The 57671-nt window shown below is 33.5% G+C and carries 41 protein-coding genes (2 of these 41 cut by a window edge); 28 read left to right on the forward strand and 13 right to left on the reverse strand.

The features are described 5' to 3' along the window. The 5 genes in view from ACNO7W_RS01730 to ACNO7W_RS01750 are tightly spaced (at most 57 nt apart) and all read left to right on the forward strand, a layout consistent with a single transcriptional unit that may run on beyond the window. A protein-coding gene (locus ACNO7W_RS01730; protein WP_417936763.1) for a molybdopterin cofactor-binding domain-containing protein crosses the window boundary here: on the forward strand, positions 1–1031 show its final stretch. 1120 nt of this gene lie to the left of the window's left edge; 1031 of the gene's 2151 nt are visible here — the last part of the coding sequence; the start codon falls outside the window, past its left edge; its stop codon occupies positions 1029–1031. Between the two features lie 18 nt (positions 1032–1049). Then, a complete protein-coding gene (locus tag ACNO7W_RS01735; protein ID WP_417936764.1) occupies positions 1050–1475 on the forward strand; it encodes a c-type cytochrome in 426 nt (141 codons plus the stop codon). 57 nt (positions 1476–1532) lie between these two features. Further along, positions 1533–3680, forward strand: a complete 2148-nt coding sequence (locus ACNO7W_RS01740; RefSeq protein ID WP_417936765.1) for a molybdopterin cofactor-binding domain-containing protein — start codon at positions 1533–1535, stop codon at positions 3678–3680. Positions 3681–3710: 30 nt separating this feature from the next. After that, entirely contained in the window at positions 3711–4883 is a 1173-nt protein-coding gene (locus ACNO7W_RS01745) for an XdhC family protein (RefSeq protein ID WP_417936766.1), read from the forward strand. After that, on the forward strand, positions 4858–5481 hold the full coding sequence (locus tag ACNO7W_RS01750; protein ID WP_417936767.1) for a nucleotidyltransferase family protein: 624 nt from the start codon (positions 4858–4860) through the stop codon (positions 5479–5481). Before ACNO7W_RS01745 ends, ACNO7W_RS01750 begins: the two co-directional genes overlap by 26 nt. Before the next feature lie 69 nt (positions 5482–5550). Here ACNO7W_RS01750 and ACNO7W_RS01755 read toward each other — a convergent pair whose 3' ends face one another. The 5 genes from ACNO7W_RS01755 to ACNO7W_RS01775 all read right to left on the reverse strand — a co-directional run bounded on the left by ACNO7W_RS01755 (position 5551) and on the right by ACNO7W_RS01775 (position 14188). Then, a complete protein-coding gene (locus ACNO7W_RS01755) occupies positions 5551–5790 on the reverse strand; it encodes a DHCW motif cupin fold protein (RefSeq protein ID WP_417936768.1) in 240 nt (79 codons plus the stop codon). A 130-nt stretch (positions 5791–5920) separates the two neighbouring features. Then, the gene (locus ACNO7W_RS01760; protein ID WP_143386388.1) at positions 5921–6688 is read right to left on the reverse strand and encodes a carboxypeptidase-like regulatory domain-containing protein; all 768 of its coding nucleotides are present in this window, start codon (positions 6686–6688) and stop codon (positions 5921–5923) included. A gap of 86 nt (positions 6689–6774) precedes the next feature. Next, a complete protein-coding gene (locus ACNO7W_RS01765; RefSeq protein ID WP_314895492.1) occupies positions 6775–8715 on the reverse strand; it encodes a DEAD/DEAH box helicase in 1941 nt (646 codons plus the stop codon). Positions 8716–8919: 204 nt separating this feature from the next. Further along, a complete protein-coding gene (locus tag ACNO7W_RS01770; RefSeq protein ID WP_417936769.1) occupies positions 8920–9498 on the reverse strand; it encodes a non-canonical purine NTP diphosphatase in 579 nt (192 codons plus the stop codon). Positions 9499–12679: 3181 nt separating this feature from the next. Next, positions 12680–14188, reverse strand: a complete 1509-nt coding sequence (locus ACNO7W_RS01775) for an FMN-binding glutamate synthase family protein (protein ID WP_417936770.1) — start codon at positions 14186–14188, stop codon at positions 12680–12682. A gap of 184 nt (positions 14189–14372) precedes the next feature. On the opposite strand from ACNO7W_RS01775, the gene ACNO7W_RS01780 reads away from it, so the two are divergent. Beyond that, on the forward strand, positions 14373–16754 hold the full coding sequence (locus ACNO7W_RS01780; RefSeq protein WP_417936771.1) for a 7TM diverse intracellular signaling domain-containing protein: 2382 nt from the start codon (positions 14373–14375) through the stop codon (positions 16752–16754). Here the strand turns inward: ACNO7W_RS01780 and ACNO7W_RS01785 are convergent. Then, the gene (locus ACNO7W_RS01785) at positions 16751–17515 is read right to left on the reverse strand and encodes an NYN domain-containing protein (RefSeq protein ID WP_143386393.1); all 765 of its coding nucleotides are present in this window, start codon (positions 17513–17515) and stop codon (positions 16751–16753) included. The genes ACNO7W_RS01780 and ACNO7W_RS01785 overlap by 4 nt on opposite strands. Positions 17516–17801: 286 nt before the next feature. Between ACNO7W_RS01785 and ACNO7W_RS01790 the strand changes: the two genes are divergently transcribed. From ACNO7W_RS01790 to ACNO7W_RS01800, 3 genes are all read left to right on the forward strand, one after another. Then, on the forward strand, positions 17802–19064 hold the full coding sequence (locus tag ACNO7W_RS01790) for an aminotransferase class I/II-fold pyridoxal phosphate-dependent enzyme (protein WP_143386394.1): 1263 nt from the start codon (positions 17802–17804) through the stop codon (positions 19062–19064). Between the two features lie 289 nt (positions 19065–19353). Continuing rightward, complete coding sequence (locus ACNO7W_RS01795) at positions 19354–19548, forward strand: hypothetical protein (RefSeq protein WP_417936772.1); 195 nt, start codon at positions 19354–19356, stop codon at positions 19546–19548. Positions 19549–19650: 102 nt separating this feature from the next. Beyond that, entirely contained in the window at positions 19651–19809 is a 159-nt protein-coding gene (locus ACNO7W_RS01800) for a hypothetical protein (protein ID WP_417936773.1), read from the forward strand. Between the two features lie 125 nt (positions 19810–19934). Here the strand turns inward: ACNO7W_RS01800 and ACNO7W_RS01805 are convergent, their stop codons facing one another. Both ACNO7W_RS01805 and ACNO7W_RS01810 read right to left on the reverse strand, forming a co-directional pair. After that, a complete protein-coding gene (locus ACNO7W_RS01805) occupies positions 19935–21053 on the reverse strand; it encodes a GTP cyclohydrolase (protein ID WP_417936774.1) in 1119 nt (372 codons plus the stop codon). Between the two features lie 21 nt (positions 21054–21074). Beyond that, complete coding sequence (locus tag ACNO7W_RS01810; protein ID WP_417936775.1) at positions 21075–22010, reverse strand: transporter; 936 nt, start codon at positions 22008–22010, stop codon at positions 21075–21077. Positions 22011–22133: 123 nt separating this feature from the next. Here ACNO7W_RS01810 and ACNO7W_RS01815 point away from each other — a divergent pair, with 123 nt between their 5' ends. The 6 genes from ACNO7W_RS01815 (at position 22134) to ACNO7W_RS01840 (ending at position 28421) form a co-directional block, all read left to right on the forward strand. Beyond that, the gene (locus ACNO7W_RS01815; protein WP_143386397.1) at positions 22134–22415 is read left to right on the forward strand and encodes a DUF4834 family protein; all 282 of its coding nucleotides are present in this window, start codon (positions 22134–22136) and stop codon (positions 22413–22415) included. Positions 22416–22463: 48 nt separating this feature from the next. Continuing rightward, a complete protein-coding gene (locus ACNO7W_RS01820) occupies positions 22464–24875 on the forward strand; it encodes a YfhO family protein (RefSeq protein WP_417936776.1) in 2412 nt (803 codons plus the stop codon). A 53-nt stretch (positions 24876–24928) separates the two neighbouring features. Continuing rightward, entirely contained in the window at positions 24929–25087 is a 159-nt protein-coding gene (locus ACNO7W_RS01825) for a hypothetical protein (RefSeq protein WP_165579406.1), read from the forward strand. Beyond that, on the forward strand, positions 25087–25551 hold the full coding sequence (locus ACNO7W_RS01830; protein WP_417936777.1) for a hypothetical protein: 465 nt from the start codon (positions 25087–25089) through the stop codon (positions 25549–25551). Before ACNO7W_RS01825 ends, ACNO7W_RS01830 begins: the two co-directional genes overlap by 1 nt. A 77-nt stretch (positions 25552–25628) precedes the next feature. Then, positions 25629–26912, forward strand: a complete 1284-nt coding sequence (locus ACNO7W_RS01835; RefSeq protein WP_417936778.1) for a glycosyltransferase family 4 protein — start codon at positions 25629–25631, stop codon at positions 26910–26912. Positions 26913–26960: 48 nt separating this feature from the next. Further along, on the forward strand, positions 26961–28421 hold the full coding sequence (locus ACNO7W_RS01840; RefSeq protein ID WP_417936779.1) for a lipopolysaccharide biosynthesis protein: 1461 nt from the start codon (positions 26961–26963) through the stop codon (positions 28419–28421). Between the two features lie 619 nt (positions 28422–29040). Here ACNO7W_RS01840 and ACNO7W_RS01845 read toward each other — a convergent pair. Continuing rightward, the gene (locus ACNO7W_RS01845) at positions 29041–29175 is read right to left on the reverse strand and encodes a transposase (protein ID WP_417936898.1); all 135 of its coding nucleotides are present in this window, start codon (positions 29173–29175) and stop codon (positions 29041–29043) included. After that, on the reverse strand, positions 29136–29435 hold the full coding sequence (locus ACNO7W_RS01850; protein ID WP_417936780.1) for a transposase: 300 nt from the start codon (positions 29433–29435) through the stop codon (positions 29136–29138). Before ACNO7W_RS01850 ends, ACNO7W_RS01845 begins: the two co-directional genes overlap by 40 nt. Positions 29436–29962: 527 nt before the next feature. Here ACNO7W_RS01850 and ACNO7W_RS01855 point away from each other — a divergent pair. Further along, positions 29963–30262: a hypothetical protein gene (locus ACNO7W_RS01855; RefSeq protein ID WP_417936781.1), complete on the forward strand. Its 300-nt coding sequence runs from the start codon at positions 29963–29965 to the stop codon at positions 30260–30262. A gap of 5 nt (positions 30263–30267) precedes the next feature. On the opposite strand, the gene uvrA is transcribed toward ACNO7W_RS01855, so the two are convergent. Then, a complete protein-coding gene (gene uvrA, locus ACNO7W_RS01860; protein WP_417936782.1) occupies positions 30268–33087 on the reverse strand; it encodes an excinuclease ABC subunit UvrA in 2820 nt (939 codons plus the stop codon). 861 nt (positions 33088–33948) lie between these two features. Here uvrA and ACNO7W_RS01865 point away from each other — a divergent pair. The 11 genes from ACNO7W_RS01865 (at position 33949) to ACNO7W_RS01915 (ending at position 54979) form a co-directional block, all read left to right on the forward strand. Further along, positions 33949–38892 carry a putative Ig domain-containing protein gene (locus tag ACNO7W_RS01865; RefSeq protein ID WP_417936783.1) on the forward strand — a complete coding sequence of 1648 codons (4944 nt, stop codon included), beginning with the start codon at positions 33949–33951 and terminating at the stop codon, positions 38890–38892. Positions 38893–38894: 2 nt separating this feature from the next. Then, entirely contained in the window at positions 38895–39581 is a 687-nt protein-coding gene (locus tag ACNO7W_RS01870) for a hypothetical protein (RefSeq protein ID WP_417936784.1), read from the forward strand. Between the two features lie 212 nt (positions 39582–39793). Beyond that, the gene (locus tag ACNO7W_RS01875; protein ID WP_417936785.1) at positions 39794–42634 is read left to right on the forward strand and encodes a triple tyrosine motif-containing protein; all 2841 of its coding nucleotides are present in this window, start codon (positions 39794–39796) and stop codon (positions 42632–42634) included. Between the two features lie 239 nt (positions 42635–42873). Then, positions 42874–45918: a SusC/RagA family TonB-linked outer membrane protein gene (locus tag ACNO7W_RS01880; RefSeq protein ID WP_417936786.1), complete on the forward strand. Its 3045-nt coding sequence runs from the start codon at positions 42874–42876 to the stop codon at positions 45916–45918. A gap of 11 nt (positions 45919–45929) precedes the next feature. Continuing rightward, positions 45930–47408, forward strand: a complete 1479-nt coding sequence (locus tag ACNO7W_RS01885) for a RagB/SusD family nutrient uptake outer membrane protein (protein ID WP_417936787.1) — start codon at positions 45930–45932, stop codon at positions 47406–47408. Between the two features lie 12 nt (positions 47409–47420). Beyond that, positions 47421–49046, forward strand: coding sequence for a hypothetical protein (locus ACNO7W_RS01890; protein WP_417936788.1), 1626 nt, complete (start codon positions 47421–47423; stop codon positions 49044–49046). An 11-nt stretch (positions 49047–49057) separates the two neighbouring features. Next, entirely contained in the window at positions 49058–50692 is a 1635-nt protein-coding gene (locus ACNO7W_RS01895) for a family 16 glycosylhydrolase (RefSeq protein ID WP_417936789.1), read from the forward strand. Between the two features lie 80 nt (positions 50693–50772). Beyond that, complete coding sequence (gene bglX / locus ACNO7W_RS01900; RefSeq protein WP_417936790.1) at positions 50773–53073, forward strand: beta-glucosidase BglX; 2301 nt, start codon at positions 50773–50775, stop codon at positions 53071–53073. Positions 53074–53079: 6 nt separating this feature from the next. Continuing rightward, on the forward strand, positions 53080–53835 hold the full coding sequence (locus ACNO7W_RS01905) for a family 16 glycosylhydrolase (RefSeq protein ID WP_417936791.1): 756 nt from the start codon (positions 53080–53082) through the stop codon (positions 53833–53835). A gap of 364 nt (positions 53836–54199) precedes the next feature. Then, positions 54200–54784, forward strand: a complete 585-nt coding sequence (locus ACNO7W_RS01910; RefSeq protein WP_143386403.1) for an RNA polymerase sigma factor — start codon at positions 54200–54202, stop codon at positions 54782–54784. 51 nt (positions 54785–54835) lie between these two features. Beyond that, positions 54836–54979 (forward strand): hypothetical protein, encoded by a 144-nt coding sequence (locus ACNO7W_RS01915; RefSeq protein ID WP_185963105.1) that lies wholly within the window; start codon positions 54836–54838, stop codon positions 54977–54979. A 113-nt stretch (positions 54980–55092) separates the two neighbouring features. Here ACNO7W_RS01915 and ACNO7W_RS01920 read toward each other — a convergent pair whose 3' ends face one another. Further along, on the reverse strand, positions 55093–55761 hold the full coding sequence (locus ACNO7W_RS01920; protein WP_417936792.1) for an endonuclease III domain-containing protein: 669 nt from the start codon (positions 55759–55761) through the stop codon (positions 55093–55095). 282 nt (positions 55762–56043) lie between these two features. Between ACNO7W_RS01920 and bcp the strand changes: the two genes are divergently transcribed. Next, positions 56044–56496 (forward strand): thioredoxin-dependent thiol peroxidase, encoded by a 453-nt coding sequence (bcp, locus tag ACNO7W_RS01925; RefSeq protein WP_144064706.1) that lies wholly within the window; start codon positions 56044–56046, stop codon positions 56494–56496. 163 nt (positions 56497–56659) lie between these two features. Here bcp and ACNO7W_RS01930 read toward each other — a convergent pair whose 3' ends face one another. Next, positions 56660–57671 carry the 3' portion of a TonB-dependent receptor gene (locus ACNO7W_RS01930; protein ID WP_143386406.1) on the reverse strand. 449 nt of this gene lie beyond the right edge of the window, so the window shows 1012 of its 1461 coding nt (coding positions 450–1461); its start codon lies off the right edge, out of view; its stop codon occupies positions 56660–56662.

Here is a 57671-nt window from a genome sequence, read left to right on the forward strand (position 1 = left end):
CTGAATGGGTTCAAGATTACATCAGTAAAGAATTAGGCATCGCAAGGGAAAAAGTTATTGTTAATATGACTTTCCTCGGAGGTGGATTTGGTAGAAAAGCTTTTATGGATTATCCACATGAAGCTACTATGATTTCCAAAGAAATCGGGGCGCCAGTTCAGGTTATTTGGTCTAGAGAAGATGATGTGACGCAAGGGCCTTACAGACCTGGAGTTTCATATCGTTGTCAAGGGGTGGTTTCAGATAATGAAATAAGCGCTTTTAAAGTATCAATTGCAGGTCAAAACAATAATCATTGGAGAGGTGGAGCAAAGGATGTAGCTAACAGAAGTTCAACAGAGGGATTTTTAAAGCCATACTTAGATAACATCAAGAATTTAAGTATTGTTGATATTCCTTTTGAAACACCAATTCCTACTATGTGGTGGCGTTCTGTATATGCTTCTACAAATGGTTTCGCGTATGAAAGTTTTATGGATGAGTTGGCAGTTGAATCAGGGAAAGATCCAATAGCGTTTAGAAGAACCTATCTTAAAGATGAAAGGAGCCGTAATTTACTTGATAAATTGGAAGAGGTTTCAGGGTGGAAAAATAAAAGTAAAGGATATGGTGTTGCTATAACGGAATGTTTTGGTAGCACAGTTGGTCAAATTGTGAAAGTTTCCAAAAATATAGAAAATCAACTTCAAATTGATCAAGTTTGGGCGGTAATTGATTGTGGATGGTATGTAAATCCTGATATAATTAAAGCGCAAGTGGAAGGAAGTATTGTTATGGCATTAGGTGCTGCAACAATTCATGAAATTACTTTCAAAGAAGGTAAAACGGTTCAAAATAATTTCAACAATTATAAAATGCCCCGTATATCAGATATCCCTCCAATTGAAGTACATATAATGGAAAACGATTCGGATGCCGGAGGTGTTGGAGAACCTGGATTACCTCCGTTTGCACCGGCTTTAACAAATGCAATATTTGATTTGACTGGAAAACGTATTAGAAAGCTTCCTTTCGAATTAACAAAAGTTTAATTTTAAAATTATATCAAAATGAAAATAGGTTTCTCAATATTAATTGTTTTATTATTCACATTAGCGCTTCAATCATTTAATCAAAATTTTGATTTAAAAGGAAGTATCTCGCGCGGTAAATCTATCTATAATACTCAATGTGCATCATGTCACATGGAAGACGGAAATGGTATAGAAGGGTTTTTTCCACCATTAGCAAAATCAGATTATTTAAGGGATAAAAATCGATTAGTAAAAGTTATTTCAACTGGATTACGTGGACCAATTGTAGTTAATGGTGTAAATTATGATGGAGAAATGCCAGGTAATAAATTAACAGATAAACAAGTGTCTGATGTTTTAAACTATGTCAGAAATTCATGGGGAAATGAAGCTAAGGCAGTTTTACCAGCTGAAATACAACAAGCTAAAAAAGCTACTTCAAAGGACTATCACGCATATTAACTCGTTACATTTTAATTAGTTGCATAAAAGAATTTATAAATTATAAATACTTACTGAATGGTGTCAAGACGTCAATTTATTAAAAATACAGGTAAAGCAAGTTTAGCATTATGGTTAGGAGCTACTTCTAATGGTTTTACAAACACAGCTTTTATTATAGATGCACCTAGTAATTTTACTCCTTTTATAAAGATAGAGAAAAGCGGTAAAATAACAATTTTCAACACTAAGCCTGAAATGGGTCAAGGTACTTTTCAATCTATTCCAGCTCTTATAGCAGAAGAATTAGAAGTTTCGCTTGATGAAATAACTATTGTTCAAACTAGTGGTGAAAAACAATTTGGTAGTGGTCAAGCAGCTGGAGGAAGTTCTTCTATTAGAGGTAATTATAATGAATATAGAAAAATTGGAGCTGCTGCAAAAGAGATGCTCATTAAGGCTGCCAGTATTAAATGGGGAATTGGAATTGAGTCTTGTTATGCAGAAAATGGTAAAGTATATTCCAGCAAATCAGATAAATCTTTTTCTTACGGAGAATTAATTGAAGAGGCATCTAAATTAGAGCTTCCTAAAGAACCAAAGCTTAAAAATAAAAGTGATTTTAAGATCATCGGTAAATCAATTCAACGACCAGATATCCCATTGAAGGTTTCTGGAAAGGCTGAGTATGGAATCGATGTAGAATTACCTAATATGGTATATGCTACTGTATATAGATCTCCAGTAATAGGTGGGACTTTAAAAAGTTTTGATGCGGCTGCGACCTTAAAAGTACCTGGAGTTATTAAAGTTGTGGAAGCGAAAAGAATCGTTGGAAAGTATAATTATTCGGGAGTTGCTGTTATTGCACAATCATACTGGTCTGCCCTTCAAGGTCGTAAAGTATTAAAAGTGGAATGGGACACCCATGGATATGAAAATTTTAATTTATCCGATTACGAGAATAAGTTGCGAAACCTTTCCAAAGAGGCAGGCGTAATTGATAAGAATATCGGAAATGTAGAAAGCATTAAAATTGAACCTGAGAATGCAATTGAATCATTTTACGAAACACCTATGGTGGCTCACCATACGCTCGAACCGATGAATTGTATAGCACATGTAAATGGCGACATGCTCGAAATATGGACATCTACTCAGGTTCCTAGTGCAATTACTGGTTCAGGACCAAATGACCTTCATAGTCAAATTGGAATAAAACCCGAGAATATTAAGTTACATTCAAAATTTATTGGAGGAGGATTTGGTAGAAGACTGTATACCGATTATGTTATAGAAGCTGTGAATATAGCAAAGCAAATAGCCCAACCAGTAAAGGTAATTTGGTCGAGAGAAGATACCACACAACATAGTGCATTACGTCCTATGACTTTCTCACAGTTGAAAGGCGGTTTCTCAAAAGAAGGAGAATTAATTAGTTTTCAACACAAAGTTATAAGTCCATCTTATTTTGATTCAGTAGGTTCAAGCTTCGATAAATCAAAAGTCGATGCGATTATGGTGGAAGGAATTGGAGAACAGGCTTACGAAATTCCCAATATAAAAACTTCGTATGTTTATGCCGATTTTCATGTACCTGTAGCAGCGTGGAGGTCTGTAACCAGTTCTACAGTCGCTTTTGCCCATGAGTGTTTTGTTGATGAATTAGCACATAAAATCAATAAAGACCCTTTTGATTTCAGATTACAAATGCTAAGCAAAGAATCAGATACTAAAAGAGTTTTATTGAAATTAAAGGAAGTCTCCAATTGGGATAAATCGTTGCCAAAAGGAAAAGGTAGAGGAGTTGCGCAATGGGGATTCTTTGCAGGATTATGTGCTCATGTAGTTGAAGTATCTATTGCCGAAGATAATTCCATTAAAATTGATAAAGTTATTGCGGTAATTGACTTAGGAGAAGTGGTTAACCCCGATAACGTTAAAAATCAAGTTGAAGGTGCTATAGTCATGGCATTAACAGCGGCTATAAAGCCTGGAATTACTATTGAAAATGGAAAAATAAAGCAAAGTAATTTTAACGATAGTCCATTGATACGTATCCATGAAACGCCAGAAATTGAAGTACATATTCTTGCAGATGGCGGAAAGATAAAAGGCGTAGGCGAACCAGGCTTACCTCCTTTCGCACCTGCATTGGCAAATGCTATATTTTCAATTACTGGTAAACGCATTAGAAAAATGCCTTTCGATCTTAATTTATTCTAAGTATTTATTTTTAATCTTACTAATTTTCAAATGAAAGAACTTCAAGAAATAATAAAAGCATACGACGTTGCAAATCAAGAAAATAAAAAATCAGCTCTAGTAACTGTAGTTCATTTAGATGGTTCCTCTTACAGAAGACCCGGAGCAAGAATGTTAGTAAATGATGATGGAAGGATTACAGGTGCTATAAGTGGTGGTTGTTTAGAGGGTGATGCACTAAAAAAAGCGTTGTTTGCTATTTCTGAACAAAAACACACCCTTTTTACTTACGATACTTCAAAAGCAGATGATTCAGAGATGGGGATCCATTTAGGGTGCGATGGGATTATACAAGTTTTGTTTGAATACATCGATTCTGATAAAATCGATAATCCAATTGAATTATTACGTAAAGCTTTAGCCAATCAACAAAATGCAGTTATTGTCACTTTATTTGATTTAAACAACAATCAAAATAATCAATATGGCACTTGTTTGTTGCTTGAAGAAAATGGAACTATTTCTGGAGATATTCCTCTTTTATGTTTTAAAGAATATATTTTAAATGATTCAAGTATTGCTTTAAAAAATGAACGATCAGAATTTAAACAATATCAATTTGAACAAATAAACACAACCGCTTTTTTTGAATTCATTCAACCTCCAATTTCACTTGTTGTTTTAGGTGCCGGAAACGATGCTATTCCATTAATGAAATTTGCAGATATTTTAGGTTGGGATTTTAGAATTATAGACCGAAGAAGTACACATGCAAATAAAGAACGATTTCCAAGCGCATCACAAATAGTAGTTTGCACTCCCGATGTAGCATTAGACTATATTCCTGTTCATAATCGTACTTTTTTTGTTTTAGTTACACATAGTTATAGATGTGATTTACAAATGCTTAAATCATTAAGCAGTTCTTCACTTCCTTATATTGGAATTTTGGGTCCTAAAAAGAAATTTGATAAAATGCTTTCTGATTTTCAACAAGATGTCTTTGAATTAAGTCAAGATAAAATTTCAACTATTTACAGTCCAACCGGTTTAGATATTGGAGCTGAAACACCTGAAGAAATTGCGCTTAGTATTATAGCAGAGATTCAATCGGTGTTGGCTGGAAAAATGGGCGGCATGCTAAAAATGAAAAACGAAGTCATTCATTCAAGAGGCTCATTAGATATTCAAATAAAAGATGTCAAAGTTTGTAATGAGTTATAATATAAAGCAATGTGGAATAATAATATTAGCAGCAGGTTCAAGTAGTCGAATGGGGAAACCCAAACAATTACTTGAATTTGATGGTATGACACTCATAACACATGTTTCTAAGATTGCTTGTCAATCAAAGTTATATCCCGTAATTGCAGTTTTGGGTGCAAATGCCGATTTGATTCAAGCTAATCTTGATGTTCCGGGACTTGATATTGTAATCAATGAAAATTGGAAAGAAGGCATGGCTAGTTCCTTACTAAAAGGCCTTAATTCAATGAATGAAATGTATCCTCATGTTGATGGTGTCATTATACTTGTTGGTGATCAACCCCACATAAACAATCAGCATATAGACCAATTAATTGATTCTCAAAACAAATCTGGATTACCTATTTCAGCCTGTTCTTACGCAGGTATTATGGGAACTCCAGCACTTTTTCACAAAACTGTATTTCCAGAACTTATGCTGCTTAAAGGAGATATTGGTGCGAAAAAAATTATCAAAAAAAGGAAACAGGATGTAGCTACCGTATTTTTTGATAAAGGAGTCGTAGATATTGATACATTAGAAGATTATGAAAACTTAATCAACGAAAAAAAATAAATATGTTAGTAGATAAATTCAATAGAATACATGATTACTTACGCATTTCGTTGACGGACAATTATGATCTTAGGTGTTTTTATTATATTCTCCAGTCTCTATTTCGCTAATGAAATTACCTTCGAGACAATGCACAATATGTCCTTTTTGGCACCAATGATCTGCCACATAATTTTCTGAATAAATAACTTTTCGGATTCGTAACCCACCTAATTGTATGGTTTGCCAATAGGCTGTTCCCGTTTCTCCTTTATGTTCTGTTCTTTCTATTTTGTCCCAATTGATAGCTTGGAAAGGTATATTAGACATAGATTTTGTTTATTGGATTAATAAATTTTTGCTAAAACTCAAATTTAAGTATTCTAAAGTAAAAATCCCCAACTACTTTTCGTAATTGAGGATTGAAATTATCTTTAGATTAAAACTATAGACTGTTATATTATTTTTTCTTCAGAATCTTATATTCCTCATAGCAGCCACTTATGGCGTCCATAATTTGTAAATCATTTGCTGTTTGTATAAAAGCTTCCGAATAATTACAACGCTGTAAAATTTCGGCTAATTCATTTTTATCCACGCCAAGAAGTACAGATATCGTTTCTCTGTCGAATTTAGATTCGAGTAGATTTCGAACCGTATCATCCTTTTTCATTTCTTTTAGTTTTTTGAGCTCTTTTGGATTTTTACCAAAGAAATTATAAAGCATATCCGCTGGATTAAAAATAGAACCAAGTACTCTTCCAAAGGCATTTGGAGAATATTCACCCGCTTCATAGCCTTGTGTTAATCCTGAAATGCTGTAGCGATAGTTTTCTTTTGTTGGAATTAATTTTGAATCAACTTCAAGATATCCTGTTAAATTAAAGGGTCTGATGATTACTTCTTCCAGCGCAATTGCTTTTTCGGTAAGTTGAATTTTGGTGCTTTTATTTTTTATCCAGTCATTTGTAACTCGGACTCTTAAAGATTGGAAGCCTAAAATAGTAAAATGTAAAGTATCGTTTGGCTGGACATCAATTTCGAAATATCCTCTCGAATCGGTAGTTGCACCTCTTACTTTATTGATGTTGATGATATTTACATTAGACAAAGGCTGCTTAGTGCTGTTGTTGATAATAATACCATTGACTTTTTGGGAAGGTTCTGTGACTTGCGCGAAAGCGGTTGCAGATAGTACTAAAAAAAAGAAAACTACAAAATATTTCATAAACTCATTTAAAACTTTAAAAGTAATAAAAGAGGATTAAATATTTTGTAGTTTCTCTATATAATTATAAGAAAATTAACTAAATGTTAGTCTCTTCTTGGTCTTCTTGGTCTTGGCGAATCACCAAAGCTTTCAGAACGTCTTGGTGCTCTATCAGAGGAACCTTCAGTTCTAGGTCTGTCAGATGAAAAACCACCTTCTCTTCTTGGAGCAGCGCTTCTGGAATCGCTTCTTCCACCAAATCCACCTTCTCTAGGAGCTGAATTTCTATCGCTTCTAAATCCACCGCCTGAACCTTCTCTTCTTGGAGCAAAACTACCTTCTCTTCTTGGAGCTGAACTTCTTCCGCCACCAAAACTTCCACCAGAACTTCTTCCATTATGATCACGTCTTCCGCCACCATCATTTTTAGAAATTTCAACATTGATTCTACGTCCTTCTAATTGTACGTTGTTCAATACTTCCATTACTTTATCAGTATGTTCCGGATCAGTGTTAAAGAAAGAGAAACCTTCTTTTACATCTACTTTGAAAACGTCATCGCGACCTAAGTCTAATGTTTCTTTCAAGTAATCTTTCAATGACATCCAATCAAAGTTATCTCTAGAACCTATGTTCACGAAATATCTTGTTGCACCACCATTGTTATTTTCTCTTGGAGCACCATCTCTATCATCACGATCACGTCTTTCAGAAACTGAAGATTGATTAGAAATATCTCTGGTTTTCTTGTAATAATTGATAAAACGATTAAATTCAACCGATACCATTTTCTTGATTAATTCTTCTTTCGATAAACCTTCAAGTACGCTGTTAATTGCAGGAAGATAGTTGTCAATTTCGTGATCAACTTCTGTATCTTTAATTTTATTAGCTAGGTGTAATAATTGGATTTCACAGATTTCAATTCCAGAAGGAATTGTTTTTTCTTCGAATTTTTGTTTGATGATTCTTTCAATTGAAGAAATCTTACGCAATTCGCTTTTAGTAACGATTACAATAGAAGTTCCTAATTTTCCAGCACGACCCGTACGACCTGAACGGTGATTGTATGTTTCGATTTCATCAGGTAATTGATAATTCACTACGTGAGTAATGTTATCAACGTCAATTCCACGTGCAGCAACGTCAGTAGCTACAAGCATTTGGATTTGTCTTCCTCTAAAAGATTTCATTACACCATCACGTTGCGCTTGAGATAAATCTCCGTGCAATGCAGCGGCGCTGTATCCGTCTTCAACCAATTTTTCAGCAACAGCTTGTGTATCTCTTTTGGTACGACAAAAAACTACTGAGAAAATGTCTGGATTAGCATCGGCTAAACGTTTCAAAGCTTCGTAACGGTCACGTGCATTTACAAGGTAAAATTCGTGAGAAACTGTAGCAGAACCTGAGTTTTTAGCTCCAACTGTAATTTCAATTGGATCGGTCATGAATTGTTTTCCAATACGTGCTACTTCGGCAGGCATTGTTGCAGAGAATAACCATGTGTTTTTTTCGTCTGGCGTAGTAGAAAGGATGTTTACGATGTCTTCGTAGAAACCCATGTTCAACATTTCGTCAGCTTCGTCAAGAATACAATAGTTGATTTGAGATATGTTTACCAAACCTCTATTAATCATGTCTTGCATTCTTCCTGGAGTTGCCACAATAATTTGTGCGCCTCTCTTTATGTCTCTCGCTTGTTCTGTTATGCTAGCTCCACCGTAAACTGCTACCACATTAATACCTTTTTCGTATTTAGAGTAGTTTTTAATTTCGTTGGTAATCTGCAAACAAAGTTCGCGTGTTGGAGATAAAATTAATGCTTGTGTATTTCTGTTGTTGGCATCAATTTTCTGAATAACTGGAAAACCAAAAGCTGCCGTTTTCCCTGTCCCTGTCTGAGCCAACGCAACCATATCTGTGTCTTTTTCCAATAATAGGGGAATCGCTTTCTCCTGTACTTCGGTCGGATTTTCAAATCCTAGATCTAAAATCGCCTTCAGTAACGATTCACTCAATCCTAATTGTTCAAATTTATTCATATGTATTTTTAAAATAGGGTGCAAAATTACTGTTTATAATTCATATAAACTAATGCTATTTTAAGATTTAATGATTTATTATAATTTGATTATCAGAAAGTTATATTTTTTATTTGCAAATTATGAATTTTGATTTGTAAATTCAGTGTGAGATTACGACTCGAAATCGGATATATTGTTATAAAAATGTTGTATTGTAAAAATTTATTTATTTCCTTTCAGGAAGTCTATTAGTTGGAGTGTCGCTTTTCCTCTGTGACTAATTTTATTTTTTACCTCTAATGATAATTGAGCGAAAGTTTCCTGATATTCTTCAGGTTTAAAAATAGGATCGTAACCAAATCCTTGATTACCTGTCTTTTCTAAAGTGATTTCACCTCTTGCGATTCCTGTAAAAAGATGCTGTTTGCCATTTAAATTTAATGCAATGACCGTTTTAAATTGTGCCTTTCTATTATTCTTACCCGATAAGGCCTCCAATAATTTATTCATATTATCATCTGCATTGCGCTGTTCGCCAGCATATCGTGCAGAAAAAACTCCGGGTTCCCCATTTAAAGAATCCACCTCAAGTCCGGTGTCATCAGCAAAGCAATCATAACCATAGTTGCGGGTAACATAATTTGCTTTTAAAATAGCATTACCTTCAATGGTTTCTGCTGTTTCAGGAATTTCTTCATCACAACCGATGCTTTCTAAACTTAGAATTTTGATTGTATCAGGAAGCATACTTTGTATTTCCAGAATTTTGTTTTTGTTATTGGAAGCGAAAACGAGTTGCATTTTATCGGTTTTAATTTAATCCTCCAAAGATACATTTTTTTAGGAATTTCATTGGAGTGGTGTCAATACCACACGAGCGGCCCATTGATTATAGTAATCTGTATGTTATTTGGTATTCAAAGAATATGCTCTACTGTAATTAATTAAAAAACAACAAGTTAATTAATGGTTAAAATGTTATTTTTTAAAAATTTAACTAACATAAGTTGTATCTTTGAGTGTGGTTTTGATTAATCACTTGAGTAAAACCATCTGAAAAGAGAAGCTTATTCAAATAGTCATTTCATGCTGAACGGTATGACTTGATAAATGGTGAATCAGAATCTACAATCGGAGGCCCTTTAAAAAGGTCTCCTTTTTTGTGTTCCCTGCTGAAGTATTGTAGCTTGGTTCGCGAAAGAAGTATCCGTGTTTTCAGGAATTTTATATTTTTTGAATTTTATCAAGGTAGATTAGTATAGAAATCAGGTGATTGACGCTATAAGTTAGTATCGTTATTAATTTATTGAAAATCAATACGTTAATAATTGGTTAAAGTACTCTTTTAGAATTGTTTAAAATAGAATTTGTCTTATCTTTGAGTATGATTTTGCTTTGTTCTTGAATATGGCCATCTGCAAAGAGAAGCGTATTTGATAGTCACAAGTTACCGAAAGGAACTTAGTAGATAATAGCAAACCAAAATCTAAACTGGAGGTCTGTAAAAAGGTCTCCTTTTTTAGGTCTATATACCAAAAATAGTACTTTTTAGTTTGCTTATTTTCTAGTGCAATTTATTAGGAACCTCTTTTATTAGATTTCTCTGAACTAATTTTTACGGTTGAAATGGCTAAAAAACAGTAATTTTTATATAATAAATTGACACGTTAATTATTGGTTAAAATGCTGATTTAGAGTGGTTTTTTTTAGAAATAAATAATATCTTTGAGTGTGATTCTGATTGAATACCTGAGAATATTAATCTTATAATGAGATTGATAACTCACTATCGACTATACCAGTAACGGTAAGAGTTAATATCGGTAATTCAGAATCACATAGGAGGCTCTTTAAAAAGGCCTCTTTTTTATGGTTATTTCTCCAGTATACTATTTTTAAAATTTGATGTTTTCAAAATAATTACCATAAATTTTTTTATGACAGTCCGCAATATGTTCCAAAGGATAAAATATGGCACACAGATAACACGGATTGAACGGATTTTGCACAGATTTAAATAAACAGTTTGATTCACCAAGTAAAAAAATCCGTGTAAATCGGTATAATCTGTGTTATCTGTGGGCTAATATTTATGCTTTATAAATGTACAAACGACGAAAATTGTATTCGAAATGATTTTAGTCCGCATTACGGATAGTCATAAATTTTTTTATTGAATTTCATTTGGCTAACATGGATCAGTTGATAGGTTTGTTATAATTACTTGTTTTTTTTAAAGCATTAAAAATCAGTATGTTAATTGTGAGTTAAACTGCTCTTTTAGATTTGTTTGAAATAGAATTCGCCTTATCTTTGAGTATGGTTTTGGTTTGTTCTTGAGTATGGCCATCTGCAAAGAGTAGCGTATTTGATAGTTAGTTGTATCGAAAGGTATAACTGATAATAACAAACCAAAGTCTGAATCGGAGGCCCTTTAAAAAGGCCTCCTTTTTTGTGGTTATTTCTCCAGTATGGACTTTTTAAAAATTTGATTTTTTGAAAATAATTACCATAAATCTTTTTATTAGATTTTACTTGGCTAACATAGATCAGTTGATGCGTTTTAGTATAGGTATTGCTTTTTAAAGCATTAAAAATAAATATGTTAATTACGAGTTAAAGTGCTATATTAGAATTGTTTGAAATAGAATTCTCCTTATCTTTGAGTATGATTTTGGTTTGTTCTTGAGTATGGTCATCTGCAAAGAGTAGCGTATTTGATAGTTAGTTGTATCGAAAGATATGACTGATAATAACAAACCAAAGTCTGAATCGGAGGCCCTTTAAAAAGGCCTCCTTTTTTGTGGTTATTTCTCCAGTATGGACTTTTTAAAAATTTGATTTTTTGAAAATAATTACCATAAATCTTTTTATTAGATTTTACTTGGCTAACATAGATCAGTTGATGCGTTTTAGTATAGGTATTGCTTTTTAAAGCATTAAAAATAAATATGTTAATTACGAGTTAAAGTGCTATATTAGAATTGTTTGAAATAGAATTCTCCTTATCTTTGAGTATGATTTTGGTTTGTTCTTGAGTATGGCCATCTGCAAAGAGTAGCGTATTTGATAGTTAGTTGTATCGAAAGATATAAGCTGATAATAATAAACCAAAGTCTAAATCGGAGGTCTGTAAAAAGACCTCCTTTTTTATGGTTATTTCTCAAGTATAGTCTTTTTAAAATTTGATATTTTCAAAATAATTACCATGAATCCTTTATTGAATTTCATTGGACTAACCTGCATTAAGTAATCGGAATGATTTGTTGTCGCATGATAAAATTGATTAATTCGCAGTATCAATACTAGTTGTAACCAACTTTGAAAAAACAAAATACGGCATTATATAATGCTTATTACTTAGTTGGTAAATTTGTTGTAATTTCTACTTTTTTTAAAATATTAAAAATCAACATGTTAATTGCGAGTTAAAGTATATAATTAGAGTTGTTTGGAATGAAATTCACCTTATCTTTGAGTATGATTTTGCTTTGTTCTTGAGTATGGCCATCTGCAAAGAGTAGCGTATTTGATAGTTAGTTGTATCGAAAGGTATAAGCTGATAATGACAAACCAAGGTCTGAATTGGAGGTCTGTAAAAAGGCCTCCTTTTTTAGGACTAGATGCCAAAAAGATTAGTTTTTTAGTTTATCTGTTTTTCTAATGCAATTGTATTAGAAACCTCTTTTATTAAAATTTACTAAACTAATTTTTAGGGATAATAATGTCTTAATAACTGTGGTTTTAGTTTTATAAAATGACTCGTTAACGATTAGTTAAAAATCTGATTTGTAGTTGTTATGGTGGAATTAAATTGTATCTTTGAGTGTGATTTTGATTAATTACTTGATATATCAACCTTACAATAAGATATGATAATTCAATAGTCAGCTATACTAGATAAAGTATAAGTTAGATAATGGTAAATTAGAATCAACAACTGGAGGACTGTAAAGGTTCTCCTTTTTTTGCTGTAAACTTTTTAGTGTTTCGTAACACTTTTTAAATTGTCTGGAAAATACAAATCAGATAAATGAGTAAATTCATCACCACGCATAAAAATGTTGATATCAACATCAGTAAAACTTTTTTTACCAGCGGCAGCCAGAAGTTCGTTGGCAGCATGTAGGGTGTTTTTATGAAAATAAAAGACCCGTTCTGATTTATCAGTTACGACCAATCCTTTCATTAGCATTTTGTTTTGGGTAGCAACTCCCGTAGGGCATTCATTAGTATTGCAGCGCAAAGCTTGAATACAACCCAATGAAAACATGAATCCACGTGCACAATTGCACATATCAGCACCAAGCGCAACAGCTTTAAGAATGGAATAACCGGATATGATTTTACCACTACAAATAATACGTATCTTGTCTCGGATGCCAAAACGTACCAGTGTTTTATTGACAAAAATAAGTGCGGGTTCTAACGGCATTCCCACACCATCGGCAAATTCAAGAGGAGCGGCTCCCGTTCCGCCTTCGGCACCATCAACAGTAATGAAATCAGGAAAACAATTTTGAACCATTATTTCTTGGCAAATCAGTTCAAATTCACTGGTTTCTCCAATACATAATTTGAAACCAATTGGTTTCCCATTGGACAGCAACCGTAATTTTGCAATAAATTCTACCAAACCTTTCGCATCTGAAAATGCCGAATGGCTTGGTGGAGAAAGAATAGTAGTATGTGGTTGAACTCCCCTAATTTTGGCTATTTGCTCGGTGTTTTTTGCAGCAGGTAAAACACCGCCATGTCCAGGTTTTGCTCCTTGCGATAATTTTATTTCTATCATTTTTACTTCTGGTAAATTTGCTTTTTCTGCAAATCTCCCTCCGTCAAAACCTCCCCTGTCATCACGACAACCAAAATAACCCGTTCCTATTTGCCAAGTAATATCGCCACCTTGTTGGTGAAATTCGGTCAAACCACCTTCTCCTGTGTTGTGATAGAATTTCCCTTTGAGAGCTCCTTTGTTTAGAGCCATGATGGCATTTTCGCTCAGGGAACCAAAGCTCATCGCAGAAATGTTTAATAATGAAGCGGAATAGGGTTGCGTACAATCAGGTCCGCCAACTAAAATTCGAGGAAGTTCTTCATTGACTGTTGCAGGAAAAATAGAATGTTTGATCCCTTCGTAACTTGATCGATTGAGGTTTAATTGTGTTCCAAATGGAGATGTTGAATCAATATTTTTTGCTCTTTGATAGGCCAGCGTTCGCTGATTTCTGGAAAAAGGTTTCCCATCGGTGGAACGTTCGATAAAATATTGCTGAATTTCAGGTGCTATCATTTCAAATAAATATCTAAAATAGCCGAATACAGGAAAGTTTCTTAAAATGGCATGTTTGTGTTGCATGCTATTGGCTAATCCAACTAATAATAGAATGGATAAAATAACTAACAAAAATAGTCCGATGTTAAAATAGAAATAAAGAACGGAAGTGATGATAAATGCAGTGATTCCTAAAACGAAAAATTTTTGTCTCATAATGAAAGTTATTTCAACTACTAAATTAGCAAGAAGATTGAAGATTTTGGGCTTTTAACGCTATTATTTGAAATGAATTGTTTTATTTCACAAAATAGAAAAACACAATTTAGAAAGAGTAGTTAGAAAAACTAAAGTACTCTTTTTTACGTAAGTGTTTTTGTCTAATTGTAATTTATTAAACATGAGTCAAAAAAAATGTAACCTATTTTCTATTACTTTTAAATTATTGTTTTTCATGTTGATTTTTACAAAAACCTATTCACAATATGTATTTAGGAGTGATGCGATTCCTGAAAAAATTTCTTTACACAACTATACTACAATTACGGATGTTGGCCAAAGAAATTATAATTTTCAATTTGTAATTGAAAATTATAATTCATTGAGCCCTAAAAAGCTTAAAACTGAAAATGATGATTTAGGCTTTACTCAAAATAATTTTTGGACCAAAACGGAACTTAAAAACCCTACAGATTTATCCTTAAAATATTACTTAGAGACTGCTAGACCAATTACAGATTTGGTAGAATTATATATTGTTGATGTAGCTTCAAGAAAAATCACCAAAACTGTTAGTGGTGATAATATGCCGTATTATGAACGTAGTTTTGATAATCGAAAAACCATTTTTAAAATTGAAATAGCACCAAAATCCAGCTTGAAATTGTTTTTGCATCTAAAAAGTGATGGTGAAGTACTAAAAATGCCAATAAAACTGTATTCATCTGAAAGTTTTATAAGAATGCTTTCAAAGGAGCAATTGATTTATGGAATTTTCTATGGAATTTTGGTTATTGTAGCGATAATTTACTTCTTTTTCTTTTTTGGTTTACGCGATAAAACATTTTTGTATTATAGCTTATATGTTGTTTTTGTTGGTTTATTGCAATTTTCTTTAGATGGTTTTTTCTTTCAGATCGTTACACCTCATGGCGGCTGGTTTTCAAATCATGCGGTGTTGTTTTTTGCGATAATTGCAGCTTTTTTATCTGGGAAATACAGTGAAGTGTTTTTGAAAATAAAACAACACAGCAAAATATTTTATGCGCTGTTTAACACTAGTTATGCATTACTGTTTGTTTTATTATTTTGCGCAATACTTTTTCCTTCTGCTTTGTTGTTTTGTTATATGTTGGTCAATGTGTTGGCATTGATATTTTTGATTTTGATTATTTGTTCCATTGGATACCTTTATTATAAAAAGAAGCCAATAGACTCTTTATTTACTATTGGAATTTTCTTTTTAATTCTAGGATTTGGAGTGTTTATTCTGAATAACTTCGGTCAGGTTCCTAATAATTTTTTAACTGAAAATAGTTCTAAATTGGGTACTGGTTTAGAGATTATTTTTCTTTCTCTTTCGATGTCAAATTTAATTCGAAATCTTAAAAACGAAAAGAATGAACTCACTCGTATCGCATTAGTTCGTTCCGAAGAGATGAATGATTTGAAATCGTATTTCTTGTCAAATATAAGTCATGAATTGCGAACGCCACTGAATGCTATTATGAATATGATTGATTCTATTTCTAATGAAGTTCAGGATGAAAAAATCAGAAAAAATTGCCAGATTATAAAGTATTCTTCGCATAGTTTATTGAGTTCTGTCAATGATATTTTAGATTTTTCTAAAATTGAAAAAGGAGAATTAAGGCTGGAAAATGAGCAGTTTGATCCGGTACAGGTCTTGGAGCATTTGAAGAATAATGCAATCAATATCGCTAAAGATAAAGGATTAGAATTTCAGTTTTCAAAATCGGATACTATTCCTGATTTTTTAATTGGAGATGTGACCCGATTGGTACAGGTGGTGAACAACGTATTGAATAATGCCATTAAATTTACAGCCATCGGTTTTGTGAAATTTACTATCGATAGCGAGTTGAAACCTAACAATAAAGCCAGTCTGATTTTGACTGTTTCGGATTCTGGTATAGGAATTTCCAAAGATAAAATGGACAGTATTTTTGATTCTTTCTCTCAAAATAATATCGATAATAAGCGAAAATTTGGCGGACTTGGATTAGGACTTTACATCGTTAAGACTTTGGTCGATATGCAAAACGGAACTATTGTAATGGATAGTATAATCAATGAAGGAACCAGCTGCGTTATTACAATAGATTTTGATGTATCGCCAGAAAAGAAAAAGACGGAAGTTCCGGTTAAAACTGTTATTGAAGATTTACAAGGGAAATCCCTTTTAGTAGTTGAAGACAATCCGATCAATCAAATGGTCATAAAAATGATCACCAAAAAATGGCTAAATACGACTGTTGTTTATGCTAATAATGGTCAGGAAGCCTTGGAAGCATTTAAAATAAATCAATTTGATATTGTATTAATGGATCTTCAAATGCCAGTTATGGATGGTTATGAAGCAACAATCGCAATTAGAAATGGTGAAGCAGGAGCAGATAACAGCAATATTCCAATCATTGCGGTAACCGCTGACGTGATGGAAACCACAAAGCAGCGTGTTAAGGAAATAGGGATGAATGATTATTTGTCTAAACCAATTAAGAAAGAAACCTTATATGAGGCAGTTAAAAGGTTAATTTAACTGTAACGCAATCGAACATAAACGTGTTTAATTCCTTTTTTATCCGAATCTCTTTCATCGATTTCAAGAATATCAGTAAGAGATTTAAGCATAGGAGTTAATTTTGCAAAGCCATAATTTCTTGGATCAAATTCGGGTTTTTTCTTCACGATGAGGTTTCCTACATCTCCAAGAAAAGCCCAGCCACTGTCATCAGCAATGTCTTCGATGGTTGATTCTATCAATTCTATGGTTTGTACATCGACTTTGTTTAAGCTTTTAGGTGTTGCTTTTTTTGCATCTGAGGCAGTTCTTTTTGGTAATTTCTTTTTAATGGCGCCATCCAAAACTTCAATATAAATAAATCTATCGCAGGCAACAATAAATGAATTGGGCGTTTTTTGTTCTCCAATTCCAATGACTTTCATTCCGGATTCTCGCAATCGGATTGCTAAACGTGTAAAATCAGAATCACTGGAAACAATACAAAAACCATCTACTTTATCCGAATACAATAAATCCATGGCGTCAATAATCATCGCTGAATCCGAAGAATTTTTACCCACCGTGTAACTGTATTGTTGAATAGGCGTAATGGCATGTTCCAATAAAACACTTTTCCAACCTCCGGCATTTGGTTTGGTCCAATCGGCATAAATACGTTTGGTGGTTGGTGTTCCAAATTTGGCTATTTCTTCCATCATTCCTTTTACATTACTATAGGGAACGTTGTCAGCATCAATGAGAACGGCCAATTTTAATTCTTTTGTATCTTGTGACATAAATTTCTAATGTTGAAATATTTATTCAAATATACAAAGTTTATTCCTGAATACGCTTTTTAGCCCTGATCGAAACGGCATCCTTTTGTGCCGATTTTTCTTCGGCACAAAAGATACAGTGTAGAGCAGGAAATAGCTCCTCCCTTCGACTTCGCTCAGGATGACAAACTTTGCTTTTTACATGACACAAAGTGGGTACGAAAATAAATTTGCTTTCAATACCATTATAAAATTTAAATAATTATTTTTGCAACTTCTTAAAATTAAAATTATTACTTGATATATTATGGTAAAAGATTTATTCGAAAGGATTCAAAACAATAAAGGACCATTAGGAAAATGGGCTTCACAAGCGGAAGGTTATTTTGTTTTTCCTAAATTAGAAGGAGAATTGGGTCCAAGAATGCAGTTTGCTGGAAAGGATGTTTTGAACTGGAGCTTGAATGACTATTTAGGTCTTGCAAATCACCCGGAAGTTCGTAAAGCAGATGCTGATGCGGCCGCACAATATGGCGCGGCTTATCCAATGGGTGCCCGTATGTTGAGTGGGCATACTAAATATCATGAACAATTAGAGAATGAGTTGGCTGCTTTTGTAATGAAAGAATCGGCTTATTTATTGAATTTTGGGTACCAAGGAATGGTGTCAATTATTGATGCTTTGGTTACTAAAAATGACGTAATTGTGTATGATGTTGATGCTCATGCTTGTATCATTGACGGAGTTCGTTTGCATATGGGAAAACGTTTTACCTACAAGCACAATGACTTGGAGAGCATGGAGAAAAATCTTCAACGTGCTACAAAATTGGCTGCAGAAAATGGTGGAGGTATTCTTTTTATTACCGAAGGTGTTTTTGGAATGCGTGGGCAACAAGGAAAATTGAAAGAGATTGTTGCTATGAAGCAAAAATATAATTTCCGTTTGCTTGTAGATGATGCACATGGTTTTGGAACACTTGGTGCAACAGGTGCTGGAGCAGGTGAGGAGCAAGGTGTTCAGGATGATATTGATGTTTACTTCTCAACTTTTGCAAAATCTATGGCTAATATTGGTGCTTTTGTGGCGGCTGATGCAGCAATCATTGACTACCTAAAATACAATTTGCGTTCGCAAATGTTTGCTAAAGCATTACCAATGATTCAAACCATTGGTTCGTTGAAACGATTGGAATTGTTGCGAAATTCATCAGAATTGAAAGACAAACTTTGGGTAATCGTTAATGCTTTACAAAGCGGATTGCGTTCTAGAAATTTCAATATTGGTGATACTAATACGTGTGTTACACCAGTTTATCTTGAAGGAAGTGTACCGGAAGCAATGGTTATGGTAAATGATTTGAGAGAAAATTACGGAATTTTCTTGTCGATTGTGATTTATCCTGTGATTCCAAAAGGAATTATTTTGTTAAGAATGACACCGACAGCTTCACATACTTTAGCTGATATTGATGAAACACTAACTGCTTTTGAAGCGATCCGTGAAAAATTAGAAAACGGAACGTATAAAGAAATTGCATCACGAACTAAAGTTGATTTGGACGCTTAATTCAGTGTTGAAGTTTTATATAAAAAATCCATCAGTCTTGACGAGGCTACTGAAAAAGTATCTCTTTTTAGTAATTAGACATTTTAAGGCAATTAAGGAAAATTCGAGTTTTGCTTAAGTATTTCATTTTCAGGATGAAAAAAAGAGTAGAAAATCTTATTTTTCTACTCTTTTAATGAAATCTAATTCTTTAAGGACTTTTTCAGTAGCCTCGTCAAGACTGATGGATTTTTTTTGGAATGAATTTAGCTATGAATCCGTACATTTATAAAACTAAAATGGGAAGTTTATGAAAAAAGTAATTGTATTAGGGGTTGTCTTTATGAGTATTCTAGTTTCTTGTAAAAAAGAAAAAGAAATGGAAGAAGCTCCGGCTGCATCAGAAAAAATAGCTGTTGAAGAACCTGTATCCGAAGAATGTTACAGCGCAATTATAAAAAAGGATACGATTTTAATGACTTTGAATATAAAGGGCAATGAATAGACTTCAGGGAAATTAAGTTATAATTTCTATGAGAAAGACAAAAACGAAGGTACATTAGTTGGAGAAATAAAAGGAGATACACTTTTTGCGGATTATGCATTCATGTCTGAGGGTATTGCCACCGTTCGCCAAGTTGCTTTCTTGAAAAAAGGAGATTCTTATGTTGAAGGTTATGGGGATGTTGTAGATGATAATAAAGGAAAAGTCACTTTTAAAGATACGAAACAATTAAAATTTGACGGGAATACCGTCTTGTCATAAGTGGATTGTAAAATGTAATTTTTGAATTTTTATTTTAAAAAATGTATGGACTCAATCGTTTAAAACTAAAAAATTCATCAGCCGCGGCCGATGAATTTTTTAGTTTTAGTGCTACAATCTAATTTCTACAAATTCTTTAAAAAAGTACATCTTCGTTTGTGTATCACCGGATCAAAATGTTTCCATAAGTTAATACTGGCTGCATTGTCTGATAATTCAGGTGTTCTGTAGCAATTGATAATGCCTTTTTCTCTGAAAGTTTCATAATACTCTTTAAAGATGATTGCTGTGACTGCTTTGTTTTGGTATTCCGGGAGAACACCGATAAGATAAAAAATCACATCTTTACTATGCTTTTTTGCTTTCAGCAAATGCAGGAATCCAAAGGGGAATAGTTTTCCTTTTGATTTTTGCAATGCTTCCGAAAAGGAAGGCATCACAATACTAAAAGCAATAATATTATGGTCTTTATCTTCCACGAATTTGATGAATTCAGGATTGATAAAACTGATGTGTTTTTTCTTAAAATGCTCTTTTTGTATATCTGAAATGGCTACAAAAGAGGATAAAGAAGCATAGGATTCGTTGAATAAATCAAACATTTTATCCACGTGAGGCATTACTTCTTTGGTGGTTTTAAAATTAAGCGGACTTAATTGGTATCTTCTTTTAACCAAATCATTCGCTTTTTCAAAAAATTCCGGTTTTACATTTGCAAATGGAAATTTACTTTCTATGTACTCTTTCTCTTTAATATAACCCAATTGCTCAAAATGTGTCGCGTAATAGGGATGATTGTACCACGTAATCATGGTTCCCATTTCGTCAAAACCTTCGGTAAGAACACCTACTTTATCTAAATTTGAGAATCCCATTGGACCTTCAACGTGTTCTAAATTGTTTTTTCGACCTAATTCATAGACTTTTTCAAGTAATGCTTTTGTCACTTCAATATCATCGATTACATCAAACCAACCAAAACGAACTTTCTTTTTTTGCTGGTCATTTACTTCACTCCAATTGATTATGGCAGCGATTCTGCCTACAATTTCATTTTTTTTGTATGCAATATAAAAATACGCTTCGGCATTTTCGAAAGAGGGATTTTTAGTTTTATCAAAGGTTTCCAGTTCATCTGCGATGATCGGTGGAACCCAATAATTGTTGTCTTTGTATAAAGAAAAAGGGAACTTGATATAATCCGTTAGCTCGCTTTTGGTTTTGGCTTCTTTTATTGTAATCATGGTAGTTTTGGCTTGTGATTTCTATCCCTTTTTTGTTTTTTTTGCTCTTTTCTTAGCTTTTTTATCGGAATCGTTATTGTCTAAATTAATTCTGACTTCATTATAATTAGCGTCATAGCGCCAAGAAAATCCAACGCCTCCATAAAGAACAGAAGGAGTGTCTTTGAAATTGGTACTTATGGATGCGTCAATTTGCATGTCTTTATTCAGTAAATAAGCGGAGCCTCCTCTCACAATGGCATCGCTGTAAAAATCGCTTTTGAAACCTTGGTTTTCTATAAATCCAGACCATTTATCATTGAATCCTCTTGTTAAGGTCAACACATAGCCATAACTTGGAAAATCAGTAGTGACATAATCTGCTATGATATTAGTTACAAAAACCCAACTTCCGTCACCTAAATGGTTTTGGGTAATCAACATGATTTTTGGTGATATGTTGGATTCAGGAGAAAAAGAATACGGATTATCGGCCATAGTAAAATTAGCTCCTGCAAATACCGAAACGGCAGGGATTAATTGATGCCAATTGAAAGTTCGATTGGCTTTCCAACTGTATATATTTACCTTTTTTTCGTAATTTTTGAAAGGATCGTAAATCAAATATTTAGCTCCTAAAACGGTTTGTTTTAGTGCTGATCTATTGGTGTTACTGAACAATGTTGTGAATTTCTCGTTTTGGTATTGCAAATCGGCTATTAATTCTAATTTTTCCATAAATAACCCCCATCTTAATGTGGCATCAATCCCAAAACCATTGGCGTCATAATTCAATAAATTGTGTTTTTCTTTGATGCCATAAATGCCTGTTTCTATTTGGATTACTGATTTTCCAACTGCAAAAGCCGACATGGTTTCACCGGGTCTGTTGGAGTTGATTTGATCTGTATGTTGGCCATAATGAATGCATGGAATCATAAAGATAGCTGCCGCAAGTACGATTTTGAATTTGAACATATTATTTTTTTGGGTTAAAAAGTAATAACGCTTTTCAAATGTACTATATTTTATTATTTATTTAAGAAGGATATTTTAATTTTGAACGTTGGATTTATTAATTTTGAAAAAAATTATACGTTTATGCAAACTGCTTCTTTTTCCGGTTTTATAAAAGCACTTTTTTATATGGTTGCTTTCTATTACATTTTTAAATTTTTGGCGAAGTTATTCCTGCCTTTATTGGTTAAAAAAGTAGTGGAGAAAGCGGGGCAAAATTTTCAGCAACAGCAACAAAATGCGCAGGATAATTCTTGGAATACAACACAAAGTAAAGACGAAGTGATTTACAATACTGCGAATGCCAAAAATCCGCGTGAAACCAAAAAAGTAGGAGAATATGTTGATTACGAAGAAATAGATTAAATTTGTCGTAAAACATAGCTCTCATACTGTAAACCAAACCTTCAAAAATTGAAAATAATAAATAAGTTCTATCCGCACGCGCTGGCCATACTTGGTTTTGTACTCCTATCTCTAATCTATTTTTATCCTGTATTGCAGGGAAAACAAATTTTTCAATCGGATATTGCCCAATACACGGGAATGGCCAAAGAGCAAAACGACTTTAGAGCCTCAGATCATGTGGAACCTTATTGGACAAATTCAGCTTTTGGAGGAATGCCTACCTATCAATTAGGAGCAAAATATCCTCATGATTATATTGGAATGATTGATGATGCGTTACGATTTTTACCTCGTCCCGCCGATTATTTATTTCTGTATTTTCTTGGCTTTTATGGATTAATGCTGGTTTTAAAAATTGATCCTTTGAAAGCCTTTTTTGGTGCATTGGCTTTTGGTTTTTCGACGTATTTGATAATTATACTTGGTGTTGGGCATAATGCCAAAGCGCATGCCATTGCCTATATGCCGCTAGTTATTGCCGGTTTTATTTTAGTGTTTCGAAAAAAATACATTTTAGGTGGTTTACTCACGATGTTTGCCACTGCATTAGAAATTAATGCGAACCACTTCCAGATGACTTATTATTTGTTGCTTTTCTTATTGATACTTTCGGGTTATTTTATTTTTCAGGCTGTAAAAGAGAAGGAATATAAATCACTATTATATTCGTTTGGAGTTCTTGCGGTAGCAGGAATTTTTGCATTGGGTGCTAATGCAACAAATTTATTGGCCACAGCAGAGTATGCGGATTTTAGTACTCGCGGTAAAAGTGAATTAACTTTTAATCCTGACGGTTCAAAAACGACTAGCAATAGTGCAATGACTCGGGATTATATTACGGAATACAGTTACGGGATAGCTGAAAGTTTCAATCTTATTGCTCCAAGACTTTTTGGAGGTTCTAATAATGAAGCTCTTGGGACAGATAGTAAGATGTATAATTTTATGATTGGTCAAGGAGTACCTGAAGCACAGGCGAACGATTTTGTTTCGGGAATGCCAACGTATTGGGGTGATCAGCCTATTGTAGCTGCGCCAGCATATATTGGAGCAGTCGTTTTCTTTTTGGGAATCTTAGCTTTGTTTATTGATAAGCGAAAAATTAAATATGTATTTCTTTCTGGGGCAATCGTAGCATTAGTACTTTCCTGGGGTAAAAATTTCCCTATTTTGACAGACTTTTTTATCGATTACGTTCCTATGTACAATAAGTTTAGAGCGGTTTCTTCGATACAAGTAATTTTAGAATTATGTTTTCCTGTTTTAGCGATTATGGGATTACAATCTTTTTTCAAATTAGAAAAAGAGCTGCAATGGAAAGCCTTGTGGCAATCTGGAACTGTAGCCTTAGGAGCTATTTTGATTTTGTTTTTCTCTAAAAGCATGTTTAGTTTTTCCGGCGGAAATGATAGTTATTTTCTGGAAAGTTATGGGCCTGGTTTTGTTGATGCGCTCAAGGAAGACAGAAGGAGTTTGTATAGTGCCGATTTGTTACGTTCCGGTTTCTTTATTTTGCTTTCAGCTGGGGTTTTATGGTTGTTTATAAAAAATAGATTGGCCTCAAATACGGCTATAATTTTTGTGGGTCTTTTAATGATTTTTGACTTATTTTTTGTAGATAAAAAATATGTTTCAGGTAAAGATTTTATGAGCGGAAGAGAAGTTGAAGCTCCGTTTCAGGAAAAACCTTCGGATGTTGAGATTCTTAAAGACACGACTCATTACCGAGTTTTTGAAGTAAGTGGTAATTTATCAAGCGCCAGAACTTCTTATTTCCATAAATCTATAGGAGGTTATAGTGCGGTTAAACCAAGGAGAATGCAGCAATTATTTGATTACCAAATTGCCAAAAGTAATATGGAAATTCTGAATATGCTTAATGTGAAATATGTAATTCAAACGGATAAAGAAGGAAAAGAATTCCCAACTTCGAATCCGAATGCTAACGGAAATGCTTGGTTTGTGAGTGAAGTAAAATTAGTGAATTCTGCTGATGAAGAAATGAAAGCATTGGATAGTTTAGATTCTAAAAATGTGGCAGTAGTCAATCAAAAAGAATTTGAAATAAAAAATAAGGCTTTCGCCAAAGACAGTTTGGCGACAATTATCTTAGATAATTATAAGCCTAATTATTTGAAGTACACTTCGAATAATGTCAACAAAGGTTTGGCCGTTTTCTCTGAAATTTATTATCCAAAAGGCTGGAATGTAATGATTGACGGAAAAGTAGTGGAGCAATTCAGAGTAGATTATACTTTAAGAGGTTTAGAAGTTCCTGCAGGGAAACACACTGTAGAATTCAAGTTTGAGCCACAAGTGGTAAAAACGGGTAGTACAATTACACTCTTTAGTTCAATAGGAATGTTACTGCTATTAATTGGAGGAATTTATTTTGAAAAGAAGAAAGCAAGTAAATGAGAATAGAATATAAGAATTAGTCGAAATGTTTTTCTAAAATTGTACATTTGAATATGAAATCTTTATATAAAAAGGAAAATAGATTGATACAAAAGGAAATTGAAACTTCTGATTTGCAAAAGTTGTACTCTGAAAGAATAGAAAGATTTATGGCTTTGGTTGAGATTTCGTATGCCTTAAAAACTGCGCCAAGAATTATTCAGAAAAAATAATGCTTCAAGAAATTTTAGACATTTGGGAAAAACTCAACGAAAACAATGTTCGTTATCTAACCATTGGTGGATTGGCAGTAAATATTTATGGTTATACCAGAAATACTGGGGATATTGATATATTGATTGACGATACTATTGAAAATAGAAAAAATCTTCGTCTCGCTTTTGCAGCAATTGGAATTGGAGATTTTGCATCACTTGAAACAATGCAATTTGTTGCTGGATTTACAGATTTTACTATTTCTTATGGCTTGAGATTAGATGTGATGACTTCTATTAAAGGGTTAGAAAATGAAAAATTTGACAGTTTGCTACAAAATTCAACTATTGTTATCTTGAAAGAAATTCCTGTTTATTTTTTAGATTATGATAATTTGATAAAAGCTAAAAAAGCTACAAACAGACCCAAAGATATTTTAGATATTGAAGAGTTAGAAAAACTAAATAAAAAAAATGATTGAAGATTGTTGATTAACGATTTTTGATTTCAGAAGTTTTAAGTTAAACTTCTAAACCTTAAACTTCTAAACCTTAAACTTTGGAACCAAAGAAAATCTTAATAATTACCTATTATTGGCCACCAGCTGGGGGACCTGGCGTACAGCGTTGGCTTAAGTTTGTAAAATATTTGCCCGATTTTGGAATTCAGCCTATTGTATATATTCCTGAGAACCCAACGTATCCAATTGTTGATGAAAATTTAGTAAAAGAGGTTTCGGATAAAGCAATTATTTTAAAGCATAAAATTTTTGAACCGTATCAATTAGCTTCGTTTTTTTCGAAGAATAAAACCAAAAAAATCAGTTCTGGAATTATCCCAAATCAAAAAAAGCAATCTTTTTTAGATAAAACGTTTCTTTGGATTCGTGGCAATCTTTTTATTCCGGATGCCCGTGTTTTTTGGGTAAAACCATCCGTTTCTTATTTAGAAAAATACATTAGAGAAAATAATATTGATACCATTGTTACTTCGGGTCCGCCACACAGTTTGCATCTCATTGGATTAGAGCTAAAACAAAAATTAGATTTAAAATGGTTTGCTGATTTTCGGGATCCTTGGACGACCATTGGCTATCACAAATCGTTGCGATTATCAGATTATGCCGCCAAAAAGCACAAAGCATTAGAACATCAGGTTTTAAATACGGCAGACACGATTATAGTAACGAGCAAAACCACAAAAACAGAATTTCAAGCCATTACAAACAAACCTATTACAGTTATAACGAATGGGTATGATACGGAAAATGTCGTGAAACAAACCTTGGATTCAAAATTTAGTTTAGCCCACATTGGTTCTTTTCTTTCCGAAAGAAACCCTTTGATTTTATGGGAAAGTTTGGTTGAATTAATTAATGAGATTCCGGATTTCAAATCACATTTAGAAATAAAACTGATAGGGGCAGTAAGTCAGGAAGTATTGGAAGCCATAACTCAATTTGGATTAAATCCGTATTTGAATAATTTAGGTTATGTTTCCCATGCGGAAGCGATTGCACATCAAAGAAAATCACAGGTTTTATTACTTATCGAAATCAATTCCGAAGATACAAAGAGTATTATTCCGGGAAAATTATTCGAATATATGGTTTCTAACAGACCAATTATAGCGATTGGGCCAAATGGTTCTGATTTTGCTGAAATCATAACTGAAACCAATACAGGCGTGTTTTTTAATTATTCAGAAAAGATGAGATTAAAAGGTGTAATTTTGGACTTTTATAATCAGTTTTTGGAAGGGAAATTACAAGCAAATGGAGTAGGGTTACAACGCTATTCCAGAAAAAACCTTACCAAAGAATTAGTACAATTGATTCAATAAAAAGCCGAAGTTCTTGCAACTTTAAATCTTAAACTTTAAACTCCTAGAATGGGAATAGTATTAAATCAGTCTTTAAAAAACACCATAATAACCTATATTGGCTTTGGTATTGGAGCCATAAACACACTCTATTTGTATCCTATTTTTTTAGGAGCTACCTATTATGCTTTGACAAATTATATTCTTTCGGCAGCTAATGTTATCATGCCTTTATTTGCCATAGGAATGCAAAATACTTTGGTGAAGTTTTATTCACAATACGAATCCGATGAGGAAAGATCCCGATTTTTATCTTTTACGGTATTATTCCCTTTGTTTTTGTGTATTCCATTATTGCTGATTGGTTTGTTTTTCTTTGATGACATTTCAATTTTTTTATCCAAGAAAAATCCGGTTGTTAAAGAGTTTATTTGGCTTATTCCATTCATAGGATTGTGTATGGCTTATTTTGAAATTTTTTACGCTTGGGCAAGAGTTCATATGCATTCTGTTTTTGGTAATTTTATCAAGGAAGTGGGACTTCGATTATTTTCGTTGTTTGCTTTGATAGGAGTGTATTATAAATGGATTTCGGTTATAGAATTTGTTTATGTTACTGCAGGAATTTATTTTTTGGCTTTAATGATTACGATGCTATATGCATTTAATATTAAAAAGCCAGTTTTTCAATTTGCCATTCCACACAATGTAAAAAATATAATGGAGTATACCTTTTATATTATTTTATCCGGAAGTGTTGCTAATTTACTTTTGGATGGTGATAAAATGATGCTCAATCAATATATGATTATTGAAAATATCGCTTATTATTCAGTAGCGACATATATTGCCTTAGTTATATCCGTTCCCAGTCGTGCGATGCACCAAATTGTTTATCCAATTACCGCAAGGTTAATGCACGAGAATAAACATGATGAATTAAATGATCTCTATAAAAAAACATCCATTAATCTCCAAATAGTTGGCGGCTTTGTGATGTTATGTATTTTTGTTAATATCAATCAGTTGTATGAATTAGTGCCTAAAGAGTATAGTGGAGGTATTTTGGTGGTTTTTATGATTGGGATTTCCAAATATTTCGACCTGATTTTAGGGAATAATAATGCTATCATTTTTAATACAAAATATTACAGAGCAGTATTGTTTCTTGGTGTATTTTTAGTTGTTTTGACTATAGTCTTGAATATGATTTTTATCCCCATATATGGTATTATGGGGTCTGCTTTTGCTACTTTATTATCGATAACCTTATATAGTCTTGCCAAATTGCTTTTTGTGGTTAAGCGCTTGGATTTATATCCTTTCACAAGTCAAACATTGTATTCTATAGCAATTACGTTTGTTTTGTTCTTACTGTTTTATTTCTGGCAGTTTCCTTTTCATCCTATAATTGGTATTGGATTAAAATCTGTTTTGGTGACCATTTTATATGTTTATATCAATTATAAATTTGTTATTTCTACTGAAATAAACCAAGTTATGGATAAAGTATTGAAAAAGTTGAAATAATTTTTCAATTGGAATCTTCTTTTTGATCAGGAAAAAAATGTAAATAATACCATTTAGAAATATAAAACAGTCTTTTTTTCTCATCCCAGCCCTCTTTAAAGATTGGATTGTTTTATATTTCTAAATGGAATAAAAACAGATTGTTTTGTTTTTGTACTTATCCCGACATCCAATCATTTTATTAAAATAAAAAGTATCGACTTATTTACATAATAAACAATGACAACATCAAATGAACAGATGAAAGAGAATAGTAATACCATAACTTATATATTTTAGTCCAAAAAGGAGCTGAGACGATATATTCGAATTCGCAGGTTTTCTTTACAATTTCATTGGTTAGTTTTCGTACTTCTTTTTCAATAAAATCACTAACTCCATTGAGTGATTTGTATACTTTTCCAGTAATACCATTTTACTTTTGATTTTACTGGAATAAAAAACACCACGTCTCTTCGAGTGATTTTGAATAGTAATGCGACAGCTTTACTATTCAAAATTGTATCGAGAAGCTTACAATGTTAGGGTTCTCGATACATTTTATTAAAAAAAGCTATCGCATTTTTTAATAAAATACTCGAACTGACGCACACAGTTAAATTGATTTATCACAGTAAATTTAAAGTCTAAATGGTATAAATGCTCTTTTTATTCTCCACCATATTTTTTCTGAAGGATTGAGTTCTGGCGAATATGGCGGAATGAAAAGCAGTGCTATATTGTTTGGAATAATGAGTGTTTTTCTTTGTGGAATGCTCCGTTATCGAGAATGATGAGTTTAAACTCTTCTGTATTTTCTTTTGAGAATTCGTTTAAAAAAGCTTGAAAATTAGCAGAATTGCAGTGCGACAATTCTAGTTCAAAATGATCTCCAATGAATGGAGAATAAGCTCCGAAGAGCCAAATAGCTTTAAAAACTTGCTGAAAAGTACACACCGGTTTAACACCTTGTGCCGTTAGTCCTTTCCCATTACGAGTAAACATTCCAAATCGGCTCTCATCTTGACAATACAAGTTTATTGTTTTGCATTCTTCTGGTTTTTCATTGCAGATTTTTAAAATGTAATTTTTTTTTGTAAGTATTAGATTATTTAACTTTATTAAAAATGATTTTAATCGATTTTGTTTGTTGCTTCATAGATTATTTTGTAAATTAGTTATCAAATGTAAAATAATAATTTAGACTTATTTACATAATAAACAACGACAACATCAAGTGAACAGATGACAGGGCAAACGCATGAGTTTAAACATGGTTTAAAAAAATATATACTGGTGCGTTTGCCCTGGAACAGATGAAAGAGATAAGCTTAAAGTCAAAGATATTTAGATTACCCTTTTTGATATGTCAATAAACTTTGAATCTCTGCTATTGCTAGAACAAAGATTAGTATCTATGTAAGTAAGTTGAAAAAAGTATAAAAATCACTAAAAGTGGGTATTGTGGAAACGAGGTATAGCCCTTATTTTTGCAGATATTATTTTACAAAATATTTTTTAAAGACAATAATAAATAGCTAAAGTAATTTACCCCAATGATTATGAAAAGCCATCAATACATAAACGAAGAAAGTTTACAAAAGTTTTCTAACATCTTAGCGAATAAAATCCATCATGGATTTACTATTATAGAAAGAAATGATACTTTGCCTTTTGCGGTTTTATCAAAAGATAGAAAAGAAGTAGATCACGGGTTTAATTTTTTACTTTGTTGTTTGACATTAGGGATATGGTCCGTTGGTTGGATTTATTTAACTTATGTTTCTTCCAAAGAAAAAAATATAGTGATAGCAATCGATGAAGATGGAAATACATTTGAAGAAAAATGCTATTCTGAATAGATTCCTTATAATTTATCCTTTAGGTATTTTCCAGTAATTGATTTTTTTATTTTTACGATTTCTTCGGGAGTTCCAACAGCTAATAATTGTCCGCCATTTTCTCCTCCTTCAGGGCCTAAATCAATAATCCAGTCGGCACATTTTATAAGATCAAGGTTGTGTTCAATTACAAGTATCGAATGCCCTTTGTCTATCAAAGCATCAAATGAAGCCAATAGTTTCTTAATGTCATGAAAATGCAATCCGGTTGTTGGTTCGTCAAAAACAAAAAGTGCTTTGTCTTTTGTTGCCCCTTTTACCAAGAATGAAGCCAGTTTTATACGCTGGGCTTCTCCACCGGAAAGTGTAGAAGACGATTGTCCTAATTGCACATATCCCAATCCCACATCTTGCAGCGGTTGAAGTTTTTGAGTAATTTTACTTTGCTTGTTAGCTATAAAAAAGGCAATTGCATCGTCAATAGTCATAGTAAGAATATCGTGAATGTTTTTACCTTCAAAGGCGACTTCCAAGACTTCTTTCTTAAATCGTTTTCCATTGCAGGTTTCACAAGGCAATTGCACATCAGCCATGAAAACCATTTCTACATTTATGGAACCTTCCCCTTTGCAGGTTTCGCATCTTCCGCCATCAACATTAAAAGAAAAATGTTTGGCCTGATAGCCTCTTATTTTTGATAATTTTTCCTTGGCATACAATTCCCGGATATCGTCATAAGCCTTAATATAAGTCACCGGATTAGAACGAGAACTTCTTCCAATTGGGTTTTGATCTACATATTCAATATGCTTGATTTGCGAAAATGAACCTGTCATTTCAGTAAATTGTCCTGCTTTTTCTCCTGCATTCTCCAGCTTTTTTTGCATGGCAGGAAATAGAATTTTTTTGACTAGCGTACTTTTTCCGCTTCCTGAAACTCCTGTGATAACTGTCAATACATCCAGCGGAAACGTAACATCTATATTTTGTAGATTGTTTTCTCGGGCTCCTTTTATTTCAATAAAATTCTTGAAAGGTCTTCGTCTCTTGGGAACGGTAATTTCTAAGTCGCCATTCAAATATTTCGCAGTAAGCGAAGTCGATTTTAGGATTTCATCAAATGTGCCCTGAGCGACTAAATTACCACCAAGGGTTCCCGCTTCTGGACCAATATCAATAATCATATCGGCCGCTTTCATGATATCCTCGTCATGTTCTACAACAATAACAGTATTTCCTAAATTACGAAGCGACAGTAATACTTTTATCAGACGTTCCGTATCTTTTGGGTGTAAACCAATACTGGGTTCGTCCAGAATATACATGGATCCGACTAAACTGCTTCCTAATGAGGTTGCTAAGTTGATACGTTGTGATTCCCCACCCGAAAGTGTTGCAGAGTTTCTGTTTAATGTCAGATAATCTAATCCTACTTCGGTTAAAAAGGATAATCTATTATTGATTTCCACTAATAATCGTTTTGCGATTTGTTTTTCATGGATATCTAAGTCAATACTTTCGAAAAAAGTAACCAAATGCTTAATAGGTAAGTCAACTAGATCAGAAACAGTTTTGGAATTGATCTTTACATAGGAGGCTTCTATTCGCAAGCGTTTGCCTTTGCAGGAATAACATTTGGTTTTGCCTCTGTAACGAGAAAGCATCACACGGTTTTGAATCTTATAATTTTTTTCTTCTAATTCCTTAAAGAAATCATTTAAGCCTTGGAAGTAGTTATTTCCATTCCAAATCAATTCTTTTTGATCTTCAGATAATTGATAAAAAGGTTTATGGATGGGAAAATCGAATTTGTAAGCGTTGTTTACCAATTCGTCCCGAAACCAGCTCATACTTTCGCCTCTCCAAGGAAAAATGGCGTTTTCGTATACAGATAAGGTCGTATTTGGTACCACTAATTCGGCATCAATTCCTATAATATTTCCGTAACCTTCACATACAGGACACGCTCCGTAAGGATTGTTGAAACTGAATAAATGTACATTTGGTTCTAGGAAGGTAATACCGTCCAATTCGAAATTATTAGAATAAGAAAACTTTTTATCCGAATTTAATTCCTGTAAATAACAAATTCCCTTGCCTTCAAAAAAAGCGGTTTGAACCGCATCAGCAAGTCGATTATAAAATTCTTCTTCTCCCGAAGTTTCGGGATTGACAACAATTCTATCAATAATGAGCTTTATATCTTTATTGTCCAAAGAATGCTGGTTTGTCACTTCGAGCGAAGTCGAGAAGTCGTCCAAACGAACCATTTCATTATTAACCAGAATTCTTGCAAATCCTTGTTGTAAAAGTACTTTTAGTTTGTCTTCCAGTTTTCTGCCTTCTTCCAGATGAACAGGAGCTAGGAGCAGCCATTTGCTATCAATATCGAAACGCTTCACGTCGGTAACCACATCGGTAACCGTATTTTTTTTTACTTCTCGACCTGAAATAGGAGAATAGGTTCGTCCAATTCGGGCAAATAATAGTTTTATATAATCGTAAATTTCCGTTGAAGTTCCTACTGTAGAACGGGCATTTGTAGTATTTACTTTTTGTTCAATAGCAATTGCAGGTGCAATACCTTTGATATATTCAACCTTTGGTTTGTCTAATCGACCAAGAAATTGTCGCGCATACGATGACAAACTTTCTACATATCGGCGCTGTCCTTCGGCGTACAAAGTGTCAAATGCCAGACTTGATTTTCCGGATCCGGAAAGTCCTGTAATAACAACTAATTTATTTCGAGGAATCGCAACATCTACATTTTTTAAGTTATGTACTTGTGCGCCTTTTATGATGATATTTTTCTTCGGATCGAGTTGGGTAATGTCAATTGGCATACTGAAAATTAATTTTCACAAAAGTACTTAATTTTACTATGAGAATGGCTAAAGAATTTAATGCAATTATTGGTCTACAGTCTAATTCTGTTCTGTGATTTTTGCTTTAAATACTATTTATATTAATATCAAATTATTATTATTAACTGCTTAATGCTATGTTTTACCGTATTTGAGTTTTTGCTTGATGCGTCATTTAAATATTACAGTCGGTGCTCAATGTGATAAAGTTAAATTCTGTTTTTTCTTGTAGAACTGCAAAGGGTCAAAGATTTAAAAAAAACATTTTGTTTGTAAGTACGCTTCTTTGAAAGATAAAGCTTTATGAAATACGTAATCATAATAATATTTGAGTTGGGTTCTGCTTACTAGTTTTTTATTTGGCGAATATAAATTACCCTAAAAAATGCTTCACTACAAATTATATAAATCCTCGTTAATTATAACTGACATCGAACAAAAATTATTAGAAATCCTTATTTTGTAAATTCTAAAAATAAGCATAATTGATTGCCTAATTCTCATTAAAAGTGAATTGTATTTTATTATATATATTTACGATTACATAGTTTAATACCAGATTTATTGCTTTTACTGTTTTAATTTCGATATAATAGTAAGTAATTATTAATATAACGTTTTCGTAATTACCCATACATTACCACAACATTTATCATTATTTACTAAATACTCCATTTTACGACCATTCTAAATAAGTGTTTTGCAATCGCTTTAGTCGTTTGATTATAAGGTGTTTTTTCTTTTTTACATTTTTTATAAGTTGGTATAGTTTTTACAGACTTGCTTTTTGGAAGGTTTTTTATTTCATTCCTAAATTTGAGAAACTTAAAAACTAACCATATGAAAAAATTTACCTTGTTGATTTTCTTAATGCTTTGTGCATTTGGATTTTCACAAAATGCGCCTATTACATTTGAAACAGGAGAGCACGGGGCCAATTGGTCTTTTGCATCTTTTGAAAATTCTACTGGAATAGGCTATGAAAAAGTTGCGAATCCATTTGCTACAGGAATAAATACCTCTGCTACTGTGGGTAAGTTTACAGCTCTTGTGGCTGGACAGCCTTGGGCAGGATGCGAAAGTGCACACGCTTCAGGTGTAAATGGTATTGGAACATTTACTTTTAGTCTTAGCAATTGCATCGTAAAAGTGATGGTTTACAAATCCGTCATAAGTAATGTTGGAATAAAATTCGCAGAATCGAATGGTGAAGCACAGCCGGAAGTAAAAGTGGCAAATACCAAGATAAATGAGTGGGAAGAATTGACATTTGACATGTCAGGTTCTATTGGTAAAGGAGTAACTGGAATTATTGATCAAATAATAATCTTTCCAGATTTTCAAGCAAGAAGTACTGAAAATGTTTGTTATTTTGATCATATTACATTTTCAGCGAAAACGACTACGATACCGCCAGATACGGGTCCAACTGCATCAGCACCAGCGCCACCCGCTAGGAGTGCTACAGATGTGAAGTCAGTTTTCAGTAATGCTTATAGTGATATAACTGGGACAAGCTGGACGCCTAATTGGGGGCAATCTACGATTTCCGAAGAGGTTTCGGTTACAGGGGATGCTGTGAAAAAATTATCGAATCTTAATTATCAAGGAGTTATACCTGCGACGGCTATTGATGCTTCTGGTATGACCAAATTGCATCTTGATGTTTGGACAGCAGATTGTACAGCATTTGACGTTTATTTGATTAATCCAGGACCGATTGAGCAAAAAGTAACATTAACGCCTACATTGTCAGGTTGGAACAGTTTTGATATAAACTTGTCCGATTATTCAAATATTACTTTGAATAATGTTTTTCAATTTAAGTTTGTATCTCCTAATCAAAATAGTACGGTTTATCTTGATAATGTGTATTTTTATAAGTCAGGTTCTGTTCCGACTCCGACCCCGACTCCAACAGCAACACCAAATGCTCCTGTTACTTTTGAAACTGGAGAGCAAGGATCTACTTGGACATTTGTAAATTTTGAAAATGGGACTGACCCTACGGTAGGTTACGAAAAAGTTGCAAATCCTAATGCTACTGGAATCAATACTTCGGTAACTGTAGGTAAATATACAGCTACCGTAGCAGGGGCACCATGGGCAGGATGTAAAACAAATGATATTGGGAAGTTTACATTAGATACTAAAAACTCTTCTGTAAAAATAATGGTTTACAAAACCGTTATCAGTGATGTATCACTAAAGTTTGCTGTTGCAGATGGAGGATCACTAGGAGAGATTAAAATAAAAAACACTAAAATCAATGAATGGGAAGAGCTAACATTTGAATTTTACAATCAAATAGGAAAAATTCAATCTACCGATATAGTAACAATGATGATCTCATTGGATTATCAAGCTAGATCTACACAAAATGTTTCTTATTTTGACAATATTACTTTCTCAAAAACTTCGGTTCCGTCACCGGTACTTATTTGTGATGCCGTATTAACCGAAGCAAGTCAAGGTTCATTTACCACAGGCTACAAAGCTAAATTTGAAACTGTTGGAACAGATGTAAATATTACTTTTGAATTGTTAGATCAAAAAGATGGTCTTGTTGTTGGTTTATGGAAAGAAAGTCCTTTTGAAGAATCTGCAATGGTTAATGATCCTGTTGGAAGTAAAATATTCAAAGCAAAACTAACCGGTCAAAAAGCAGGATCTTTGATAAGCTATGCTTGTAAATTTGCTTATGCTGGAGGTCAATCGGTTACAAAATACATTAAATATGAAGTTGGGACAGCTTGTAGTACTACAACACCACCGCCAGTTGTAGGTTCTGGTCCAACTCTTCCATTAGATTTTGAATCTGGAACTTATACTTTTGTTGATTTTGACGGAGGGGTTGCTACTACAATAGCTAATCCAAATAAAACAGGAATAAACACCACTGCTACTGTTGCCAAAATGGTGAAAGGTGCTGGAGCAATGTGGGCAGGAAGTAAAATTAAAATGGCTTCTCCAGTTGATTTTTCTACTAAAAAAATAATCAAAGTAAAAGTTTGGTCGCCAGTTGCTGGTAAAAAACTATTATTAAAGTTTGAAAGTCCTAATGGCAATTTTGAGAAAGAGTCTGTTGGAGTAACAACTGCCAATGCTTGGGAAGAACTTACTTTTGATTTTACAAATGTGAGTACAACTAATACCGCTTCTGATATGGTTTTCATTTTTGATTTGGGAACTGTAGGAGACGGAAGTGCCAATTCAACCTATTTATTTGATGATGTAAAATCGGCTTCAATCCCTGTAGCGCCATCAACTAATTATTTGGTTTCTTTTGAAACAGGAAGTGTTGTAGGTACTTGGGATTCTTTTGAAAATCCAGGGCAAACTGGATTTGAGTACGCAAGCAACCCTTCAAAAACTGGAATTAATACTTCAGACAAGGTGGGTAAATTTACAGCAGTTGCAGCAGGACAACGTTGGGCTGGATGTGAAACCGCAAGCGGAACTATAGGAACATGGGAACTAGATGCTACATCTACTACAGTAACCATGATGGTGTACAAATCTGTTATTAGTCCAGTTGGAATTAAAATGGCTACTGGAACAAACGGTACAACATTCGAAATTAAAAAGAATAACACTAAGATAAACGAATGGGAGTTAATGACTTTTGATATTTCTCCTTTTATCAATAGTGGAGATGCTACAAATATTAACAAGTTTGTTGTTTTTCCAGATTTCAGATCAGAAACAGATCCAGTTAGAAGCTCTGATGTAGTTTTATTTTTTGACGATATTAAATTTTCGGCCAAAAAATTACATGATCCTGACTATGTAGCTCCTCCAGTAGACAATCCTACTGTTGCAGCTTCAACACCTCCTGTAAGAAATGCAGCAGATGTTAAATCTATTTTTAGTGATGCTTATGCAGTATACAAAGCTGGAAACTGGTGCCAATGTTGGGGACAATCAACTATTGTAACTGATGTTACTGTTGTAGGTGATCTAACAATAAAACTAGCAAATTTTACTTATCAAGGAGTGACACTTCCTGATGGAGAAGTTTTCGACTTGTCGAATATGAATAAAATGCACATCGATTTATGGTTTAATGATTCAAAATCAGTTAGCATTGCTCTTGTGCAAAAAACGCCAGGAGGAAGTGTTGAATCAGCCCTAAAATTCACACCTACTAAAACAGGATGGAATAGCTTTGATGTTGATTTGAATTCTACCACTTTACCAGGTGTTGATTTGGGTAAAGTTTTTCAAATGAAGTTGACTTCTGAGAATGAAGGGTCTACTGTTTTTCTTGATAATTTTTATTTCTGGAAAGATGTTAAGAATGTGCTGTCACAAATGAATTTACCAGTTACTTTTGATGATGTTACCGTAGATTATGCTTTAATGGGGTTTGGAGGTGCTGATGCATCAACGATTGTAGTTGATCCAACATTGGTATCAAATAAAGTGGCTAAAGTGGTAAAAGCGGCTAATGCTGAGAGCTGGGCTGGAACAACAATTTCTGCAGCAGCTGGATTAGGATTTAGCAGTGTAATTCCTTTTTCTGCAAGTGTAACTAAAGTGAGTATTCGTGTGTGGTCTCCAGATGCTGGAACCATAGTTCGTTTGAAAGTGGAAGATCATGCAGATAAAACTCATACTATAGAGACAGAAACTGCTGTGACTACTGCAAAGGGTTGGGAAACGATAGTGTTTGATTTTGCAAAACCAGTTTCAGGAACTTCAGCTTTGAATCTAGCTTATAAGTATGATAAAGCTACTATTTTCTTCGGTTTTGGTACTACAGGTACAGAAAAAATCTATTACTTTGATGATGTGAAGATGGTGGAAATTGCTGTGGAACCTATTTTAAGTTATGGTGTTGTTGCTCAAACCTACCCAGTAGGAAAACCAATTTATCCATTAGCAATGATTAATTCAGGAGGTATCGTTCCTGCAAATGGTTATACTATTAGTCCCGTTTTGCCAGCAGGGTTGAGTTTTGATGCTACAACGGCTATAATTAGTGGTACACCTACAGTAATGAGTCAAGCGACTACTTATACAGTTACTGGTATTAATGGTTCTGGAAGCGGCAGTACTAGTATAAGTATTGCAGTTGTTCGTGATTTCAAATCAAATAATTTTACCATTGAAACAATAGGTGAAACGTGTTTGGGTGAGAATAATGGAGAAATAAATATCAAGGCTGTTGAATCAAATACTTACATAGCAATTATAAATGATAAAAGCTATGAGTTTACTGCTAACAGTTTAAGAGTGTTTAATTTAGCCACTGGAGTTTATACTATTTCTATTTCAGTTAAAGGAGAATCTTTTGCTCAAAACTTTACGGGGGTAGTTTCAAAAGGATTAACTATAACTGGAAAATCTAGTGTTGTTTTTAATAAAGTTACTGTTAAAATGACTGAAGGAACTGCTCCTTACAAAGTTTATTTAGATGGAGAAGAACAATTTGAAACACCTTTTTCAACTTTTACAGTAGATGTTAACAAGGAAAGTTTGTTAGAAGTGAAAACGGCTAAAATATGTGAAGGAACTTATACTAAAAAAATAGAGGGTATTTTGGATTCTTCTGCTGCTTTTCCAAATCCAACTTTTGGAAGCTTTGAAATTGCAATTCCTACTAGTAGAAAAGAGGTTGTTATAGATTTATACTCTTTGAGTTCTATGTTTATTTCAAGCAAATCATATCCTTTAGAAAATGGAACCGTAAAATTAAGTCTTGAAGGTCAAACGGATGGGATTTATATTGCAAAAGTGTATTTAGACACTCCATCATATTTAAAAATTATAAAAAGATAAAGATGAAAAAATTTATATATCTAGCTCTCATTAGCGTTTTTCTAATCTCTTGTGGAAATGAAGATGCACCTGTAGAGTCCGTAAATGTAGCGCCTACAACGCCAACATTAGTTTCTCCGGTAAATAATAAATTGTGTACCAATAACGCAGTTAGCTTTCAATGGAATGCTGCTGTGGATTCTAATAATGATCCTGTAATCTATCAGATACAAGTATCGAAAGACAAAGATTTTTCGCATATTATAATGACAGCAGAGAGTTCGGCTACGTATCAAAATTTTACCTTAGAAAAAGCTACTGCTTACTATTGGAGAGTAAAATCAACAGATAATGAGGATTTATCAAGTACGTATTCTACGATATTTAGTTTTTATACATCGGGAGATGGTGTGATAAACTACTTACCTTTCTCTCCAGAACTTGTACTGCCAGAATTGAACTCTGTCTTGAGTACAACAACTGCAAAATTGCAATGGACTGCGAAGGATGTTGATACTAAAGATAAACTTGTTTTTGATGTGTATTTTGGGACAACCAATCCTCCAACAGAAAAAGTAGTTGTAAACCAAGAAGCCCCAACGCTTGATGTTAATGTTGTTGCTTCAAAAGAATACTATTGGAAAGTTGTTGTTAAAGATGATAAAGGAGGAGAAACGGTTGGTCAAACTTGGAGGTTTAGAACCAATTAAGATTCTTTTAATTAAAATTGTCATATTGAAAAAGAGCGTCCCGGATATCCGGGACGCTTTTTGTTTTTATTACAATAATTTTACTTTAATAAATACCCAGCATAAGATACAAAACTTCGGTTTTTACCTTATTTTTGTTTTATGATTTGTATTTTTTAATAATGTAGTTAGTGCCGAATTATTATTTTTTAACCTGTACTAATAGATTTATTTTGTCACTAGTATTCTCTAATCTAAATACCACATCTTCTTTGAAAACAAAAGCTACCTTTCTGTTATTTTTTATATTCTCAATAGCTTTTTCTCAAGAGCTTCCACCAATTATTAAGTACTCTTCAAGTTTGTATGGAGCAGGAAATCAAAATTGGATGATTTCACAAGACCAACACAATTATGTTTTCTTTGCTAATAATGAAGGTCTCTTAGAATACAATGGGTCTAATTGGGAATTGTATCCATCGCCAAACGAAACTATAGTGCGTTCCGTAAAAGTGATTGGGAATAAGGTGTACACGGGCAGTTATATGGAATTTGGTTTTTGGAACAGACAGGCCAATGGAAAGCTAAAATATACTTCACTTAGCAACACCATAAAAAAGAGTATTCTTGATGATGAACAGTTTTGGAACATATTAAACTATGATCAATGGGTGGTTTTTCAATCATTGAACAGGATTTATATTTATGATACAAAAACAGGAAATTTTAAAATAATTGCACCCAATAATAATATTACAAAATCTTTCAGGACTAAAAATTCGATATACTTTCAAACAATCAATGAAGGGCTTTTTGAAATAGAAAGTGGGAAAGCCCGATTGGTTTCTAATAATTCAATTTTAAAAAGTAATAGAATTGTCAATGTTTTTGCAATAGACGAAGGCCTTTTAATTCAGACACAACTCAACGGGTTTTATAAATTAATAGGGACAAATGTATCTAAATTTTCTACCGAAGCAGATTCGGAAATGACGGCGAATAGTGTTTATAGCAGTCAATTACTTTCAGACGGTAGTTATGCTATTGGTACGGTTTCTAATGGGATTTTTGTTTTGACCAAAGAAGGTAAAATGAAGTATCATATATCCCAAAATAAAGGATTGAGTAATAATACCGCTTTGTCCTTGTTTGAAGATGTAGATAAAAATCTTTGGGTGGGTTTAGATAACGGAATTAATTGTATTAATCTTCAGTCGCCTATTCAAAATTTTGTTGATGACACAGGGATTTTAGGAACGGTATATACCTCTAAATTGTTTAAGGGGAAATTATATATAGGAACCAACCAAGGATTATTTTATAAAGACTATCAAAGTCACGAAGAATTCAAATTTGTTAATGGCACTAAAGGCCAAGTCTGGTCTCTGTTTGAATATGATGGAACATTGTTTTGTGGCCATGATTCAGGAACATTTATTATTGAAAATGCTTCTGCAAACAATATATTTCCCAAATCAGGAACATGGAAATTTGAAACGGTTCCAAATCAAAAAGAACTTTTGCTTCAAGGAAATTACTATGGAATTTCAGTATTAGAAAAAGTTGATAATCAGTGGCGTTTTAGAAATAAAATAGCTGGATTTGATTATTCTGCAAGATATTTCGAAATAACCAATGCGCTTGAAGCGTACGTAAGTCACGAATACAAAGGGGTTTTTAGACTGCAGTTGGATAATAAATTGTTTAAAACCAAACCTTTTACTACCTATGAACAGCCAAAGAAAGGGAAAAATGCCAGCTTGACAAAATTTAATAATACGATTTACTATGCCTATAAAGAGGGAATTTTTAAATTAAATAATAAAACAAAACAATTTGAAAAAGATAAATTGTTGAGTTCTGTTTTTGAAAAAGACGAATATACGTCCGGTAAATTAATTGTAGATAGCTCCAATAAAATATGGTTGTTTTCTAAAAATTACATTCATTATTTCTCATTAAGTAAATTGAGTAATCAACTGAAACAAAATGTAATTCCTATTCCGGCTTCATTGACTAATTCAATGTTAGGCTATGAGAATATAGCGCAGATTTCAAATTCTGATTACCTTATCGGCACAACTGATGGGTATTATACGATGAGTATCAATGATTTGAGTTTTAAAAATTATAACGTTTCAATATCTAATATTGCCACTAATAAGTTGAATGAAAGCGTTAAAAACAGCTCTATTCAAGAATCTGGAAGATTCAAATATGATGAGAATAATATAACGTTCAATTATACTGTTCCAGAGTATAATAAGTATATCAATGCTGAATATCAGTATTTATTAGAAGGATTTCAGGATAATTGGAGTGAATGGAGTGCAAAAACCACTATGAATTTTAAAAATTTGCCTCCGGGGGATTATGTATTTAAAGTGAGAGCTAAATTTGCGAATTCTTTTCTTGAAAATACGGCGATTTATTCTTTTGCAATTCTAAAACCTTGGTACGAAACGAATTTGGCTATTTTTATTTATATAATTATGAGTCTTGTTTTGGCGCGATTTATCCATAAAACGTATAAAAATTATTATCAAAAACAAAAAGAAAAGTTAATTGAGGAAAATAATCTTTTATTGGAAATAAAAGAGCTGGAAAACGAACAAGAAATAATGCGTGTTAGAAACGAACAGCTTTCTCTGGATGTTGATACTAAAAATAGAGAATTGGCTGTTTCCACAATGAGTCTGAATAGTAAAAATGAATTGTTGGCTTTCATCAAGGAAGACTTGAAGAAAACTTCAGACGATGGAAACAGAAGCATTAAATCAGTCATATCTACAATTAATAAAAACATTACTGAGGATGATACTTGGAGTGTTTTTAAAGAAGCTTTTGATAATGCCGACAAAGACTTTTTGAAAAAAATAAAATTGGCCCATCCTTTATTAACCCCAAATGACTTGAGACTTTGTGCGTACCTGAGGCTGAATCTTTCTTCCAAAGAAGTAGCTCCTTTATTGAATATTTCGGTACGCAGCGTTGAAATAAAAAGATATCGTTTGCGTAAAAAAATGGAGTTGTCGCACGAACAAGGTCTTGTTGAGTACATTTTGGCTGTGTAGTTTATAACTCATTCTAGTGTAATAACTATACATCACCACAACATTAACGTTAATGTTGTTGCTTTTCGATAGTTTAAATAAAATAGAACATTCTTAATTTCGTACTAAATTCTGGTCTTTTTTAAGGAATTGAAAAATTAATGCATTTTTTTTTGCTTTGTATGTTTTTTGTTGAGGTTCCTTTTAATTTATTATTACTTCTTACTTCTAAATTTAGATTTCACAAAAAACATAAATATATGAAGTCTAACTATCTATTAATTATTTTTCTATTTCTCTCTACTTTAGGTTTTGCCCAAAGTTTTGATTTAGCAGGAATTGTAAAAGAAAAAGGTTCTGGTTTACCCATACCAGGAGTAAATGTTCAAATTAAAAATGCCACAAAAGGAACTGCCACAGATTTTGACGGTAAATTTTCCTTAAAGGGAATTCCGTCCGGCGCTACAGTTGTATTCTCTTATTTAGGATATAAAAATTTTGAATATAAAGTCATATCTAATAATATGACACTTAGTGTCTCTTTACAAGAAGATGCTAAAAGTTTAGAAGAAGTGGTTGTAATTGGTTACGGGACTCAGAAAAAACGACAAGTTACCGGAGCAGTTTCAGTGGTGGATAGTAAAACATTAGAAATTCTAAAACCAGTAAAAATTGAACAAGCATTGCAAGGAACTGTTTCTGGGGTCAATGTTACAACAACATCAGGTGCTCCCGGAGCAGCTTTGGATATACGTATTCGCGGAATTGCTACCAATGGACAAAATGGACCTACAACTATTATAGATGGTTATGTTGGTGAATTGGGTTTGTTAAATCCAAATGATGTGGAATCAATTACGGTTCTGAAAGATGCACAAGCTGCTATATATGGGACGATAGGTGCAAACGGAATCATTTTGGTGACAACCAAAACAGGTAAGAAGAATGCTAAAACTAAAATTTCTTTAAATACCTATACCGGATTTCAAGAAACTTCCAGAACGCTTCCGACATTGAATGCAACGGAATATGCATTGTTATTAAACGAAAGCTATGCTAATGGCGGAAAAGCACTTCCTTACCCTAATGTTAGCGGTTTAGGTAAAGGAACTAACTGGCAAAACGAAGTTTTTAATACCGGAGTACCAATAATAAGTCATGATTTATCCATCTCAGGAGGATCGGATAAAGTTACTTATGCGGTAAGTGGTTCTCACTTGGATCAAGAAGGAATTATCGGCGGAAGTAAATCTGGTTTTTTAAGGAATACGGCAAGAGTGTCTTTAGGCGCTGATTTATCAGAAAAATTGAAATTAAAAACCAATGTTATTTATACTTATTTCAATAGAAAGTCATTAAATGAGAATGGATTAGCTTCCGTACTTTTTAATGCACTTAATATCCCTTCAACTTTAAGTCCTTACAACAGCAATGGTGATTTTACTTTGGCACCTACAACTGGTTTAGGTATAGAAATTATAAATCCGTTAGCTCAGATTGCTAATACTTACAATGATTATAATTTCAAAAAACTAAATGGAAATTTTGGTTTAGATTATAAAATTTTCAAAGATTTTGTTTTATCCAGTTCTATGGGGTTTAACACATCTAACAGCAAATCAAGAAGTTTTGCGAAAGAAATTAATTATGGAGGAAAAGTTTTTGATGTAGCAAGAAGTTCTGTTTCTCAAAACGCAATAAACGACAATGATTATTCTTTTGATATTTATGGTACGTATACCAAAAAAGTAGGCGAAGGCCATAATTTTGCTGCAACCATCGGAAATACGATTTACAAACAATGGGGAAATGGTTTGTTCGCAACAGGATATGATGTTCCTAATAACTCATGGGATTTTGCCGATATTTCATTAACAACGGGAATTTTGAATGCTAAAACTAACGGCTCCTATAGTTATGATGAAAGAAGACTTTCTTATTTTGGTAGAGCGCAATACGATTATAAAGGGAAATATCTTTTATCCGCGATGATAAGACGTGATGCATCAACAAAATTTGGACCAGGAAATAAAATAGGTTATTTTCCTTCATTTACTGCAGGTTGGGTGATTTCTGATGAAGGATTTTATGGAGAATCTAATTTTATTAATTTCATGAAATTGAGAGGAAGTTACGGAACTTTAGGAAATGATCAAATACCAAATAATGGTTATATTTCTCAATTAACAGGAGAAGCGACTTATGTTTTTGACGGTGCTTTAGTTAATGGCTCCGCATCAGGACAAATCCCTAATCCCGATTTAAAATGGGAAGAGGCAAGAAAGTTCGATGTCGGTTTAGATTTGAAATTATTCAATGATAAGGTTTCAATTGTATCGGATTATTTTATTGATACCAGAGCTGATTTATTAATTCCAAATATACCGGTTTCAGGAATCATTGGGATCAGTGCTCCTGGTGCAAGTGCTCCAACTATCAATGCCGGAACTGTTAGAAATTCAGGACTTGAATTTTCTATTGATTACAAAAATAAATTCTCTGATAATTTTTCCATGAGTGTGGGGTACAATGTCACTTTCCTTAAAAATGAAGTGCTAGAAGTAAACAACGGAACAGGATTTATTGAAGGCGGTTCTTTTGGTGTGGGCCAACCAGCGCCTTCAAGAATGGAAGTAGGACAATCAATAGGTTATTTTTATGGATATAAAACAGACGGTATTTTTCAAAATCAAGAAGAAGTTGATGCACGCCCTTCGCAACTCGCTTTAGGAGCAAATGCCGCGCCTGGAGATATTCGTTATACAGATGTGAATGGAGATAATGTAATTGATGTTAAGGACAGAACAAATATTGGTGATCCAATCCCAAGCGCAACTATGGGTTTCAATTTGCAATTAAATTATAAAAACCTTGATTTTTCAGCCTACACTTTTGCATCTGTTGGAAATGACATGGTAAGAAATTATGAAAGAGATGTTACAGATGCAAACCATTTTAGATATGTTTTGGACAGATGGACTGGGGAGGGAACAAGTAATTCAGTTCCAAGAGTAACGACAAGTTCGACTGCTAATACTGTTTTTTCTGATTATTTTGTTGAAGATGCTTCTTATTTAAGAATCCAAAATATACAATTGGGATATTCATTGAATCCAAAATATGCTGAAAAAGCAGGATTGACTAAACTGAGATTATATGCTGGAGTAAATAACTTATACACCTTCACAAAATATAAAGGATATGATCCCGGAGCATCTAACGGAGCCCCAATCGGTGGCGGAATCGATTATGGTTTCTATCCTATTCCGAGAACCTACATGGTGGGTTTAAATATTAATTTTTAATTTATATTATAATGAAAAAGTATATACTTATAACTATAGCAACGATAGCCATTTTCTCGACAACGATCATTTCTTGTTCTGATGAATTTGTGAATCGTGACCCCGTTTATTCTGTCGGTTCTGAAAATTATTTTAATTCGAAAACTGATTATGATAATGCATTAATTGGAGCCTATGACTTACTGCAATCCACTTTTGTAAATGTTTTGATGGGAGAAATCGCATCCGATAATACACTCGCTGGGGGAGGTAACGCCACTGATGTTCCGGGTTATCAGCAAATTGACGATATGATTCATACGCCGGTAAACGCTCAACTTAAAAGTTTGTGGGATTATATGTTTGCTGGAGTTCAACGCTGCAATTATATCCTTGAATTTAAAGATAAAACGGATTTTGTAGGAAAGAATCAAGTGATTGCTGAAGCTCGTTTTTTGAGAGCTTACTATCATTTTGAATTGGTGAAATGGTTTGGAGGTATTCCTTTGAACGGAGATAAACGATTTAATGTTGGAGACGAAAAATCAATTCCACGTTCTTCAGTTAGTGATGTTTATGCATCAATCGAAGCAGATTTAATTTTTGCGAAAGATAATTTGTCGCCTACTGCTTCACAAAAAGGAAGAGCAACCAAAGGAGCTGCTTTGGCACTTCTAGGAAAAGTGTATTTGTATCAAAATAAATTTGTACTAGCAGCATCTACTTTTGAAAGTTTAATTTCAACATCTTCATATTCATTAGTGACGGATTATAATTCAATATTTGAAGATGCAGGAGAAAATGGACTAGAATCTCTTTTTGAAGTACAATATACTGATGTTGAGGGTGCCGGTTTTGGATGTTTCCAATGCAGTGAAGGTAATATTGCAGTAGGTTTCAATGGGCCAAGAGATTATACAGGTTCTTTGTTTACATCTGGCTTTAGTTTTAATGTTCCTACGCAAAAAATCGTGAATGCTTTTGAAGCTGGTGATAGAAGAAAAGCAGTGGCTATTTTAGATATTGAAGCTTGGGCAGCAAGTACTGGAGCTACTTTTAGCAAAGGTAATGAGCATACAGGATTTTATAATAGAAAGTATATCCCAAGAATAAGAAGCGCGAATGCTCAAGGTGATAGAAACTTAACAAATCCAAACAATTACAGAGCCATGCGTTATGCTGATGTTTTACTGATGGCTGCAGAAGCCTACAGTAGAGGAGGAATTGACGATAGTAAAGCAAAAGACTATCTGAATCAAGTACGCAGACGTGCTTTTGGAGATTTAAACCACGATATAACCGCTTCTGGGGCTGCTTTAACCGATTTTATTTTGGCTGAAAGAAGAATAGAATTAGTTGGTGAAGGTCATCGTTTCTTCGATTTAGTAAGAACGGGAAAAGCGGCTCAAGAAATTGAAGGATTTAAAGCTGGGAAAAATGAATTATTCCCTATTCCAATCGAAGAAATTCAATTTGCAAATGGAAATTGGGAACAAAACCCTGGATATTAAAAAAACAGTATTATGAAAAAATTAAAATTAATAATAAGTCTTTTTGTTTTGACATTCCTTTTAGGATGTTCTAATGATAGTGGTGATATCAATGTAGATGCAGTAGGTACTCCAACAAATATTTCGGCTTTGACAACAGTAACACAAGATAATTCAGGTAAAGTTACTTTTCTGCCACGCGGTGAAGGAATTACTCGATTCGAAATTTATTTTGGGGATTTAACTACAGCACCGGCTTATGTAAATCCGGGAGAAACTACGATACATAAATATGCTGAAGGAGTTTATCAGGCAAAAATAGTGGCAACCACTATAAACGGTAAAACAACTGAGGTGACTCAAGAGGTAGTAGTTTCTTTCAGATCTCCCGAAAATTTAGTTGTTTTAATTGAAAACGATTTAGTTACATCAAAAAAAGTGAATGTTACAGCTACTGCTGATTTTGCATTATTTTATGATGTGTATTTTGGAGAATCAGGTAAAACGGATCCCATAGCAGTCAATAATGGTGAAACGATATCTTATGTTTATAAAGATGCCGGGACATACACCATACGAATTGTAGCTAAAAGTGCAGCAATCAAAACAACTGAATATACTGTAAATTTTACAGTTACCAATGTTTTTAAACCAAGCACATCGGCACCTGAACCACCAAGTAGACAAGCCGCAGATGTGATTTCTATTTATTCATCAAAATATACGAATCTTGCCGGAACAGATTATTTCCCTGATTGGGGTCAAGGTGGTCAAGGAAGTAGCTGGGCTGAATTCAATTTGAATGGAGATAAAATGTTGCAATATATTAATTTAAGTTACCAGGGAATTGCTCTTGCTGATGGTACTTCTATTGATGTTTCTGGAATGCAGTTTCTTCATATGGATGTTTGGACCGCTGGTGTTGCAAAAATTGAAACTTCTTTAATTAGTAAAACAAATGGTGAAAAACCAGTTACTAAAGACCTTACAGCTAATCAATGGACGAGTATTGATATTCCAATTTCGGCATTTACAAGTCAAGGTTTGACAGTTGCAGATATCTTCCAATTAAAATTTGTTGGAACTCCTTGGGCAGCTGGAACAGTTTTTATTGATAATATTTATTTTTATAAAGAACCAGCTGAATCAATCAAATTGCCAGTTACTTTTGAATCTACCGTGGCAACGTATACTTGGGCCGGTTTTGGAGATGCTAATTTTGGGCCAATCCCTGCGGCAGTAATTACTAATCCTGATAAATCGGGATTGAATGTATCGAACAAAGTGCTTGAAATCAAAAAAACTTCAGGATCTCAAGTATGGGCTGGTGCCAGTATGAATTTAGATAGTGTTATTGATTTTTCAAAAGGTACAACTGTTACTATGAATGTATGGTCTCCTAAAGTAGGTGCTAAAATATTATTCAAAATAGAGAATTCTAAATCACCGAAAGATGGTAACGGGAATCCAACAGTTTTTGTCGAAATTGAAGCGGTGACAACAGTTGCTAACTCTTGGCAGTTATTAACCTTTAATCTTACCAGTTCTAATGTATTCAGTACAACCATTCCTTATGATAGAGTAATTGTTTTCCCTGATTTTGGAAATGCAGGTACTGGTGCTACTTATTATTTTGACAACATACAACAATCCAATTAAAATATTTTAAAATGAAAAAAATAATAACAAATATAGTAGCCATTTTTACCTTGCTCTTGTTGGTGAATTGTCAGGAGGATGACTTCTCCTTTGGTACAATAGATACACCATTGAATCTTAAAGTAACGGCTGAAATTATTGGTAAAACAGCCCTTGCTCCAAACGGAGACGGTTCTGGGAAAATAAAATTTACTACTGTCGCAGATAATGCTATTTCTTACAAATATGTTTTTAGCGATGGAACTTCAACAAATGCTCCTAGTGGAACTTTTTTGAAAACATTTACTAAGCCGGGCGTAAACACTTATACCGTAACTGTTCTGGCTTCAGGTAAAGCAGGCGTTACCTCTAATACGACTCTTGAAATCACCGTTTTTAGTAGTTTTAAAGATGAAGAGGCAGTCCAGTTTTTGACTGGAGGTTCTTCTAAAAAATGGTATTGGGCACAAACAGAAAAAGGACATTTAGGAGTTGGTCCAAATGTTCCGTGGTCTGATCCTGATTTTGGAACAAAAAATTATTATCCAGATTTTTATGCAGCAGCTGTTAACGAAAAATCAGCTACGTGCTTATATAATAGTGTTATGACTTTTTCATTGACAGGAGATCAATTGAAGTTTAATTTAGATAACCAAGGTCAGACATTTTATAATGGTGCTATTAAAGGTGGTGATGATGCCTGTTATGACTTAAACACTACCGGTGATAAAGTTGCTACTCTAAGTCCTTCAGAGTCTTTTGTAACAATGAATCCAGATCATCTGACCCAAACTAGAGGGACAATGATAAATATTGCTGATGGTGGTTTTATGGGCTATTTTGTGGGAGCAAGTTCTTATGAAATCTTATCGATTACTGAGAATCGTATGGTAGTAAGAGCAGTTATGCCTGGAAATACGTTTTTAGCATGGTATCATATATTTACGACAACCCCTCCAGGAGGAGCAACAACTCCAGCTGTAGATTATACTGTTTTGAAATGGTCTGACGAATTTAATGTTGACGGCGCGCCAGATCCTGCAAAATGGGCTTATGACCTTGGTGCTGGTGGTTGGGGAAATAGTGAGGCGCAAACGTATACTAATGCTGCAGAAAATGTAATTGTTCAGGGTGGGAATTTAAAAATAACTGCTAAAAAAGCAGGTTCAGGTTATACTTCTACAAGGTTGAAATCTGAAAATAAATTTGAATTTACGTATGGTAAAATCGAAGTTAGAGCAAAATTGCCTACCGGAGCAGGGACATGGCCGGCTATTTGGATGTTGGGTCAGGATTATGCAACAAATACATGGCCAGGTTGTGGAGAAATAGACATTATGGAGCAAAAAGGAAGTCACCCTAATGTTATTTATGGAACACTTCATTATCCTGGACGTTCAGGAGGCAGTGCAGATGGAAAGACCACAACAATTGCGAACTCTGAGACGGAGTTTCATGTGTACAAAGCCATTTGGAGTCCTGCTTCAGTTAATATTTATGTAGATGACAAATTGTTTCATACGGTATTAAATACTAGCTCTTTGCCTTTTAATAAAGATTTTTTCTTAATTTTAAATGTTGCAATGGGTGGAACTTTTGGAGGCGCTATTGACGCTGCCTTTACACAATCTTCTATGGAGATTGATTATGTGAGAGTATATCAATAGAAAGAATATAAAAATGTTTTAAATCTAAGAAGGCCGGTTCTTTACCCGGCCTTTATAATTTATTCAAAAAAAGGAGACAAATGAGAAATAATTCCATGTTGGCATCATTCGTTATAACTGCTCTAATAGTATCTGGTTGTAGCAATAAAATTTTAAAATCCCCAGTTTCGTTCTCTAAAGAAAATGCATTAGAAAGAAAAGTGGACTCTGTTCTTAAACTGATGACATTAGCCGAAAAAGTGGGGCAACTGAACCAATATAATGGGTTTTGGGAGATAACTGGGCCAACTCCAAAAGATGGTCAAGCAGCCAAAAAATACGATGATCTTAAAAAAGGATTGGTGGGTTCTATGCTCAACGTAAAAGGCGTTAAAGATGTGAAAGCATTGCAAAAAATTGCTGTTGAAGAAACACGATTAGGCATTCCTCTAATTTTTGGATTTGATGTTATTCATGGGTATAAAACGATTAGCCCAATTCCTTTGGCTGAATCTGCCAGTTGGGATATGGAAGCCATAAAAAAATCGGCTGCAATTGCTGCTGAAGAGGCTTCTGCAGTAGGACTAAATTGGACTTTCGCACCAATGGTTGACATTGCGCGAGATGCCCGGTGGGGGAGAGTTATGGAAGGGGCTGGTGAAGATCCGTATTTAGGAAGTAAAATTGCCGTAGCCCGTGTAAAAGGTTTTCAAGGTGATGATTTAGCCGCCACCAATACCATTTTGGCTTGCGCCAAACATTTCGCAGGTTATGCTTTTGCAGAATCAGGAAGAGATTACAATACGGTTGATGTAAGTGAAACTACGTTGCAGAATACTATTTTTCCTCCTTTTAAGGCAGCTGTTGATGCCGGCGTGAGAACTTTTATGAATTCTTTTAATGAATTGAACGGAATTCCTGCAACAGGGAATCCTTATTTGCAAAGGCAAATATTGAAAGGAGATTGGAAGTTTGATGGTTTTGTAGTCTCGGATTGGGGTTCTATCAACGAAATGATTGCGCATGGGTACGCTAAAGACAGTAAACAAGCAGCAGAAATAGCCATCAATGCGGGTTCTGATATGGATATGGAATCCAGTGCTTATGTGGAACATTTAGTTGCATTGGTAAATGAAGGCAAAGTGAAAGAAAGTCTGATTGATGATGCGGCAAAAAGAATTTTAAAGGTAAAATTTGAGCTCGGGTTATTTGATAATCCTTATAAATATTGTGACGAAAAGCGTGAAAAAGAAACTGTTGGAAAAGCTGAATTTCAACAAGGTGTTTTGGATATGGCTAAAAAATCAATTGTTCTGCTAAAAAATGAAAGGGAGTTGCTTCCTCTCAAAAAATCAGGACAAAAAATTGCCTTGATTGGTGCTTTGGCTAACGATAAAACGAGTCCGTTAGGGAGTTGGCGAATTGCGGCCGATGATAATTCGGCAGTTTCAGTTCTTGAAGGATTGCAAAATTATAAAGGGAACCAACTTACTTTCGCAAAAGGAGCCGATGTGGCAGCAGGAAGAACACAATTTATTTGGGAAACTAAAATCAATATGACTGACAAAAGTGGATTTGCAGAAGCAATTGCCGTTGCAAAACAATCAGACGTAGTTGTTATGGTTCTTGGAGAACATGGATTACAATCCGGAGAAGGAAGAAGTAGAACTGATTTAGGGTTGCCTGGAGTGCAACAGGAATTATTGGAAGAAATTTTCAAAGTGAATCCCAATATTGTTTTGGTTTTAAATAACGGACGTCCCTTGGCTATTCCATGGGCAGATGAACATATTCCAGCAATACTGGAAGCTTGGCAATTAGGGACCCAAAGTGGTAATGCCATTGCACAAGTTTTATATGGAGATTACAACCCAAGTGGAAAACTACCAATGACTTTTCCAAGAAATGTGGGACAGGTTCCTATTTATTATAATTATAAAAATACGGGAAGACCAATTATGAATGAACCGGAAAGTGTTTTTTGGTCTCATTATATTGACGAAAAAAATACCCCTTTGTATCCATTTGGATACGGATTAAGTTATTCTAAATTTGAATATTCTGATTTACAATTAAGTAACAGCACTTTTTCAAAAAACGGAGAAATTAAAGTTTCTATAAAAGTAAAAAATTCAGGAAAAGTTACAGGAAAAGAGGTAGTTCAATTGTATATTCGAGATTTGATAGGAAGTATAACCAGACCAGTTCAAGAACTTAAAGGTTTTGAAATGATCGAATTGCAACCTAATGAAACGAAAAAGATTACTTTTACTATCGATGAAAAAACAATTGAATACTTTACAGCTAAATTAAAATGGGAAGCAGAACCGGGAGATTTTAAAGTTTTTATTGGCGGAAGCTCCGCAAAGACTATTCAGGGGAATTTTCAATATTCTAACTAAATCAAAATGAAGAAAATATTTATACTGTTACTTATTGGACACTTTTGCTTGGCACAACAAACAAAAAGAAAACTAGTTTGGGAGGAGAATTTCAACGGAAAGACTTTAAATAAAGAAAACTGGAATATTGAATTGGGTGATGGTTGCCCTAATTGTGGTTGGGGAAATAATGAAAGACAGCTTTACACGGATGAAAATCATAAATTGGTAAACGGAAAGCTTATCATCACAGCCAAGAAAGAAGGGGAGAAATATACTTCGACACGTATTAATACAAAAAGTAAAAAAGAGTTTCAATACGGCCGTTTTGAAGCAAGAGCTAAATTACCCGTAGGTTATGGTATTTGGCCAGCTTTTTGGATGCTAGGTTCTAATATTAGTGAAGTTGGTTGGCCCAAAAGCGGTGAAATTGATATATTGGAATATATCGGCAGGGAACCTCATATGGTATTTACTACTTTGCATACGCAAGACAGCCATGGAAATACCATTAATACTAAGAAAACAAAATTTCCAAATATTGAAAAAGGTTTTCATATTTACACCGTGGATTGGTCAAAAGACAAAATGGAATTTTTTGTAGATGATATATTAGTATATACCTTTCAGCCAGAAATTAAAAACGAGAATACCTGGCCTTTTAATCAACCATTTTATTTTATTATTAATATGGCTATTGGAGGAAACTTTGGAGGGCCTAAAGTCGATGATACTATTTTTCCACAAGATTTTACTGTTGATTATATTAGAGTATATCAATAAATTATTGAAAGGTTAAAAAAAAAATACGTCTAGAAAAGTAATTCAAGTTATTTTTATATAATTAAATTTCTTGTTAAATAGTTTTATAGATGTATTTTTTAATTTTTTAAACATAATAGTTTTAAAAAAATATTTTTTCATCTTGTTATTGCGTATATTTATACCACCCGAACGTAAAATCTTAGCCTGAATTTTAACATTCTTTATTGTTTAGATGTTAATTTTTCTTAATTTTATTTGCTTGTTAAAATAAATATTTGCTAAATTTGAAAATTAAATAACTCCTAATTAATCATTAGCCTATATCATAAAACTACTTTTTAGAGAAAATCTCCAATTTAATTAAAAACTAAAAGGTATAACTATGGCTAATACACAACTTCCAGACGCATTATTGGTTCAGGATTATGTTGCAGGTAATGAAGATGCCTTAGCTTCATTAATCAAAAGACACGAATCAAAAATTTATGGTTTTATATATTCTAAAATCTCTGATAGAGATACATCGAATGATATTTTTCAAGATACCTTTATTAAGGTAATAAGAACCTTAAAATCAAATTCCTATAATGAAGAAGGAAAGTTCTTACCATGGGTAATGAGAATTTCTCATAATCTTATTGTTGATCATTATCGGAAAAATAAAAAAATGCCGATGTTTAGAGAAACGGAGGAATTTTCTATTTTTTCAATAATGTCTGATGATTCTCTTACAATTGAAAACAAAATAATATCGGAACAGGTCGAAATGGATTTGAAAAAACTTATCGAAGAACTTCCTATAGATCAAAAAGAAGTTTTGGTCATGAGAATGTATCAAGATATGAGTTTTAAAGAAATTTCTGAAACAACTGGAGTCAGTATCAATACTGCTTTAGGAAGAATGCGTTATGCATTAATGAATTTAAGAAAAGTTATAGATAAACATCAAATTGTTTTGACTAATTAATAATAAATCGAAACTTGCTGCGTTGTAATATAAAAACAAATTTATTACAATATGGCAAAAATTTACTCCAAAAAATCATTAGTCACTAAGAAGATGAAGCCCGAGAAAGAAATCGTTTCTTTTTTATTGAATTATTCAAAAGCGTTGAGCATAATAAAAATAGAAGATAAAAGTTTCGAAATTATAGCTAATTAAAAACAGTCAATTTAAGTATTGGATGGTATTGTATTGAAAAAAATCAAGGTTCTGTTTTTTAGGACTTGAATAACCAGATTCCACTAATTTTATTTTAAAATTAGTGGAATCTCCTATTTAGAGGAAGAGTTCTGTTTTTTGGAGTAGTCATCTAAAACTGTCTTCCTTCCAATTGTTTTGGTGATAATGTCTTTTTCTAAATCCCAACCTCGAGCTGGTGAATATTCCCGTCCATACCAAATGATTTGTAAATGCAGATCATTCCATAATTCCTCTGGGAAAATGCGTTTTGCATCCTTCTCCGTTTGAACCACATTTTTCCCATTAGTCAAATTCCACCGATACATTAATCGATGAATATGCGTATCAACGGGAAATGCAGGAACTCCAAAAGCCTGAGACATCACCACGCTTGCAGTTTTATGTCCCACAGCCGGTAATTCTTCTAAAAATTCAAAACTCTGCGGGACTTTTCCGCCGTGTTTATCAATTAAAATATGGGATAAACCATGAATACCTTTCGATTTCATTGGCGACAAGCCACAAGGTCGTATGATTTCCTTAATCTCTTCCACTGACATTTTAATCATATCATACGGATTATCCGCTTTGGCAAAAAGTAAAGGTGTAATTTGATTCACGCGAACATCCGTGCATTGTGCCGAAAGTAAAACCGCAATCAGTAAAGTATAAGGATCTTTATGGTCTAGCGGAATAGGAATCGTTGGGTACAATTCTTTTAACGTATTTATAACAAATGTTACACGTTCCTGTTTATTCATTTTTGTATTTTTATAAAGAGTAAAAATAGTATAATTTCTATTAGGTGCCTAATCCAGTTTTGCGTTGCAATCCCGAAACTTCGGGACTCATTTTTATAGCTTTTTTTCTAAGCAATTGCTTCAGCTTCCTCCGGTCGCTGAGTAATCACAAGAAAAAAATAGTTATAAAAATTCCGGGGTTTTCACTTCACCCTGGGGCATTTAGAATAGAAACAAGAAGTAAATTGCTAGAATTACACAAAAATAAAAAATTAAGAATTTAACAAACAAAAAATCTAAATAATGACAACATTAAAAAAAGGAGATAAAGCACCCAATTTTTCTGGTCTGGATCAAGACGGAAAAGCACATCAATTAGCCGATTATAAAGGGAAAAAATTGGTCGTTTTCTTTTATCCAAAAGCCGATACACCGGGATGCACCGCCGAAGCCTGTGATCTAAGAGACAATTTTGAACGTTTCAAAGCCAATAATTATGAGCTTCTGGGTGTAAGTGCCGATGCGCAAAAAGCCCAAGCTAAATTCAAAGAAAAATATGATTTCCCTTTTCCATTATTGGCAGATGAAGATAAATCTGTAATTCAAGCTTTTGGAGTTTGGGGTCCAAAGAAATTTATGGGAAAAGAATATGATGGGATTCACAGAACCACATTTGTAATCGATGAAAACGGAATTATTGATGAGGTAATTTCTGATGTAAAAACCAAAGCGCATGCTGCACAGATATTGAAGTAAGTGTTCAGTCTCAGATAACAGATTTTAGACACAATTATCAGAATTTGAAGATAAAGTAAAAGCCAAAAAAGGATAAATCATCTCTTTCTTGGCTTTTTTGTTTGATTAAAATATCGAATTCAATATTTCTGATAACTGCTATCTGAAATCTGAATACTATTCACTAATTACTTTCTTTCAACACTTTACTTGGGTCATACCCAAAAAGGTGATGTTCCTTGATTATTTCAGCAATACCGGAAGGAAGCATAGTTTCCCATCCTGGTTTTCCTTGGCTTATCATGTTAAGTACTTCACGAGAGAATACCTCCAGAATATTAGGGTCATAATCTACAATATCGACAACTTTACCATTGAATTTGAAGAATTTGTACAATTCTTTCATTCTAGGATGCACTTTCAAATTATCTGAAGTAATAATTTCACCGTTTTCGCCAATCATTGGATATAAAAAGACTTTCATATCACGGTAAAATAATTTTCCGAAAGCTTCCAGAATTCCACCACTTAAATGACGATAGTATTTTTCATCAAAAATATCAACCAAATTATTTACACCCATTGCTAATCCCATTCGGGCTTTGGTGTAATTGGCAAAATACTCGACCACTTTATAATATTCTTGGAAATTAGAGATCATCACCGTTTGTCCCAACGAACAAAGTAATTCGGCGCGATCCATAAAATCTCTTTCGTCTATTTCACCATCAGATCGTAAATTCGAAAGTGTAATTTCAAAAACAACAAGTGTATTATCAACTTCCACTTTATTCTCATTCAGAAACATTTTCAATGATTTCTCATACATGTCCATGTTTACTTTAGTAACCGGACGGAAACTACCTCTAAAAGCAAGAATGTTTTTTTTGTATAATATGGCTGCAGGAAGTATGTTTTTTCCATCTGGATTAAACATAACCGCATCGGTCATTCCATTTTTAACCAGCTGTAAACTCATCAAACGATTATCTACATCTGCAAAACGTGGTCCTGAGAAATTAATAGTGTCTATTTCTAGCTGATCTTTATCTAAATGGTCGTATAAATAACGCAACAAACGTTTAGGGTCATTGTATTTGTAGTATGCACCATAAATTAAATTTACGCCAAGAATACCAAGTGTTTCTTGTTGTAAGCGGACATCAGTTTCTTTAAAACGAATGTGAATAATAATT

This window comes from Flavobacterium sp. ZB4R12, assembly GCF_048276375.1.
In the GTDB taxonomy this organism is placed as follows: domain Bacteria; phylum Bacteroidota; class Bacteroidia; order Flavobacteriales; family Flavobacteriaceae; genus Flavobacterium; species Flavobacterium gawalongense.

Bases quoted from the DNA above. Each gene is read 5' to 3' on its own strand.
- ACNO7W_RS01735 (WP_417936764.1), top strand. From the start codon at position 1,050: ATGAAAATAGGTTTCTCAATATTAATTGTTTTATTATTCACATTAGCG.
- ACNO7W_RS01740 (WP_417936765.1), top strand. From the start codon at position 1,533: ATGGTGTCAAGACGTCAATTTATTAAAAATACAGGTAAAGCAAGTTTA.
- ACNO7W_RS01745 (WP_417936766.1), top strand. From the start codon at position 3,711: ATGAAAGAACTTCAAGAAATAATAAAAGCATACGACGTTGCAAATCAA.
- ACNO7W_RS01750 (WP_417936767.1), top strand. From the start codon at position 4,858: ATGTCAAAGTTTGTAATGAGTTATAATATAAAGCAATGTGGAATAATA.
- ACNO7W_RS01755 (WP_417936768.1), bottom strand. From the start codon at position 5,790: ATGTCTAATATACCTTTCCAAGCTATCAATTGGGACAAAATAGAAAGA.
- ACNO7W_RS01760 (WP_143386388.1), bottom strand. From the start codon at position 6,688: ATGAAATATTTTGTAGTTTTCTTTTTTTTAGTACTATCTGCAACCGCT.
- ACNO7W_RS01765 (WP_314895492.1), bottom strand. From the start codon at position 8,715: ATGAATAAATTTGAACAATTAGGATTGAGTGAATCGTTACTGAAGGCG.
- ACNO7W_RS01770 (WP_417936769.1), bottom strand. From the start codon at position 9,498: ATGCAACTCGTTTTCGCTTCCAATAACAAAAACAAAATTCTGGAAATA.
- ACNO7W_RS01775 (WP_417936770.1), bottom strand. From the start codon at position 14,188: ATGAGACAAAAATTTTTCGTTTTAGGAATCACTGCATTTATCATCACT.
- ACNO7W_RS01780 (WP_417936771.1), top strand. From the start codon at position 14,373: ATGAGTCAAAAAAAATGTAACCTATTTTCTATTACTTTTAAATTATTG.
- ACNO7W_RS01785 (WP_143386393.1), bottom strand. From the start codon at position 17,515: ATGTCACAAGATACAAAAGAATTAAAATTGGCCGTTCTCATTGATGCT.
- ACNO7W_RS01790 (WP_143386394.1), top strand. From the start codon at position 17,802: ATGGTAAAAGATTTATTCGAAAGGATTCAAAACAATAAAGGACCATTA.
- ACNO7W_RS01795 (WP_417936772.1), top strand. From the start codon at position 19,354: ATGAAAAAAGTAATTGTATTAGGGGTTGTCTTTATGAGTATTCTAGTT.
- ACNO7W_RS01800 (WP_417936773.1), top strand. From the start codon at position 19,651: ATGTCTGAGGGTATTGCCACCGTTCGCCAAGTTGCTTTCTTGAAAAAA.
- ACNO7W_RS01805 (WP_417936774.1), bottom strand. From the start codon at position 21,053: ATGATTACAATAAAAGAAGCCAAAACCAAAAGCGAGCTAACGGATTAT.
- ACNO7W_RS01810 (WP_417936775.1), bottom strand. From the start codon at position 22,010: ATGTTCAAATTCAAAATCGTACTTGCGGCAGCTATCTTTATGATTCCA.
- ACNO7W_RS01815 (WP_143386397.1), top strand. From the start codon at position 22,134: ATGCAAACTGCTTCTTTTTCCGGTTTTATAAAAGCACTTTTTTATATG.
- ACNO7W_RS01825 (WP_165579406.1), top strand. From the start codon at position 24,929: ATGAAATCTTTATATAAAAAGGAAAATAGATTGATACAAAAGGAAATT.
- ACNO7W_RS01830 (WP_417936777.1), top strand. From the start codon at position 25,087: ATGCTTCAAGAAATTTTAGACATTTGGGAAAAACTCAACGAAAACAAT.
- ACNO7W_RS01840 (WP_417936779.1), top strand. From the start codon at position 26,961: ATGGGAATAGTATTAAATCAGTCTTTAAAAAACACCATAATAACCTAT.
- ACNO7W_RS01855 (WP_417936781.1), top strand. From the start codon at position 29,963: ATGAAAAGCCATCAATACATAAACGAAGAAAGTTTACAAAAGTTTTCT.
- uvrA (WP_417936782.1), bottom strand. From the start codon at position 33,087: ATGCCAATTGACATTACCCAACTCGATCCGAAGAAAAATATCATCATA.
- ACNO7W_RS01865 (WP_417936783.1), top strand. From the start codon at position 33,949: ATGAAAAAATTTACCTTGTTGATTTTCTTAATGCTTTGTGCATTTGGA.
- ACNO7W_RS01870 (WP_417936784.1), top strand. From the start codon at position 38,895: ATGAAAAAATTTATATATCTAGCTCTCATTAGCGTTTTTCTAATCTCT.
- ACNO7W_RS01880 (WP_417936786.1), top strand. From the start codon at position 42,874: ATGAAGTCTAACTATCTATTAATTATTTTTCTATTTCTCTCTACTTTA.
- ACNO7W_RS01885 (WP_417936787.1), top strand. From the start codon at position 45,930: ATGAAAAAGTATATACTTATAACTATAGCAACGATAGCCATTTTCTCG.
- ACNO7W_RS01890 (WP_417936788.1), top strand. From the start codon at position 47,421: ATGAAAAAATTAAAATTAATAATAAGTCTTTTTGTTTTGACATTCCTT.
- ACNO7W_RS01895 (WP_417936789.1), top strand. From the start codon at position 49,058: ATGAAAAAAATAATAACAAATATAGTAGCCATTTTTACCTTGCTCTTG.
- bglX (WP_417936790.1), top strand. From the start codon at position 50,773: ATGAGAAATAATTCCATGTTGGCATCATTCGTTATAACTGCTCTAATA.
- ACNO7W_RS01905 (WP_417936791.1), top strand. From the start codon at position 53,080: ATGAAGAAAATATTTATACTGTTACTTATTGGACACTTTTGCTTGGCA.
- ACNO7W_RS01910 (WP_143386403.1), top strand. From the start codon at position 54,200: ATGGCTAATACACAACTTCCAGACGCATTATTGGTTCAGGATTATGTT.
- ACNO7W_RS01915 (WP_185963105.1), top strand. From the start codon at position 54,836: ATGGCAAAAATTTACTCCAAAAAATCATTAGTCACTAAGAAGATGAAG.
- ACNO7W_RS01920 (WP_417936792.1), bottom strand. From the start codon at position 55,761: ATGAATAAACAGGAACGTGTAACATTTGTTATAAATACGTTAAAAGAA.
- bcp (WP_144064706.1), top strand. From the start codon at position 56,044: ATGACAACATTAAAAAAAGGAGATAAAGCACCCAATTTTTCTGGTCTG.